The sequence below is a fragment of the Actinobacillus arthritidis genome, assembly GCF_029774155.1.
GTDB classification, from domain to species: Bacteria; Pseudomonadota; Gammaproteobacteria; order Enterobacterales; family Pasteurellaceae; genus Actinobacillus; species Actinobacillus arthritidis.
Window position 1 is genome coordinate 2076172 of record NZ_CP103833.1, and the last position, 57671, is coordinate 2133842.

48 protein-coding genes and 12 pseudogenes (2 of these 60 only partly in view) are annotated in these 57671 nt (G+C 39.4%); 40 read left to right on the forward strand and 20 right to left on the reverse strand.

Features of this window, described 5'->3' with window-relative positions; translation table 11 throughout:
* Positions 1-2443 carry the 3' portion of a D-2-hydroxyglutarate dehydrogenase YdiJ gene (gene ydiJ, locus NYR89_RS09965; protein WP_279445680.1) on the forward strand. Its footprint begins 644 nt before the window's first position, so only the last 2443 of its 3087 coding nucleotides appear in the window; the start codon falls outside the window, past its left edge; the stop codon is at positions 2441-2443.
* A 131-nt stretch (positions 2444-2574) separates the two neighbouring features.
* On the forward strand, positions 2575-3000 hold the full coding sequence (locus NYR89_RS09970) for a hotdog fold thioesterase (RefSeq protein WP_279445681.1): 426 nt from the start codon (positions 2575-2577) through the stop codon (positions 2998-3000).
* An 83-nt stretch (positions 3001-3083) separates the two neighbouring features.
* On the opposite strand, the gene NYR89_RS09975 is transcribed toward NYR89_RS09970, so the two are convergent.
* Together NYR89_RS09975 and NYR89_RS09980 are read right to left on the reverse strand one after the other, a co-directional pair.
* Positions 3084-3326 carry a DMT family transporter gene (locus NYR89_RS09975; protein WP_279445682.1) on the reverse strand — a complete coding sequence of 81 codons (243 nt, stop codon included), beginning with the start codon at positions 3324-3326 and terminating at the stop codon, positions 3084-3086.
* Complete coding sequence (locus tag NYR89_RS09980) at positions 3271-3537, reverse strand: DMT family transporter (RefSeq protein ID WP_279445683.1); 267 nt, start codon at positions 3535-3537, stop codon at positions 3271-3273. Before NYR89_RS09980 ends, NYR89_RS09975 begins: the two co-directional genes overlap by 56 nt.
* Before the next feature lie 165 nt (positions 3538-3702).
* On the opposite strand from NYR89_RS09980, the gene NYR89_RS09985 reads away from it, so the two are divergent.
* A complete protein-coding gene (locus tag NYR89_RS09985; protein WP_279445684.1) occupies positions 3703-4332 on the forward strand; it encodes a LysR substrate-binding domain-containing protein in 630 nt (209 codons plus the stop codon).
* Between the two features lie 140 nt (positions 4333-4472).
* Positions 4473-6092 (forward strand): membrane protein insertase YidC, encoded by a 1620-nt coding sequence (gene yidC, locus NYR89_RS09990; RefSeq protein ID WP_279445685.1) that lies wholly within the window; start codon positions 4473-4475, stop codon positions 6090-6092.
* A gap of 150 nt (positions 6093-6242) precedes the next feature.
* On the opposite strand, the gene NYR89_RS09995 is transcribed toward yidC, so the two are convergent.
* Positions 6243-7445: an aromatic amino acid transporter gene (locus NYR89_RS09995; RefSeq protein WP_279445686.1), complete on the reverse strand. Its 1203-nt coding sequence runs from the start codon at positions 7443-7445 to the stop codon at positions 6243-6245.
* Positions 7446-7644: 199 nt separating this feature from the next.
* Between NYR89_RS09995 and NYR89_RS10000 the strand changes: the two genes are divergently transcribed.
* A complete protein-coding gene (locus tag NYR89_RS10000) occupies positions 7645-8265 on the forward strand; it encodes a MerR family transcriptional regulator (RefSeq protein ID WP_279445687.1) in 621 nt (206 codons plus the stop codon).
* An 89-nt stretch (positions 8266-8354) separates the two neighbouring features.
* Here the strand turns inward: NYR89_RS10000 and gshAB are convergent, their stop codons facing one another.
* The 3 genes and pseudogenes from gshAB to NYR89_RS10015 all read right to left on the reverse strand — a co-directional run bounded on the left by gshAB (position 8355) and on the right by NYR89_RS10015 (position 12127).
* The gene (gene gshAB / locus NYR89_RS10005) at positions 8355-10628 is read right to left on the reverse strand and encodes a bifunctional glutamate--cysteine ligase GshA/glutathione synthetase GshB (protein ID WP_279445688.1); all 2274 of its coding nucleotides are present in this window, start codon (positions 10626-10628) and stop codon (positions 8355-8357) included.
* Between the two features lie 151 nt (positions 10629-10779).
* A complete protein-coding gene (asd, locus tag NYR89_RS10010; RefSeq protein ID WP_279445689.1) occupies positions 10780-11673 on the reverse strand; it encodes an archaetidylserine decarboxylase in 894 nt (297 codons plus the stop codon).
* Positions 11674-11829: 156 nt separating this feature from the next.
* Positions 11830-12127, reverse strand: a pseudogene (locus NYR89_RS10015) (ComEA family DNA-binding protein).
* A gap of 373 nt (positions 12128-12500) precedes the next feature.
* Between NYR89_RS10015 and NYR89_RS10020 the strand changes: the two are divergent.
* The 17 genes and pseudogenes from NYR89_RS10020 (at position 12501) to serA (ending at position 29875) form a co-directional block, all read left to right on the forward strand.
* Positions 12501-13982 carry a LysM-like peptidoglycan-binding domain-containing protein gene (locus NYR89_RS10020; protein WP_279445690.1) on the forward strand — a complete coding sequence of 494 codons (1482 nt, stop codon included), beginning with the start codon at positions 12501-12503 and terminating at the stop codon, positions 13980-13982.
* Positions 13983-14059: 77 nt separating this feature from the next.
* A complete protein-coding gene (locus NYR89_RS10025; RefSeq protein WP_279445691.1) occupies positions 14060-14482 on the forward strand; it encodes a GlcNAc transferase in 423 nt (140 codons plus the stop codon).
* Between the two features lie 81 nt (positions 14483-14563).
* Positions 14564-15601: a lipopolysaccharide heptosyltransferase II gene (waaF, locus tag NYR89_RS10030; RefSeq protein WP_279445692.1), complete on the forward strand. Its 1038-nt coding sequence runs from the start codon at positions 14564-14566 to the stop codon at positions 15599-15601.
* A gap of 75 nt (positions 15602-15676) precedes the next feature.
* Positions 15677-16636, forward strand: coding sequence for a lipopolysaccharide heptosyltransferase RfaC (gene rfaC, locus NYR89_RS10035; RefSeq protein WP_279445693.1), 960 nt, complete (start codon positions 15677-15679; stop codon positions 16634-16636).
* A gap of 123 nt (positions 16637-16759) precedes the next feature.
* Positions 16760-17134 carry a 30S ribosomal protein S12 gene (gene rpsL / locus NYR89_RS10040; protein WP_005543325.1) on the forward strand — a complete coding sequence of 125 codons (375 nt, stop codon included), beginning with the start codon at positions 16760-16762 and terminating at the stop codon, positions 17132-17134.
* Between the two features lie 137 nt (positions 17135-17271).
* Positions 17272-17742: a 30S ribosomal protein S7 gene (gene rpsG / locus NYR89_RS10045; RefSeq protein WP_279445694.1), complete on the forward strand. Its 471-nt coding sequence runs from the start codon at positions 17272-17274 to the stop codon at positions 17740-17742.
* A 103-nt stretch (positions 17743-17845) separates the two neighbouring features.
* Entirely contained in the window at positions 17846-19951 is a 2106-nt protein-coding gene (fusA, locus tag NYR89_RS10050; protein WP_279445695.1) for an elongation factor G, read from the forward strand.
* A gap of 62 nt (positions 19952-20013) precedes the next feature.
* Positions 20014-21197: pseudogene (gene tuf, locus NYR89_RS10055) on the forward strand (elongation factor Tu).
* Positions 21198-21362: 165 nt separating this feature from the next.
* Positions 21363-22118 (forward strand): tRNA (N6-threonylcarbamoyladenosine(37)-N6)-methyltransferase TrmO, encoded by a 756-nt coding sequence (gene tsaA, locus NYR89_RS10060; protein ID WP_279445696.1) that lies wholly within the window; start codon positions 21363-21365, stop codon positions 22116-22118.
* Positions 22119-22160: 42 nt separating this feature from the next.
* Entirely contained in the window at positions 22161-22868 is a 708-nt protein-coding gene (locus NYR89_RS10065) for an SIMPL domain-containing protein (RefSeq protein ID WP_279445697.1), read from the forward strand.
* A 136-nt stretch (positions 22869-23004) separates the two neighbouring features.
* Positions 23005-23694: an aquaporin Z gene (gene aqpZ, locus NYR89_RS10070; protein ID WP_279446676.1), complete on the forward strand. Its 690-nt coding sequence runs from the start codon at positions 23005-23007 to the stop codon at positions 23692-23694.
* Positions 23695-23768: 74 nt separating this feature from the next.
* A complete protein-coding gene (locus NYR89_RS10075; protein WP_164997540.1) occupies positions 23769-23909 on the forward strand; it encodes a hypothetical protein in 141 nt (46 codons plus the stop codon).
* 145 nt (positions 23910-24054) lie between these two features.
* A complete protein-coding gene (slyD, locus tag NYR89_RS10080; RefSeq protein ID WP_279445698.1) occupies positions 24055-24651 on the forward strand; it encodes a peptidylprolyl isomerase in 597 nt (198 codons plus the stop codon).
* A gap of 123 nt (positions 24652-24774) precedes the next feature.
* Positions 24775-26302 (forward strand): annotated as a pseudogene (ilvA, locus tag NYR89_RS10085) (threonine ammonia-lyase, biosynthetic).
* Between the two features lie 71 nt (positions 26303-26373).
* Positions 26374-27705 carry a phosphoglucosamine mutase gene (glmM, locus tag NYR89_RS10090; protein WP_279445699.1) on the forward strand — a complete coding sequence of 444 codons (1332 nt, stop codon included), beginning with the start codon at positions 26374-26376 and terminating at the stop codon, positions 27703-27705.
* A gap of 145 nt (positions 27706-27850) precedes the next feature.
* A pseudogene (gene rpiA / locus NYR89_RS10095) lies at positions 27851-28511 on the forward strand (ribose-5-phosphate isomerase RpiA).
* A gap of 133 nt (positions 28512-28644) precedes the next feature.
* A pseudogene (gene serA / locus NYR89_RS10100) lies at positions 28645-29875 on the forward strand (phosphoglycerate dehydrogenase).
* A gap of 75 nt (positions 29876-29950) precedes the next feature.
* Here serA and znuA read toward each other — a convergent pair.
* A pseudogene (znuA, locus tag NYR89_RS10105) lies at positions 29951-30963 on the reverse strand (zinc ABC transporter substrate-binding protein ZnuA).
* A gap of 132 nt (positions 30964-31095) precedes the next feature.
* Here znuA and ubiD point away from each other — a divergent pair.
* Together ubiD and NYR89_RS10115 are read left to right on the forward strand one after the other, a co-directional pair.
* Positions 31096-32559, forward strand: coding sequence for a 4-hydroxy-3-polyprenylbenzoate decarboxylase (gene ubiD / locus NYR89_RS10110; protein ID WP_279445700.1), 1464 nt, complete (start codon positions 31096-31098; stop codon positions 32557-32559).
* Between the two features lie 149 nt (positions 32560-32708).
* Positions 32709-33230 (forward strand): isoprenylcysteine carboxyl methyltransferase family protein, encoded by a 522-nt coding sequence (locus NYR89_RS10115; RefSeq protein ID WP_279444309.1) that lies wholly within the window; start codon positions 32709-32711, stop codon positions 33228-33230.
* A gap of 28 nt (positions 33231-33258) precedes the next feature.
* On the opposite strand, the gene NYR89_RS10120 is transcribed toward NYR89_RS10115, so the two are convergent.
* Together NYR89_RS10120 and NYR89_RS10125 are read right to left on the reverse strand one after the other, a co-directional pair.
* On the reverse strand, positions 33259-34080 hold the full coding sequence (locus NYR89_RS10120; protein ID WP_279445701.1) for a Fic family protein: 822 nt from the start codon (positions 34078-34080) through the stop codon (positions 33259-33261).
* A 113-nt stretch (positions 34081-34193) separates the two neighbouring features.
* The gene (locus NYR89_RS10125) at positions 34194-35198 is read right to left on the reverse strand and encodes an RsiV family protein (protein ID WP_279445702.1); all 1005 of its coding nucleotides are present in this window, start codon (positions 35196-35198) and stop codon (positions 34194-34196) included.
* 470 nt (positions 35199-35668) lie between these two features.
* On the opposite strand from NYR89_RS10125, the pseudogene rne reads away from it, so the two are divergent.
* The 3 genes and pseudogenes from rne to NYR89_RS10140 all read left to right on the forward strand — a co-directional run bounded on the left by rne (position 35669) and on the right by NYR89_RS10140 (position 39149).
* Positions 35669-38646: pseudogene (rne, locus tag NYR89_RS10130) on the forward strand (ribonuclease E).
* Positions 38647-38808: 162 nt separating this feature from the next.
* The gene (locus tag NYR89_RS10135; protein ID WP_279445703.1) at positions 38809-38949 is read left to right on the forward strand and encodes a hypothetical protein; all 141 of its coding nucleotides are present in this window, start codon (positions 38809-38811) and stop codon (positions 38947-38949) included.
* 50 nt (positions 38950-38999) lie between these two features.
* On the forward strand, positions 39000-39149 hold the full coding sequence (locus tag NYR89_RS10140; protein WP_279445704.1) for a hypothetical protein: 150 nt from the start codon (positions 39000-39002) through the stop codon (positions 39147-39149).
* Between the two features lie 312 nt (positions 39150-39461).
* Here NYR89_RS10140 and NYR89_RS10145 read toward each other — a convergent pair.
* The 10 genes and pseudogenes from NYR89_RS10145 to NYR89_RS10190 form a co-directional block, all read right to left on the reverse strand.
* Positions 39462-42334 (reverse strand): annotated as a pseudogene (locus NYR89_RS10145) (valine--tRNA ligase).
* Between the two features lie 21 nt (positions 42335-42355).
* Positions 42356-43105, reverse strand: a complete 750-nt coding sequence (locus tag NYR89_RS10150; RefSeq protein ID WP_279445705.1) for a hypothetical protein — start codon at positions 43103-43105, stop codon at positions 42356-42358.
* A gap of 193 nt (positions 43106-43298) precedes the next feature.
* Positions 43299-43439, reverse strand: a complete 141-nt coding sequence (locus NYR89_RS10155; protein WP_279445706.1) for a hypothetical protein — start codon at positions 43437-43439, stop codon at positions 43299-43301.
* Between the two features lie 66 nt (positions 43440-43505).
* On the reverse strand, positions 43506-43814 hold the full coding sequence (locus tag NYR89_RS10160) for a Fic family protein (RefSeq protein WP_279445707.1): 309 nt from the start codon (positions 43812-43814) through the stop codon (positions 43506-43508).
* Positions 43811-44245 (reverse strand): Fic family protein, encoded by a 435-nt coding sequence (locus tag NYR89_RS10165; protein WP_279445708.1) that lies wholly within the window; start codon positions 44243-44245, stop codon positions 43811-43813. The genes NYR89_RS10160 and NYR89_RS10165 overlap by 4 nt, the downstream gene beginning before the upstream one ends.
* 236 nt (positions 44246-44481) lie before the next feature.
* Positions 44482-45084 carry an ATPase gene (locus tag NYR89_RS10170; protein ID WP_279445710.1) on the reverse strand — a complete coding sequence of 201 codons (603 nt, stop codon included), beginning with the start codon at positions 45082-45084 and terminating at the stop codon, positions 44482-44484.
* Positions 45068-45244 carry a hypothetical protein gene (locus NYR89_RS10175; RefSeq protein ID WP_279445711.1) on the reverse strand — a complete coding sequence of 59 codons (177 nt, stop codon included), beginning with the start codon at positions 45242-45244 and terminating at the stop codon, positions 45068-45070. The genes NYR89_RS10170 and NYR89_RS10175 overlap by 17 nt, the downstream gene beginning before the upstream one ends.
* 66 nt (positions 45245-45310) lie before the next feature.
* A complete protein-coding gene (locus tag NYR89_RS10180; protein WP_279445712.1) occupies positions 45311-45661 on the reverse strand; it encodes a hypothetical protein in 351 nt (116 codons plus the stop codon).
* Positions 45662-45743: 82 nt separating this feature from the next.
* Positions 45744-46172 (reverse strand): GNAT family N-acetyltransferase, encoded by a 429-nt coding sequence (locus tag NYR89_RS10185; RefSeq protein WP_279445713.1) that lies wholly within the window; start codon positions 46170-46172, stop codon positions 45744-45746.
* The gene (locus tag NYR89_RS10190) at positions 46173-46610 is read right to left on the reverse strand and encodes a DNA polymerase III subunit chi (protein ID WP_279445714.1); all 438 of its coding nucleotides are present in this window, start codon (positions 46608-46610) and stop codon (positions 46173-46175) included.
* A 252-nt stretch (positions 46611-46862) separates the two neighbouring features.
* Between NYR89_RS10190 and lysM the strand changes: the two genes are divergently transcribed.
* The 7 genes and pseudogenes from lysM to NYR89_RS10225 all read left to right on the forward strand — a co-directional run bounded on the left by lysM (position 46863) and on the right by NYR89_RS10225 (position 53089).
* On the forward strand, positions 46863-47306 hold the full coding sequence (gene lysM, locus NYR89_RS10195) for a peptidoglycan-binding protein LysM (RefSeq protein WP_279445715.1): 444 nt from the start codon (positions 46863-46865) through the stop codon (positions 47304-47306).
* Positions 47307-47512: 206 nt separating this feature from the next.
* Positions 47513-48814, forward strand: a complete 1302-nt coding sequence (gene tig, locus NYR89_RS10200; RefSeq protein WP_279445716.1) for a trigger factor — start codon at positions 47513-47515, stop codon at positions 48812-48814.
* 132 nt (positions 48815-48946) lie between these two features.
* Positions 48947-49396, forward strand: coding sequence for a rhodanese-like domain-containing protein (locus NYR89_RS10205; RefSeq protein WP_279445717.1), 450 nt, complete (start codon positions 48947-48949; stop codon positions 49394-49396).
* 22 nt (positions 49397-49418) lie between these two features.
* Positions 49419-49919, forward strand: a complete 501-nt coding sequence (gene secB, locus NYR89_RS10210) for a protein-export chaperone SecB (protein ID WP_279445718.1) — start codon at positions 49419-49421, stop codon at positions 49917-49919.
* 190 nt (positions 49920-50109) lie between these two features.
* Positions 50110-51118, forward strand: a pseudogene (gene gpsA / locus NYR89_RS10215) (NAD(P)H-dependent glycerol-3-phosphate dehydrogenase).
* Positions 51119-51128: 10 nt separating this feature from the next.
* Positions 51129-51944, forward strand: a complete 816-nt coding sequence (gene cysE / locus NYR89_RS10220; RefSeq protein ID WP_279445720.1) for a serine O-acetyltransferase — start codon at positions 51129-51131, stop codon at positions 51942-51944.
* 237 nt (positions 51945-52181) lie between these two features.
* A pseudogene (locus NYR89_RS10225) lies at positions 52182-53089 on the forward strand (1,4-dihydroxy-2-naphthoate polyprenyltransferase).
* 76 nt (positions 53090-53165) lie between these two features.
* Here the strand turns inward: NYR89_RS10225 and erpA are convergent.
* Positions 53166-53508: pseudogene (erpA, locus tag NYR89_RS10230) on the reverse strand (iron-sulfur cluster insertion protein ErpA).
* 144 nt (positions 53509-53652) lie between these two features.
* On the opposite strand from erpA, the gene NYR89_RS10235 reads away from it, so the two are divergent.
* The 6 genes and pseudogenes from NYR89_RS10235 to NYR89_RS10265 all read left to right on the forward strand — a co-directional run.
* Positions 53653-54780: an LPS O-antigen chain length determinant protein WzzB gene (locus tag NYR89_RS10235; protein ID WP_279445721.1), complete on the forward strand. Its 1128-nt coding sequence runs from the start codon at positions 53653-53655 to the stop codon at positions 54778-54780.
* A gap of 2 nt (positions 54781-54782) precedes the next feature.
* Positions 54783-55592, forward strand: a complete 810-nt coding sequence (locus NYR89_RS10240; protein ID WP_279445722.1) for a DUF4422 domain-containing protein — start codon at positions 54783-54785, stop codon at positions 55590-55592.
* Positions 55593-55608: 16 nt separating this feature from the next.
* Positions 55609-56046 carry a glycosyltransferase gene (locus NYR89_RS10245; RefSeq protein ID WP_279445723.1) on the forward strand — a complete coding sequence of 146 codons (438 nt, stop codon included), beginning with the start codon at positions 55609-55611 and terminating at the stop codon, positions 56044-56046.
* Positions 56033-56686: a glycosyltransferase gene (locus NYR89_RS10250; RefSeq protein ID WP_279445724.1), complete on the forward strand. Its 654-nt coding sequence runs from the start codon at positions 56033-56035 to the stop codon at positions 56684-56686. The genes NYR89_RS10245 and NYR89_RS10250 overlap by 14 nt, the downstream gene beginning before the upstream one ends.
* 10 nt (positions 56687-56696) lie before the next feature.
* Positions 56697-57073: pseudogene (locus tag NYR89_RS10255) on the forward strand (glycosyltransferase family 2 protein); the annotation flags it as partial.
* A gap of 27 nt (positions 57074-57100) precedes the next feature.
* Positions 57101-57671: the 5' portion of a hypothetical protein gene (locus tag NYR89_RS10265; RefSeq protein ID WP_279445726.1), read on the forward strand. Its footprint extends 77 nt past the window's final position; the window shows 571 of its 648 coding nt (coding positions 1-571); it begins with the start codon at positions 57101-57103; the stop codon falls past the right edge of the window.

A 57671-nucleotide genomic window follows, 5' to 3' on the forward strand; every position in this document is an offset into this window, starting at 1 on the left:
GCTCCACCGTGAAATTTTTAGCCGTTGTCGTGAGTTACGTCCGACCGTCCTTGCCGAGTTGCCGCAACTCAATCGCTTTTTAACCGGCTACGATTTAAAAAATGTATTTAATGCAGACGAAAGTGAGTTTAACCTCACCCGTATTCTAACCGGCTCAGAAGGCTCGCTTGCTTTTATTTGTGAGGCGAAGCTTAATTTACTGCCGCCGAAATTCCGTACTTTAATTAACATTAAATATAATTCGTTTGATGCGGCATTGCGTTCTGCACCGTTTATGCTTCAAGCTAATGCACTGTCGGTTGAAACAGTCGATTCTAAAGTGCTGAACTTGGCTAAACAGGACATTATTTGGCATTCGGTATCCGATTTATTGACCGAAGAACCGAATAACCCGATTCTCGGCATTAATATTGTGGAATATGCCGGTAGCGATCAGACACTAATAGAACAACAAGTCGCAGACCTCATTAAAGCGTTAGATAAAAAACTGGCGGATTCAACTAGCGGTATTATTGGTTATCAAATTTGCAACGATATTGCCTCCATCGAAAAAATTTATGCTATGCGTAAAAAAGCAGTCGGTTTATTGGGTAATGCTAAAGGCTGGGCGAAGCCGATTGCGTTTGTGGAAGACACTTGCGTACCGCCGGAGCATCTTGCCGATTACATCGCCGAGTTCCGCCAATTATTAGATGATCACGGTTTGCAATACGGTATGTTCGGTCACGTGGATGCCGGTGTGCTACATGTTCGCCCCGCATTAGATTTAACCGACCGCGCGCAAGTAAAAAAATTTAAGGCGATTTCCGATCAAGTGGTTGAGCTTACCGCAAAATACGGCGGTTTGATTTGGGGTGAACACGGCAAAGGTATGCGTTCGGTGTATGGCGAGAAATTCTTTGGCGAAACATTATGGCGAGAATTACGTTATATCAAACAGCTGTTTGACCCGCAAAATCGCTTGAATCCGGGCAAAATCTGTACTCCGTTGGAGAACAATGCGGCACTTTACCCGATCGACTCGTCAATGCGTGCCGATTTTGATCGCCAAATTCCAATTCAAGTGCGTGAAGAATTTAAAGGGGCGATGAACTGTAACGGTAACGGGCTGTGCTTTAACTTTGATGTACATAGTACGATGTGTCCATCAATGAAAGTATCGGGTAACCGCCTTTATTCACCGAAAGGGCGTGCGACTTTGATTCGAGAATGGCTCAGATTACTTGCCGAACAAAACGTATCGCCGGACGATTTGATCTTTAAACCGCGTAAACAAGCGGTCAAATTAACCGATTTTGTTGCAAAAATCCGCAACACGCTGAATAAACAGAAAGAATACGATTTTTCGCACGAAGTGAAAGCGGCAATGGATACTTGCCTTGCATGTAAAGCTTGTGCCAGCCAATGCCCGATTAAAATTGATGTGCCGACTTTCAGATCGCAGTTTAATGAGCTGTACCATAGCCGTTATTTGCGTCCAGCGAAAGATTATCTGGTTTCCAATCTTGAATTTGTTGCGCCGATGATGGCGAAAGCACCGAAGTTTTTTAACTTTTTCAGTCGCACCAAATTAGCGGAAACGGTGGCAAACAAAACGATCGGAATGACGTATTTACCGGCACTTTCTGTACCGAATTTACAACAACAGTTGGTAGAAATCGGCTATCAGGGCGTGACCTTAGAGGCTTTGGAATCACAAGCAAGCGGTCAAAAATCAGCGGAATTTTGCAAAACCGTGTTGGTAGTGCAAGATCCGTTCACGTCATTCTATGATGCGAAAGTAGTGTCGGATTTTGTTCGATTGCCGCAAAAACTTGGTTTTCGCCCAGTGGTGTCGCCGTTTAAACCGAGCGGTAAAGCACAACATATTAAAGGCTTTTTAAGCAAGTTTGCTAAAACTGCACGCAATCAGGCGGAATTTCTCAACCGTGTTGCTCAACTCGGCTTACCGATGGTGGCGGTAGATCCTGCTCTGACCTTAGTTTACCGTGACGAATATCGTGATATCTTAAAAGCGAGACGTGGTGATTTTAAAGTGCAACTGGCTCACGAATGGCTACGAGATGTGATTCAAGCCGGTGAACTGGAGCATTGCAAAAAATCAGTAAATTCCGACCGCTTGCACTGGCATTTATTCGCACACTGTGCCGAAGCGACCGAATTGCCGAATGCACCGAAAGAGTGGCAAGCGATTTTTGCTCATTTCGGTGAACAGTTGGTAAATGAAAATGTCGGTTGTTGCGGTATGGCGGGCACGTTCGGACACGAAATCAAACACCTTGAAATGTCGACGGCGATTTATCAGCAATCGTGGCAAATTAAATTGAAAAATAAACCGCTTGAGCGTTGCTTAGCGACCGGCTATTCCTGCCGTTCGCAAGTAAAACGTTTTGAGCATTATTCGGTTAAACACCCGATTCAGGCATTGCTTGAGGTGGTGTAGTAAATTTTAAACAAATCTCCCTAACCCCTCTTTACTAAAGAGGGGGATCGATATTGAAGAGCAAAGAGAGTACGACTTTTCATTCTTTTACGAAGAAAGATTGAGAGGAATTTATAACAAAAGGAAACATAATGACCATTTGGAAGCAAACAGCAACTTGTGAACAATTAAATGAATTAAGCCAAAAATCGGCGGTAGCACACCTAGGTATCGAATTTACCGCAATCGGTGAAGATTTGATTGAAGCGCGACTTATGGTGGATGAGCGTACTCAACAACCGTTCGGTGTATTGCATGGCGGCGTGTCGGTCGCTTTAGCGGAAACTACTGCCAATGCCGGTGCGTTAATGGTGTGTGAAGCACATCAAATTGCGGTCGGAATGGAACTGAATATCAGCCATTTAAAATCAGTACCAGCAGGTACAAAGGCAATTGCCCGTGCCAATCCGCTTAAATTAGGACGTGAAGTGCAGGTGTGGAATATCGAGATTAAAGACGAACAAGGCAATCTGTGTGCAGTGGCTCGTCTTTCGACTAAAACTTTAGATAAACGTTAGTTTCTTATCAACGACAAGCGGTCAAATTCTCCGAAAATTTTGCAAAAAATCCGGAGAATTTGACCGCTTGTTCATTTAGGCATTTATTCAGCCGTTTGTCGGTTACTTTGGTAGATAAAATAGAGGGCAATACCTAAACAAATCACCGCTAATAAGCGAGGGATTGAAAAGGCAATCGCTTCATTATGAAACCAACCGAAGGTATCAATCAGTAAGCTCATTGCTAATTGCCCGAAAATCACCGCCACGGTTGCCACAGCCGTGCCGATTTTACCCACCGCAAGTACCATAATCACGATATAAGGTACACCAAGCAATGCGCCCATGAGTACGCCATTTTGGCACGTCAAATAAGGTTAATTCATGCTTTGGCTCGAAGAAGAACACCAATAAACCAGTGACTAATGCCCCGACTGAGAAGGTCAAAAACGCACTTTTAAATACGCCTACCTGTGCACCTAATTTGCCGTTTACACTTGCCTGAATTGCTAATGCGACTCCACCCAGTAAGGCTAAACATAACATGATGAAAATCATTACATTTCTTCCCAAATAATAAAGCCCAACGCCAACACGATAAAACCGAGCGCAATTAAACGGTGTTTATTGATCTTATGATGTTGTGATCCGATGCTGAGGGGCAAGCGTATTATTTACAAGCGGTCCGATTATTAGTGGAATTTGATGAGTTAGAGCAAAGAGATGCACGATAAACATTGTTTGGTACACGGGCATTTACGGGTGGATATGCCGATGCTGTTTGCCGAGCAACTTTTTATTCCGAAATTACCTGATTTTTATCAGCGTTATCCGCAAATTAAACTGACATTAGGCATTAGCGATCGGGCGGTGAATATTGCTCAAGACGGGGTGGATTGTGTGATTCGGATCGGCGAAGTATATGATCAAACGTTAATTGGGCGAAAATTTGCCGATTTTGACTTTGTGACCTGTGCTTCACCTGCCTATCTAGCCGAATACGGTGTACCGCAAACACCGAGTGAATTGGAAGATCATCGCCTAATCGGGTATTTTTCCGATATAAACGGCACGCGACCTTTATGTTTTCCGCAAATGGAAATAAATCAATTTCACTATTCAGCAAATGGAGCGAACGGGATTGTCGCAATGTTAAAAGCTGGTTTGGGTATCGGACAACCGTTACGTGCTTTGGTACAAACTTGGCTGGATAACGGTGAATTGGTTGAAATTTTAACCGATTACCCACGCCCGAGTTTGCCGGCTTATTTATTGACGCACGAACGTAAACAAAGTGCAAGATTACGTGCATTTAGCGATTGGGTATGGGAACAGTTTGCTCATTCGTCATAAGCGGTCGACTTTGATCAACTTTTTACAAAATTCTTGCTAAATCCGACCGCTATTCGCAAAAGGCGGTTGGATCTAGTGCCAACCTATTATAAAATGCCTTTCTTTTTATCCATTTCATTCCTAACCAAGAGAATTTTCAAATGAATTCAAACCGTAGTTTATTGGTACTAGGGCTGTTATTGGTGTCTTTCCTCGTGTTCACTCAGTGGAAACAGGATTTTGACCCTGAAATTCAGGCGCAAAAACAGGCTCAACAGCAGGCTCAACAACAATCAGATGTTCCGGCAAGATCAAATTCAGCAACGACTATTGCAGATAGTGCGACAAAAGGTAAAACAATCACCATTCAAAGTGATGTATTACGTTTAACTATCGACACTTTAGGCGGTGATGTTATTGCTTCGGATTTACTTGCTCATCAAGCAGAATTAAATTCAGCAACACCGTTTAAATTATTAAAAACGGATGGTACGACTTATGTCGCTCAAAGTGGCTTAGTTGGTAAAAACGGAATTGATACCAATGCCGGTCGTCCTCAATATCAAGTAGCACAAGATTCATTCGTATTAGCTGACGGTCAAAATGAAATCAGCGTGCCGATGACGTTTGAAAAGGACGGCGTGCTTTACACGAAAACATTCGTATTAAAACGTGGTAGCTATGATGTGGCGGTTAACTTTAATGTTAAAAACCAAACATCAGCGACCGTTGAAGTTCAACCTTATGGTCAAATTAAACATACTTTAGTTGAAAGCTCAGGCGACTTAACTATGCCGACTTATACCGGCGGTGCGTATTCTTCATCGGAAACCAACTATAAAAAATATAGTTTTGATGAGATGGCAAAAGCGAACTTAGACATCAACACTAAAGCAGGTTGGGTTGCATTATTACAACACTACTTCGTTTCTGCGTGGGTTCCTAACCAAGATGCGGAGAATACGCTTTATTCACGTACTAATAATGGTATCGCAACCATCGGTTATCGTGGTCCGGTAACAAATGTTGCACCGAATAGCGAAGCAACAATTACTAGCCAATTATGGACTGGTCCAAAAGATCAAAAAGAGATGGAAGCAACCGCAAGAAACCTTGATTTAACCGTAGATTACGGTTGGGCGTGGTTTATTGCGAAACCGTTATTTGCATTACTCACTTTCATTCAAAGCATTGTGAGCAACTGGGGCTTAGCAATTATTGGTGTAACGATTGTTGTAAAAACCATTCTTTACCCATTAACAAAAGCACAATACACCTCAATGGCAAAAATGCGTATGTTACAGCCGAAAATTACGGAAATGCGTGAGCGTTTCGGTGATGATCGCCAACGTATGAGCCAAGAGATGATGAAACTTTATAAAGAAGAGAAAGTAAACCCAATGGGTGGTTGTTTACCGATTCTTATCCAAATGCCGATTTTTATCGCATTATATTGGACCTTTATGGAAGCGGTAGAATTACGTCACGCACCATTCTTCGGCTGGATTCAAGACTTATCAGCACAAGACCCATACTACATTTTCCCACTCTTAATGGGTGCGTCAATGTTCTTGCCGCAGAAAATGTCGCCAAGTCCGGTGACTGACCCTGTACAACAAAAAGTGATGACGTTTATGCCGGTAATATTTACCGTATTCTTCTTATGGTTCCCATCAGGCTTAGTGCTTTACTGGTTAACCTCAAACATTATTACGATCGTTCAACAATGGTTAATCTATCGTAACCTTGAGAAGAAAGGTTTACATTCTCGTCATAAATAAGTGATAAGTTTAAGATAGTAAAAGGGGCAACAAATGTTGCCCCTTATTTTTTGGTTTATGATTTAACCACAGAAAACACAGACTGTACGAATATATTTAGCTGTAATAGCAAGTTTCTGTATAATCAGTATATTCCGTGGTTAAAAATCTTTAGCCTTTAAACATTGGTAACATTTCATACATTGAAAGGAAATGGAACACTGCAGTACATACACCGAATAAGAATACCAGTCCAATCATAAAGAGATTACCTTTTTTCGCTTTATAAGCTAATAACGCCGGAATCATACAAGTCCAAAGGGTTGCTACCGCACCAGCATATCCAATTGCTTTTAAAAAACCGAGTGGAGAAAGTAACGAGAAGATAAGCGGAGGTAAGAAGGTTACTGCCCATGCTTTTGTTCTGCCTGATTTACTCTCATCAAACTTAAAGAAATCTGCCAAGAAGTCGAATGTACCTAGCCCCACTCCGATAAAAGACGACAGAATTGCGACCATAGAAAATGCATTAATCGCTTGTTTCACATATGGTGATTGCACTACTTCACCAATCGTATTTAATAATACGTCTAAATCACCGTTACTTGCGATAACCGGCGCAAATTGCGCGCGTGGTAAATTGCCGAAAATGCTGATTACCCAAAGTAAATAAAGCACTAAAGCAATAAGTGTACCGCCGGCAATTGCGTATTTCGCTTTCTTCACTTCACCATAATAAGCACGCATTGAAGAGACAGAATGATGGTAACCGAAAGAGGTTAATGCAACCGGTAACATCGCTAACGCATATTTGGCGTATTCACCGCTATCGTTTTGCTGATCGAATAAGATATTGCTATCAATATTGCTGACTAAGCCCGAGATACTGAATGTAAACGACAATGCCATAAAGATAATTAATAGCACCGAAATACGATCAACTAAACGAGTAGAGTGCCATACAAAGAACGAGAAAATCAGCACGAATAGCACAGACCAGATACGAGATCCGAATCCACCGAAATCAATCGCTGACTTGGTTAGGTTCTCTAAAATTCCACCGGAAGCGGTGGTATAAGCATAAAGTAAAATCCCGCCGACAAAATAAACCGCAAGGTTATTTAATGCATTAATCTTATTACCTAATAAGTCTTTGGTAACGGTATTGAAAGACGCGCGTAGGTCATAGCCTTTATAAACATCAAGGAGTAACCAGCCTGAAAATGTCATCACAATCATGGTGAAAGCAAGTGTAAGAATAGACCACATTGTCCAAGCTCCTGCACCGGAAGTTGGAAGCCCGAGCATACCGGCTCCTACACATACACCTGCGATAATACAAGCACCACCAAAAAGTGTTGGCTGTTTTTTCATAAAATATCCTATTGAAGTAGTACATTAAAGTAATAGTATTCTGCCATAAACTAACTTATTAAAAAATAGTCTTATACAGAAAAAGTGTATTTTTATCATGGTAAAACGCTATTTTTCGCTAAATAGTGAATACTAAAACTTTACGCTTTTGAATAGATTGTCTAAAATAGATCCAAAATCGGATCCAAAGGAACTTATTATGTTGAAGATGAACGATCTTTCCAAATTAACTAACACGCCTAAATCAACCATTCTTTATTACATTAAAGAGGGATTGTTACTGGAACCTTTGAAAGATAAACCGAACTTTCACTTATATGATGAAAGTAATATCCAATTAATTGAATTTATCAAATATCTTCAAGCAAACTTTAATGCCACTATTTCACAGATTAAAACGGTTTTTGCCCAGCCGGATTTTGATCTGAATAATCCTTATAAAAGTTTAATGGGATCACTCGATATTTTAAATGGTATGGATGATGCTCATTTACTGGCAAGCGAGATTTGTTCGGAGTTTGGTATTACAGAAGTTGAATTGGATGAGTTTGTGGAAATGGGCTTAATGAATCCAACAAATGGAAAGTTTAGTGAGAGAGATCGTGATATGTTAGCGATTTTGAGCCATTGTGATGCTCAGGAATTTCAATTATTAGAAAGCTATGCGGCAGTGGCGAAAAATTTAGCGCGTCAAGAAATGGCAATCGGTGGAGAAATTCTGATGCAAGAAGAAGGGCAAGAAGAGCGTTTGAAACACTTTTTCAATATTTTATTGTTATTAAAGCCATATATCTTAAATTCACAATTAGTTAAGTATTAACTCTTACTTTTCACTATTTAGCGATATCTACCATGTTATAAGCGGTCAAATTTGCAAAATTTTCTGTAAATCTGACCGCTTGATTGCTATTAAGGCAGTTCAGAGAACAGCATTTTTAACACGGCTTTGGTTAAGCGGCGAGATTTTCCTTGGTAAGGGAAAATATGCATCATCATCATCGGATTAAAGTTTGCTTCAATCACACCCCATGAACGCAGAGACGGTTCAGCGACTTTAGTTAAATCTGGAATGATTAAATCCACGCCGCAGACTTTTGCCCCCATCGCTTTGGCAATACCGACCGCTAATTGTTTATAGCTGTCGTGCATTTGCTCAGTCATATCAATTGAATCGCCACCGGTACTGATATTCGAGTTGGCACGTAATTGTACGATTTGTCCTTCAGCCGGAATCGAATCAGGTGTTAAACCTTGCTCTTTAAGCTGAAGCAATTCAATGTCACCGAGGGCGATTTTTTTCAATGGTGAACGAGAGCCATCACCTCGTAGCGGATCGCTGTTTTTCGCTTCCACCAATTCACGTACCGTATGTATGCCATCACCTTTTACATTCGCCGGCACACGCAACAATACCGCTAGAGTTTCATCGCCTAGCACAAAGAAACGATATTCGGTACCGACTAAATAGTCTTCCACCATCACTTCTTTATCTTCACGGAAGGCAATTTCAATCGCTTTGGCAAAATCAGCTTTATCCGTCACGCCTTGTTGGAAAATCGTAATGCCTAGACCGTAATTAGTTGATTTCGGCTTAATCACCACCGCTTTACCTTCAAATAACGGATAGTGCGCCACCGCTTGTTCAACAGAGGTAAATTCAACACTTTTCGGCACATTAAAACCGGCTTTTGCTAACACTTTTTTGGTCACGACTTTATTTTCCATAATTAATGGAGAAATGTACTGATCGTGACTGGTCATATTGCCGTTTTTCACATATTCGAGATGATCACCGAATTTAAGTGCGAGGAACTGATCGTTTTCATCCAGCAATTCGATCTGTAAGCCTTGTTGGATCGCATCAAATAATAAAGCCTGTGTAGAAAGCTCCATATTATCGAAAGCGGAAATAGCATAAAAACGCTCGAACGCTTGCGCTTTATATTGTTGAGCAAGTTTTGCTCCGAGTGCTTTATAGTCGCCGGCTTGTTCAATTGCGGCTAATAAACGACCGTTTACCGTTTGGCTCGGATCAGCAAATTGAGCTAGTTTTTGTTGTAATAAATCTTTCTCGCTTTGTGGTGCCGAAAGATCTTCTAACATTGCCAGCATTAGGTTAAGGATAGCTTCACCCTCTGCTTGGAACGCTGTGTGCGCACGAGGATCTTCAAGTGCAACTTGGTATAGTTTTTGTTTGCCAAGTTCGACTTCTTTTTGACCGCTTGTTTCATCCATCCATAACATTGCAAGTAAGAACAGATGAATAAATTTGGCATCGGCGAGCTCGATACCGTAAGGCGAGAACGGGTTGAGATCAAATAAACGGAATTCCGCATATTTAACCCCTTCCTCAAGCAATTCGCGTGCTTTTTTCGCGCCACGCAAACGTACGTTTGAATAGAATTCTTTTTCCGCTAATAAATCACCGCTTGCCACAAAATGTTCTAGCGATTCGACATATTCTTGCAAGCTATCGTGATTGATTACTACATGAGGCGCATTTACATAGCCATATGGACTAGAACGTAAACTACGTACTAATTGTCCTTCTGCAAGCGGTCGATTTTCGCCAAAATATTGCGCCTCTACGGTTGGTGTTGCGACCAGCAAATAGACCAGAATCCATTGATAACGTAAAAAGTTATTGGCTAATTTCATATATAACGCATTGCGGAACGCAATTTTATCGCTGTATCCCGTTTGTAATGCAAATGCGCTCTCGACAAACTCGTCAGAAATTTGGAAATTGTAGTGGATACCGCTCACCATTTGCTTGTATTTGCCATAAATGGCAGAAAGGTGTTCACGATATTTCACGTCCCATTCGTTATCTAATTGTGCTTCTTTGATCTCGGATTCCGGTGGTAAACCGGCAGGCATACTGAATGGAAAAATATATTCATCATCAGGTAATGAACGTAACGTTACCTCGTGAATAGCCGATAGCCAACGATATGTGTCTTCCAATTTATCGTTTGGCGGCGTGATTAGCTCAAGTTGGCTTTCTGCAAAATCGGTTTGAATATATGGATGATAACTGCGGTTACCAAAAACGCTAGGATGAACAGTTGTAACAATATTCCCTTTATTATCAATGCGTTGGCTTTCTTTCTCAATGCCAAATTTGCCTTGTTGGAACAGTAAACCAAGTTGATGAGTTTTAATTAGTTGTTGTAATTTCATAGCTTTCCCTTTCGCGATAAATGCGTTAGACGAAGTTTTGCTTCTAAAATAACATACTTTTTTGGTTGGGTTTATAGCTGATTGGTAAGATAGTAGATGATTTTGTTATAAAAAAGCACGATTGTTATAATCGTGCTCAATTAAAAGGAGGTTATTTAATCACTTTCGCCAAACGTTCACCCATTCGAGTTTCTACGCCGGCTTGTAGGTGTGCTTCGAATTCAACTCTGTCTTTCGGGAAGAGGTTAATTACGGTTGAACCTAAGCGGAAAGCACCCATTTCCTGACCTTTTTTCAGGTGCACGGCAGTTTCGCCGGTGGTCTCATAGTGATATACCACAACATCTTTCGCACGAGGTGGATTAATCACGCCAGCCCAAACGGTACTCATACTTGCCGTAATTGTTGCACCGACAAGAATTTGCACCATCGGTCCGAATTCAGTTTCAAATTCACAGATTACACGTTCGTTACGCGCAAATAAATTTGGCACATGCTCAGCTAAGAACGGATTGACCGAGAATAATTCGCCCGGCACATAAATCATTTTACGCAATGTTGCATCACACGGCATATGTACACGGTGGTAATCGCGCGGAGATAAATAAGTGGTAATAAAATGGCCGTCTTTAAATTTATTCGCCATTTCTTGATCGTTCGCTAATAAAGTCTCAAGGGTGAAAAAATGACCTTTAGCTTGCAGTAAACGATCATCTTCAATTTTGCCTGATTCACTGACTTTACCGTCTGCCGGTAAGCAAAGTGCTTGTGCGTCTTGGTTAATCGGACGAGCATTTTCTTTTAACGGACGAATAAAGAATTCATTAAAGGTTGCATAATCAGATGCATTGCTTTTTTGTGCTTCCGATAGGTTCACATTATATTGTTTAGCAAATGCACGAATAATAAAGTGGGTCACGGCACCCCATTTTTGTTCTGCCAGCCAACCTGCTAACTGCGTGACAGGTAATTGTGGGAAAATATACTGAAATGCGACTTTTACACGTTGCCAATAGGTAGGCATAGAGTATGGTTTTAAAGACATTAAATTGTATCCTTTTTGTTCAATTGCATAAATAGTGGCGAAGTATAACAGAAAGGAAAGTGAATTGCCTAATGTTATAAAGAATGCCGAACCGACATACGTGGAGATGATAGAGGAATTAGTTGTATGTTATTCGGTTCGGCAAATTTTAGTATGTTATTCTAATGTGATACGTTCACGATTTTTATCCAATGTTGCTTTACCGATACCGGATACTTCCGTGAGTTGTTCTATATTTACAAATGGACCATTTTTCGTTCGATATTCAACAATAGCAAGTGCTTTTTTCTCTCCAATACCAATTAGCTTGTCTTGAATTTCTGCTTGCACTCGCAGTATTGATATTAACTTGATATTGATTTATGGAAGGATTTGCGTGTTCGGTTGTTAGATTTTGCATCACAGGTGTGGGGTCCATTACCACTGCATCGGTTTTATCTCTAGCTATAACCATATTCGTAGTAAATAAACCTAGCAAGAGGCTAAAACTCATTTTTGCTACTTTTTTCATAGTAAGTGTCTCCTTTTATTTAAGTTTAGTCGTTATTTTTTTACTTTACCTGAGTGAATGCTTATAGCTCAATTTCTCAAATATATTTTTGCGATCTTGATCGAGAAATAAATAAAATTTGTTGTCATAAGTATCTGATATGCTGTAAGCAAATAAAACTTTTGTATTAAGAATAGGGATATTTGCTAGAAATTTAGTAAATATTACCGCTTACTGACAGAAATTTTCCGAAAAAGCGTGTGCCGATCGAGTAGAAATACTTTAAAATATGAATTCTTCATTTTGTTTTTATTCTAATTTTATTTGGATACTTTAAATGTCACACAACAATTTTCGTAAAGAGCCAACATTTGGTGAACCGTCAGTAACTAATAATGCTCCTCAATCTGCAAAACAGGTTGCGGAAAAAATCAATTCGGAAGCGACAAAAATTATTAATAATCTTTCAGTATCATTACATTCAAACAAAGCTCCCGGTCATACTTTTACACCAATGATGAAACGCCCGGTAGATGCAACGACCCCATTAAAATCAATCGAGGAAACTCAACAAGTGAAAACAGAAATCAATTCAACAGAATCAGTGAAGCAGTCATCTGTCGTGCCTGAAAACACTATAGAAGCAGAGTCTATAAAGTCTACGTTGACGACAGAGCCTGAGCATATTAAATCAGCGGCTAAAAGTGCTGGTTTTGCGTTCTCTCCGGTTACAGAAGCCGAAAATCTAGAAAAAAATGAATCGGTAAAAGAAGAAAAAACAGGAGCAGAGGAAAAACCTAAAATGAATACGAATGAGATAGAACGCGTAGTGCCTAGCTTAAATGCAACTAAGCCTGAAACTGTAGCGATAAAAGCAAAATCATCTTCTAAATATCAACGTTTAGGTTTAGTTGTCGCATTGGCGGCTATCTTAGCGGGCATCTTCTTTTGGTTAAAACCAAATGCACCGGAAACTGTAGAAGAATTACAAACTCAGCAAGGTGGTTCATTGCCGATTGAGTTCCGTCCAGTCGATGAAGAAGAAGCGAAACGTGCTGAAGCACAAGCTAAAGCCGAACAAGAAGCATTAGCTCAACAGCAGGCTCAAACCCAATCGGTAAATGGTGAAGGTGCGACTACAGCTGTAACACCAGAACCATCTGCGACAACAGATATGGCTCAGAGTACGCCAACAACAGCATCGAGCGAGAATACATTGCCAGCAGAAAATGAGTCTACTATTCCTACAACGCAACCATCTTCAAATACGGTTGTTGCTCCAGTTGTGAATAAACCTGTTGTTAATAAACCGGTTGTTCAGCCTCAAGTATCTAAACCTAAAACACAGGGGAGTGTTATTCATCAAGCTGAAACGAAAAAAGCTGAAGTTAAGAAAGATGAAGCTAAAGTAGAGAAAGTAAAAGCAATCACAGCTGATGAATTTAATGCGAAAAAAGCCAAAAATGTGCAACTTGATCAGTTAGTAAAAAATGTAGAAACGGGTAAACCTGTTGTTACAGAAAAAGTAGTCGCAAAACCGGCAGTAAAACCAGCAATTGCAGTGTCTAGCGGCGGTGTAGTTGGTAGTAAAACTTTAACTGTGCCGAAAAGTACGTCTTTAATGCAAGTATTCCGTAATAACCAATTAAATATTTCGGATGTAAATGCAATGAGCAAAGTAAATAATGTCGTGAGTAACTTAAAAGTCGGTGAGCGTGTTACAGTTCGTTTAGATAAAAATAATCGTGTTGTAGAAATGAGTATCGGTTCTGGTGGGAAATTTACTCGTCAAGCCGATGGTAGTTATAGCTTTAAATAATGTTATATCAGTAGAGCAACGTGTGGTCGTTGCTCTTTTTTTCTCATTAGGTTGAGAAATAAAGGGGAGAGATTCAAATGGATTTAGCGAAAAAAAGCAAGCTGATTCTGCCGATAAGTCTATTAATGCTTACTGGTTGTAAGCCTCTGGAAGCACCGATTGAACAGGTACAGAAAGCATTACCGTCTGAAAATACGAACGAGAAAATAAGTATCATAAAAAGCCAAACGGCAATAGAGTTTATTTGTAAAGGCGATATTGCAATTAAAGTACAACGTTATCAACCTAAAAAAAATGACAATCCGAAGCCTAGGATATCCGGTACTCAGGCAATCTCGGTCACTTACGGGAATACCAAGCATACACTTTCACCGGTTGTGACGAAAAACGGTAATAAGTATAGTAATATTCGATGGATATGGTTTGAAGGATTTGATGGCGTAGCCTCTCTTTCCGATAACAGTGGTAACGTATTAGCAAGTGACTGCAAAGCTAAATAACAATAAGTGGTTACATTTACTTAGATTTTTACAAGTTTCTAGGTAAAAATAACCGCTTATTATTTTGAGGAAGAGGACTCAATGAATATCTTAGTTATTGGCCCGTCTTGGGTCGGCGATATGATGATGTCGCACGCACTGTATCAACAACTCAAAATTCAATATCCGAATTGCCAAATTGATGTGATGGCGCCGGATTGGTGTCGTCCGTTGCTCGCTCGAATGCCGGAAGTTAGGAAAGCGATTTCGATGCCGATTGGGCATGGTTCGTTCCGCTTGTGTGAGCGTTATCAATTAGGAAAGTCGTTGAGAAATCAATATGATATGGCGATTGTTTTACCTAATTCGCTAAAATCAGCATTTATTCCACTTTTTGCCAAAATTGCGGTACGCCGAGGCTGGAAAGGCGAAAGTCGCTATTTCTTTTTAAATGATTTGCGTAATAACAAGCAAGATTACCCGATGATGGTACAACGTTATGTCGCATTGGCTTTTGAGAAAAATACCGTGCTGGATGCTAAAGCATTGCCGATACCGGTACCTTATCTACAAACGCAAGTGGATGAGATCACTGCGACCAAAGCGAAATTCGCTAAACAGTTTGAATATGCCGAACAGCGTCCGGCAATTGGTTTTTGTCCGGGAGCAGAATTCGGGCCGGCAAAACGTTGGCCGCATTATCATTATGCGAAATTGGCGGAAATGTTGATTGAAAAAGGCTATTCAGTACATTTGTTTGGCTCAAATAAAGATAAAGAAGTTGGCGAACAAATTCGTGCAAGTCTAGCGGACAATTTACAGCGCTATTGCGTCAATTTAGCGGGACAAACCGATTTAAATCAAGCGGTTGATTTAATTGCCGATTGTTGTGCGGTAGTCAGTAATGATTCCGGACTAATGCATATTGTCGCCGCACTTGGTAAACCGCTGGTAGCGCTTTACGGGCCAACCAGTCCGCAATACACACCGCCACTTTCCGATAAAGCAGTGATTATTCGTTTAATCGAAGGCAGTTTGATTAAGGTTCGTAAAGGCGAAGTCGCCGAAGGCTATCATCAGAGCCTGATTGATATTGAGCCGAAAATGGTCATTGAGAAATTAGAGGCACTATTAGGCTAATTGCAAGCGGTCATTTTTTGCAAAAATTTTGCAGATTTCGACCGCTTGTTTGTATTCATAATAAAAGATAAGTAAATGAAAGTTTTAGTTGTAAAAACATCTTCTATGGGAGATGTAATTCATACTTTACCTGCATTAACAGATGCTCAAAAAGCAATGCCGAATATTCAATTCGATTGGGTGGTAGAAGAAAATTTTAGTGAAATTCCGCATTGGCATTCGGCGGTAGATAAGGTTATCCCGTTAGCGATTCGCCGTTGGCGTAAGAACTTGTATAAGCGGCAAACTTGGTTGGAATGGCAACATTACCTAAAGCAACTTCGCTCGGAAGAATATGATGCGGTGATTGATGCACAAGGATTGATTAAAAGTGCAGTATTGGTAACCAAGCAGGCAAAGGGAACAAAATACGGCTACGACAAACATTCTGCTCGAGAAGGGTTAAGCGACCTGTTTTATGATCAAACTTTTAATATCGCTTACCAACAACACGCCGTAGAACGGATTCGAAAGTTATTTGCTAACGCACTGAATTATGCACTTCCCGATGGATTAGGTGATTATGGTATTGCCTCGCATTTTGCAAAAAAATCTGAAAATTCAACCGCTTATCTGCTTGCGATTCATGCGACAACTCGAGCGGATAAGCATTGGAAAGAAGACTATTGGCGAGAAGTAATTCAAGAATTAAGCGTACAAGGCATCGAAGTTCGTTTGCCGTGGGGAAATGCACAAGAAAAAGAACGAGCGATGCGTTTGGCGGAAGCGAGTGCCAATGTGACGGTATTACCGAAATTGTCTCTCACTGAATTAGCGGAACAAATTGCCGGTGCGAAAGTCGTGTTGTCGGTGGATACCGGTTTGAGCCATTTAGTCGCGGCATTGGATAAACAAAACGTGATTTTATACGGTGCAACTGACCCAAAATTAATCGGCGCTTACGGCAAAAATCAGCATTATCTGACCGGAAACGGTATGGCGAATATTTTACCTTATCGTGTCTTGCAAACCTTAGAAACGCTGATCACAGAATAATCAATTTATCCCGTGGTGAATACTTGACTTTTAGTCCGTATAACACTAGAATTTACCGTCCTTTCGTCTTTGAAAGGATGTTTTTTTAATTTTATTTTTAATAATTTTAACTGGAGCTTTTAAATGGCAACTATCAACCAATTAGTACGCAAACCGCGTGTGAAAAAGGTTGTAAAAAGCAACGTTCCTGCATTAGAGGCTTGCCCGCAGAAACGTGGCGTGTGTACTCGTGTATACACTACTACACCTAAGAAACCGAACTCAGCATTACGTAAAGTATGCCGTATTCGTTTAACAAATGGCTTTGAAGTAACTTCATACATCGGTGGTGAAGGTCATAACTTACAAGAACACAGTGTTGTATTAATCCGTGGTGGTCGTGTTAAAGACTTACCGGGTGTGCGTTATCACACTGTACGTGGTGCACTTGACTGTGCAGGCGTTAAAGACCGTAAACAAGGTCGTTCTAAATACGGCGTTAAACGTCCTAAAGCTTAATGGATCTCCGTTAAGTAAGGCCAAACGTCTAAATTAATCAAAAAATTTAAACCATAAACTCCAGTCAATCGTGATGTGCTATCACACACAATAGATGAGTTTTGGATTATCCTGAATATATAAACGGAGTATTTGCAATGCCACGTCGTCGTAGTGTTGAACCTCGCAAAATTCTTCCAGATCCGAAGTTCGGTTCAGAATTACTTGCAAAATTTATTAATGTTTTAATGGTAGATGGTAAAAAATCTACTGCAGAATCAATTATTTACGGTGCTTTAGAAACTTTAGCACAACGTACTGGTAAAGAAGCTTTAGAAGCTTTCGAAGCGGCGTTAGAAAACGTACGTCCAACAGTAGAGGTTAAATCTCGTCGTGTTGGTGGTTCTACTTACCAAGTACCAGTTGAAGTTCGTCCAGCTCGTCGTAACGCATTAGCTATGCGTTGGATCGTTGAAGCGACTCGTAAACGTGGTGACAAATCAATGGCATTACGTTTAGCTAACGAACTTTCAGATGCAAGAGATAACAAAGGCTCAGCTGTTAAGAAACGTGAAGACGTTCACCGTATGGCTGAAGCAAACAAAGCGTTTGCTCACTACCGTTGGTAATCGCTTAGCTTTACATCTTAAAGGCTTCATCCAAATATGTGGTGAAGCCTTACCCTTATTAAGAATTTTAATTTAAATCCCCAAACAAGGTAATAAATAAAAAATGGCTCGTATAACTCCTATTGAGCAATATCGTAACATCGGTATTAGTGCTCACATTGATGCAGGTAAAACAACTACCTCTGAGCGTATTTTGTTCTATACAGGCGTAAGTCACAAAATCGGTGAAGTTCACGATGGTGCGACAACAATGGACTGGATGGAACAAGAACAAGAGCGTGGTATCACGATCACATCTGTCGCAACGACAGCATTCTGGTCTGGTATGTCACAACAATACAAACAGCACCGTATCAACGTTATCGATACTCCAGGACACGTAGACTTTACTATCGAAGTAGAGCGTTCAATGCGTGTTCTTGACGGTGCGGTAATGGTTTACTGTGCGGTAGGTGGTGTTCAGCCTCAATCTGAAACTGTATGGCGTCAAGCAAATAAATACCAAGTTCCACGTATTGCGTTCGTAAATAAAATGGACCGTACAGGTGCAAACTTCTTACGTGTTGTTGAGCAAATCAAAACTCGTTTAGGTGGTAACTCTGTTGCATTACAACTTCCTATCGGTGCGGAAGATAGCTTCAAAGGTGTAGTTGACTTAATCAAAATGAAAGCAATTAACTGGAATGAAGCTGACCAAGGTATGACTTTTACATACGAAGATATCCCTGCGGATATGCTTGATGCATGTGAAGAACGTCGTGCGATGTTAGTTGAAGCAGCGACTGAAGCATCAGAAGAGTTAATGGAAAAATTCTTTAGTGGTGAAGAGCTAACTGAAGAAGAAATCAAAACAGCATTACGTCAACGTGTATTAGCAGGCGAAATCATCCCTGTTTGCTGTGGCTCTGCATTCAAAAATAAAGGTGTTCAAGCAATGCTTGATGCAGTAATCGATTATTTACCGGCACCGACTGATATCCCAGCAATCAAAGGTATCAACGAAGATGAAACTGAAGGTGAGCGTCACGCAAGCGATGATGAGCCATTTGCGGCATTAGCATTCAAAATTGCAACTGACCCATTCGTAGGTAACTTAACATTCTTCCGTGTTTACTCTGGTGTAATCAATTCTGGTGATACAGTTTACAACTCAGTAAAACAAAAACGTGAACGTTTCGGTCGTATCGTACAGATGCACGCTAACAAACGTGAAGAAATCAAAGAAGTTCGTGCGGGCGATATCGCGGCGGCAATCGGTTTAAAAGATGTTGGTACAGGTGACACCTTATGTGCACAAGACGCACCAATTATTCTTGAGCGTATGGAATTCCCAGAGCCAGTAATTTCTGTAGCAGTAGAACCAAAAACTAAAGCTGACCAAGAGAAAATGGGCTTAGCATTAGGTCGTCTTGCACAAGAAGACCCTTCATTCCGTGTTCACACAGATGAAGAGTCAGGTGAAACTATCATCTCAGGTATGGGTGAGTTACACTTAGATATCATCGTTGACCGTATGCGTCGTGAATTCAAAGTTGAAGCGAACATCGGTAAACCACAAGTATCTTACCGTGAAACTATCCGTACACGTGTTAACGATGTTGAAGGTAAACACGCAAAACAATCTGGTGGTCGCGGTCAGTACGGTCACGTTGTAATCGACTTATACCCATTAGACCCAGAAGGTCCTGGTTACGAGTTCGTGAACGAGATCAAAGGTGGTGTGATTCCTGGTGAATTTATCCCAGCAGTTGATAAAGGTATCCAAGAACAACTTAAATCTGGTCCATTAGCGGGTTACCCAGTAGAAGACATCGGTGTACGTTTACACTTCGGTTCATACCACGATGTTGACTCATCTGAGTTAGCGTTCAAACTTGCGACGTCATTAGCGTTTAAAGCGGCGTTCGCAAAAGCTAACCCAGTATTACTTGAGCCAATCATGAAAGTTGAAGTGGAAACTCCACCAGACTACGTTGGTGATGTAATCGGTGACTTAAGCCGTCGTCGTGCAATGGTTAACGGTCAAGAAGCGAATGAGTTCGTTGTTAAGATCAATGCAGAAGTTCCATTATCAGAAATGTTTGGTTATGCAACAGACTTACGTTCACAAACTCAAGGTCGTGCATCTTACTCAATGGAACCATTAAAATACGCAGAAGCACCTACAAGTGTTGCTAATGCAATTATTGAAGCTCGTAAAGCTAAATAATTTATCTTTTAACTTAAAGCCTCAGCAATAGGGCGGAGGCTTATTTCTAGGAAGCTATCAAAGTGTCTAAAGAAAAATTTGAACGTACAAAACCCCATGTAAACGTGGGTACAATCGGTCACGTTGACCATGGTAAAACAACTTTAACAGCGGCGATCACAACTGTATTAGCGAAACACTTCGGTGGTGCGGCACGTGCATTCGACCAAATCGATAACGCACCAGAAGAAAAAGCGCGTGGTATCACCATCAACACTTCACACGTTGAGTACGATACAGAAACTCGTCACTACGCACACGTTGACTGCCCGGGACACGCGGACTATGTTAAAAACATGATCACAGGTGCGGCGCAAATGGATGGTGCAATCTTAGTAGTAGCGCGACAGACGGTCCAATGCCACAAACTCGTGAGCACATCTTATTAGGTCGCCAAGTAGGTGTACCATACATCATCGTATTCTTAAACAAATGCGACATGGTAGATGACGAAGAGTTATTAGAATTAGTAGAAATGGAAGTACGTGAACTTCTTTCTCAATACGATTTCCCAGGTGATGATACACCAATCGTACGTGGTTCAGCGTTACAAGCGTTAAACGGCGTGCCAGAGTGGGAAGAAAAAATTCTTGAGTTAGCGAACCACTTAGATACATACATTCCAGAGCCAGAGCGTGCGATTGATAAACCATTCTTATTACCAATCGAAGACGTATTCTCAATCTCAGGTCGTGGTACAGTAGTAACAGGTCGTGTAGAACGTGGTATCATCAAATCAGGTGAAGAAGTTGAAATCGTAGGTATCAAAGAAACTACGAAAACAACCGTAACTGGTGTTGAGATGTTCCGTAAATTATTAGACGAAGGTCGTGCGGGTGAAAACGTTGGTGCATTATTACGTGGTACAAAACGTGAAGAAATCGAACGTGGTCAAGTATTAGCGAAACCAGGTACAATCACACCACACACAGACTTCGAATCAGAAGTTTACGTATTATCAAAAGAAGAAGGTGGTCGTCATACTCCATTCTTCAAAGGTTACCGTCCACAGTTCTACTTCCGTACAACGGACGTAACAGGTACAATCGAGTTACCGGAAGGTGTTGAGATGGTAATGCCAGGCGACAACATCAAAATGACAGTAAGCTTAATTCACCCAATCGCGATGGACGAAGGTTTACGTTTTGCGATTCGTGAAGGTGGCCGTACAGTAGGTGCGGGCGTTGTAGCGAAAATTGTTAAATAATTAGGTTTTGACTTAATATTTAATCAAGCGAAAAGCTAGAGAAGGCGTGTCGAAAGACACGCCTTTTTGTTTGAAGTAAGCGTAATTTATCGTATGAACTTTTAGGATAACTTGCCTAGCTTTCTTCTCATCCCATCTATTATCTATCTCAAGTAAGTATATTTTATGATTTCTGCCCAACTTTCCATTAAACCGATCGGAATTGTTTATAGTCCTTATGATGAAAAATTTTCTATACCGCGTCAGCCAAATTTAGTGAATGAAGGAAAAGGTATATTAAAGCTACTACCGCCTTATAATTCGCCTGATGCGGTGAGAGGTATTGAGCAATTTAGCCATTTGTGGCTAATTTTCCAATTTCATCAAATCCCCGAGCGAGAATGGCATGCAACGGTACGTCCGCCTCGTTTAGGTGGGAATGAACGGATAGGTGTGTTTGCTAGTCGAGCGACACATCGTCCAAATCCGATTGGCTTATCTAAAGTAGCATTAGAAGGTGTTGAGATTAGTAATGGAGAAGTATTATTAAAACTAGGTAGTGTGGATTTAGTTAATGGTACGCCAATTCTAGATATTAAACCTTATATTGCGTATGCCGACAGTGAACCTGATGCGCGTTCCGGTTTTGCGCAAGATAAACCGCAAGCCAAACTGGCGGTTGAGTTCTCGGAACAAGTATTACAAGCGGTCAAATTTTGCCAAAATTTTGCAAATTTCGGTATTACACAGCCACTTGATTTTATTCGTAATGTGATTGAGCAAGACCCTCGTCCGGCTTATCAACAAGGTAAAATTACTGGGCGGATTTATGGCATGAACCTTGCCGGCTATAATATTCGTTGGCAAATTTGTATGCAAAACGCCAATAAAGCTATCGTTCTGAATATCGAAAATGAACTTAATGGGAAAAAGCCCCTCTAAGCTAGCACTTTGAGTTGAACTCATAATCATCGAGGAGACAGGATGAAATTACAAAAAATTCTTGCAATTTTACCGCTTGCTTTCACTAGCATGGTAAGTCATGCCGAAGAAAAAGCAACAACAAACAATATGCCAACTCAATTTTCCTTCTCTACGGAAGTGAGCCGTACAGTAGAGAAAGACTTAATGCGAGCAATGGTTTATAGCCAGAAAGTCGGCAAGTCATTATCAGAACTTAAATCAACGGTATCGACAAATCTGAACAAAGTGATTGCGGATGCGAAACCTTATATGGGCATTAAAATTCAGACGGAAGGTGTGAGCAGTTACCCTAATTATAATCAAAAAAATAAAGTAGATGGCTGGGTGGTAGAAGGCCGAATTCTGTTTGAAACCAAAGATTTTGTTGCGATGGCGAAAGTGCTGGATAATTTAGGCGATGAAGTGGCGATTAGTCATATTTCATTTAGTGTTTCGCCGGAAAAAATGGCGGCATTGGAAGATGAAATGACCTTAGATATTATCAAACAATTTCAGCATAAGGCGGAAGTAGTACAGAAAGGCTTAAATGCGAAACGTTATACCTTAAGCCAAGTACAATTAGAAACGCCTAATGGTGAAGGTATGCATCAACGCCCGATGATGGCGATGGCAAAAAGCAGTTATGCCGCACAGGAGAGCAGTTTGCCACTTGAAGCGGGCAGTGAAACGATTTCAGCAAGAGCATCCGGTACGGTGACCTTCGAGTAAGCGTTATTTTTTCTAAGAAAATGTGTAGTGTTATTTGCATTAGACGTTTTTTAGAAGGACTATCGAATTTAATTTGATAGCATTGGAAAGCACAGACATATCTGTGTCATTTAATTTCATTTTTAAGGAAACAACAATAATGAAAAAATATTTCGCCGAGTTTTTCGGTACATTTTGGTTAGTATTTGGTGGTCACGGTAGTGCAGTTTTAGCGACAGGTATTCCGGAGTTAGGTATTGGTTATGCAGGCGTATCACTGGCATTTGGTTTAACCGTATTAACCATGGCTTATGCAGTAGGTCATATTTCAGGTGGTCACTTTAACCCAGCAGTTTCGATTGGCTTATTAGTAGGTGGTCGTTTTAATGCAAAAGATTTAGTGCCTTATATTGTGGCACAAGTTGTCGGTGCGATTGCGGCAGCAACAGTGTTATATACGATTGCTTCGGGCGCAAGAGGTTTTGATGTTACGGCTGGTTTTGCAAGTAACGGTTTTGCAGAACACTCACCTCACGGTTATTCAATGGTGGCGGCACTTGTGATTGAAGTGGTGTTAACCGCATTCTTCTTAATTATCATTATGGGTGCAACCGACAAACGTGCACCGGCAGGTTTTGCACCGATTGCGATTGGTTTAGGTTTAACGTTAATTCACTTAATTTCAATTCCGGTAACTAATACTTCGGTAAATCCGGCTCGTTCAACCGGTGTTGCATTATTCCAAGGTTCTTGGGCGATTGAACAATTATGGTTATTCTGGGTTGCACCAATTTTAGGTGCGATTATCGGTGCATTAGTATATCGTTTTATTGCTGAAGAAAAATAAGCTTTAGTATCGTATAATTATGCGGCGCTATTTCGGTAGCGCCGCATTTTGTTTATAAGAGATATAGGATAAATATGAAATCGTTACTTAAACTTTTGGCGCTTACTGTAGGCTGTGGTCTATTAAGCGGCTGTTTAGTCACTTCGGTTGTGAGTGGTGTTGTTGGGACGGCTGTTGATGTAGTTGATACGGTTACACCGGATATTACCGATTAATTTTGTACATTTCGTGTGAAATCAGACCGCTTGTTCTAACTAAGCGGTCATTTTATTTCTATATTTTTGCAAACCTTTGCAATTCTGTGATAAACCGCTACAATAAATCGTATTTTTACCTAAATATATAAAAAAGGAATCTTTAATGAAAATCGCAAAAAATGTTGTTCCAAGCATTGCTTATCAAGTTCGTACGCAAGATGGCGTGTTAGTTGATGAAGCACCGGTAAACCAGCCGTTAGAATATTTACATGGTCATAACAATCTTGTTGAAGGTTTAGAAAAAGCACTTGAAGGCAAAGCAGTTGGTGATGTTTTTGAAGTTCGCGTTAAACCGGAAGAAGGTTACGGCGAATACAACGAAAATATGGTTCAACGTGTACCAAAAGATGTATTTATGGGCGTTGATGAGTTAGAAGTCGGTATGCGTTTTATCGCTGATACGGATTTAGGTCCATTACCGGTAGTTATTACTGAAGTTGACGGTGATGAAGTTGTGGTAGACGGTAACCATATGTTAGCAGGTCAAGAATTACTTTTCTCTGTTGAAGTGGTTGCAACACGTGAAGCGACACTAGAAGAAATCGCACACGGTCATATTCATTCAGGTCACGAACACGGCGGTTGCTGTGGTGGTCACGGTGAGGAAGGCGGTTGCGGATGTGGCGGTCACGATCATGATCACGAACATCACCACCATCATCACGATCACGGCGTACGCGGTTGCGGTGGTCACCACTAATTTAATTAATTTCTTATTGGCGCAAGCGGTTATCGCTTGTGCCTTTTTAGTTTTTTTCAAATCAAACTGACGTACCTCTCAATACGCCGATAGTCAAAATATAATAAAATACAGAGCAGTGTTATGAGCAATCCAACCATTCAATCCGGCACAGATTATCTCCGTGCTATCTTAAGTTCAAATATCTATGATCTTGCACAAGTCACACCACTCCAAAAAATGGAAAAACTTTCTGAGCGTCTAGGTAATCAAATTTTTATCAAACGTGAAGATCGCCAACCAGTACACAGTTTCAAATTACGTGGTGCGTTTGCGATGATCTCAAATCTTTCAGCCAGTCAAAAAGCGGCAGGCGTTATTACCGCATCAGCAGGAAATCACGCTCAAGGTGTTGCACTTTCGGCAAAACATTTAGGACTTCGTGCCTTGATCGTAATGCCACAAAATACACCGGCAATTAAAGTGGATGCAGTAAGAGGATTCGGTGGTGAGGCGTTATTATTTGGTGCTAATTTTGATGAAGCAAAAGCGAAAGCATTGGAACTTGCCGAAGAACTTGGTATGACTTTTGTACCACCGTTTGATCACCCAATGGTAATTGCTGGTCAAGGCACAATCGGTATGGAATTAGTACAGCAACGTTCTGATTTGGATTATGTGTTTGTGCCGGTCGGTGGTGGTGGTTTAGGCGCTGGTATTGCGGTATTGATTAAACAGGTTTTACCGAATGTGAAAGTGATTGGTGTTGAATCTAAGGATTCAGCTTGCTTAAAACACGCATTGAAAGTGGGCAAACCGGATAATTTGGAGCGTGTCGGTTTATTTGCAGACGGGATTGCGGTCAGACGTATTGGTGATGAAACTTTCCTCTTATGTCAGCAATATATTGATGAAGTGGTATTGGTCGATAATGATCAAATTTGTGCCGCAATGAAGGATATTTTTGAAAATGTACGTGCAGTAGCAGAGCCTTCTGGGGCGACTTCATTAGCCGGCTTAAAGAAATATATCAAAGAGCATCAGATTGAAGGTAAAAACTTTGCTTGCGTGCTTTCAGGTGCGAATTTAAATTTCCATACGTTACGTTATGTTTCGGAACGTTGTGAAATCGGTGAGAAACACGAAGCCTTATTAGCGGTAACCATTCCGGAGCAAAAGGGCAGTTTCTTAAAATTCTGTGAAATTTTAGGTAATCGAGCAGTAACCGAATTTAATTATCGTCATTCTGATGATCATAAAGCGTGTATTTTTGTCGGCGTGCGTATTAGCGGTAGTGCGGAAAAGGTAGAGATTATTCGAGATTTACAGCGAGCATGGTTATGATGTCACCGATCTTTCCGATGATGATATTGCAAAAACACATATTCGCTATATGGTAGGTGGTCGTCCATCAACAGTTAGCCACGAGCAACTTTATAGTTTTGAGTTCCCTGAACAAAAAGGGGCATTATTAAAATTCTTACAAACATTAACCGATTGGGATATTTCTTTATTCCATTATCGTGCACATGGTGCCGATTATGGCGATATTCTTGCAGCATTCACGCTAGCTGAAAATGACGTATCTCGTCTTAATCAACATTTGGATCAATTGGGATATCGTTATCAAAATGTAACGGATAGCCCGGCATATCAATATTTTCTAAAATAGTAGTCAGAATTATTGATTAGAATGACTGCTTCGTTGGCAGTTTTCATTTTTCTTTTAAAGGATATAAAACAATGGCAGAGCGTAAATATTTTGGTACGGATGGAGTCCGTGGTAAAGTCGGTCAATTCCCTATCACACCTGATTTTGCCTTAAAATTAGGTTGGGCGACAGGTAAAATTCTTGCAACACAGGGGACTAAACAAGTTTTAATCGGTAAAGATACACGTATTTCCGGTTATATGTTGGAATCCGCATTAGAAGCCGGTCTTGCGGCTGGTTTGTCAGTTGCATTTGTCGGTCCAATGCCAACGCCTGCAATTGCTTATCTTACCCGTACTTTCCGTGCTGAAGCAGGTATTGTGATTTCTGCATCACATAACCCATATTACGATAATGGTATTAAATTCTTCTCAAATGTTGGGGAAAAATTACCGGATGAAGTTGAAGAAGCGATTGAAGCACTTTTAGATCAACCGATGGATTGCGTTGAATCGGCACAATTAGGTAAAGCGACTCGAATCAATGATGCGACCGGTCGTTATATCGAATTCTGTAAAGGCACATTCCCAGCAAATGCGAGTTTAAAAGGCTATAAAATCGTAGTGGATTGTGCAAACGGTGCAACTTATCACATCGCACCTAATGTAATGCGTGAACTAGGTGCTGAAGTGATTGAAATCGGCACGAAGCCGGACGGTTTAAATATCAATGAAAAATGTGGTGCAACCGATATTAAAGCATTACAAAAAGTCGTGGTTGAATCAGGTGCGGATGTCGGTCTTGCTTATGACGGTGATGGCGACCGTATTATGATGGTGGATCATTTAGGGAATAAAGTAGATGGCGACCAAATTCTGTTTATTATTGCACGTGAAGCATTACGTTCAGGCAAATTACACGGCGGTGTAGTCGGTACGTTAATGAGTAATATGGGCTTAGAAGTGGCATTAAAACACTTAGCGATTCCATTTACTCGTGCGAATGTTGGTGACCGTTACGTCCTTGAACAATTAAAAGAAAAAGGCTGGAAATTAGGCGGTGAAAACTCAGGTCATATTATCGTGTTAGATAAAAATACGACTGGTGACGGTATTATCGCTTCACTTGAAGTGCTTGCGGCGATGGAAGCACATAAAATGAGTTTAAATGATTTAGCACGTGCTGTGCCATTATTCCCGCAGGTACTCATTAATGTACGTTTTGAAGGCGGTAAAAATCCATTAGAGAGTGATGCGGTAAAAGCGGTTGCGACAGATGTAGAAAAACGTTTAGCCGGCAAAGGACGTATTCTGTTACGTAAATCTGGTACAGAGCCATTAATTCGTGTAATGGTGGAATGTGAAGACGGTGCATTGGCACAAAGCTGTGCGGAAGAAATCGTTGAAGCGGTTAAAAATAACTAACTAATGACAAGCGGTTGAATTTTTGCAAAAATTTGCGGAAACTCGACCGCTTTTCTTATAATGGTTTCTGTGGTATTACTTGCCGGGAAAGCCTGTATAGCGTCTTACTCTTATCTGAATATAATACTTATAAAAAGGATTCACTATGAACCAACAAGAAATGAAAAAAATTGTTGCTCAAGCCGCACTTCAGTTTGTCAAACCGGATACTATCGTAGGTGTTGGTAGCGGTTCGACCGTAAACTGCTTTATTGATGCGTTAGCTTCAATGAAAGATGATATTAAAGGTGCAGTAGCGACTTCAAAGGCTTCGGAAGAACGTTTACGTGCGATTGGGATTGAAGTCTTTAATGCAAATGAAGTGACTGAATTAGATGTGTATATTGACGGTGCTGATGAAATAACCCCTCAAGGTGCAATGATTAAAGGCGGTGGTGCTTGCTTTAACCCGTGAGAAAATCGTTAGCTCGCTGGCGAAAAAATTTGTTTGTATCGTGGATAGCTCAAAACAAGTGGATGTACTAGGCACAACCTTCCCATTACCGGTAGAAGTGATTCCAATGGCTCGTTCTTACGTTGCTCGCCAATTAGTAGCGTTAGGCGGTTCACCGGAATATCGTGAAGGCGTAGTGACTGATAATGGTAATGTTATTTTGGATGTACACAATTTCCAAATTCTTGAGCCATTAAAAATGGAACATACCATTAATAATATCGCCGGTGTTGTCACAAATGGGATTTTTGCTCAACGTTATGCCAATGTCGCCATTGTCGGCACACCTGAAGGTGCGAAAATTATTGAATAATCGTATTCTTTAACACACGGAATGGCATAACAAAACTTATAATAATAAGTTCTGTTAAATTAAAAAATATTCCGTGTGTTTAGTTAGGCGATGTGATAAAAGTACAAGCAAACACAACACATAAGGACCTAAAATGACAAATCCTATTGATAAATCTCAAATCAAATTTCTCTTATTAGAAGGCGTGCATCAAAATGCGTTAGATACTTTACACGCGCCGGTTATACTAATATTGAATATCATAAAAAAGCGTTAGACGGCGATGACTTAATTAATGCGATCAAAGATGCGCATTTTGTCGGATTACGTTCTCGTACTTACCTGACTAAAGAAGTTTTATCTCACGCTAAAAACCTCGTATCTATCGGCTGTTTCTGTATCGGGACTAACCAAGTTGATTTAAAAGAAGCAAAACGTCTTGGTATCCCGGTGTTTAATGCTCCGTTCTCAAATACCCGTTCGGTGGCGGAATTAGTGTTAGCGGAAATTATTCTTTTGATGCGTCAAGTGCCGAAAGCAAATGCCGAAGTACATCGTGGCGTATGGAATAAATCTGCGACCGGTTCAAATGAAGTACGTGGTAAAAAATTAGGGATTGTGGGTTACGGTCATATCGGTTCGCAATTAAGCGTAATGGCGGAATCTATCGGTATGCAAGTGTATTTCTATGATATTGAAAATAAACTGCCGTTAGGTAACGCACAGCAAATTGCTAGCCTAGATGAGCTACTGTCTAGTTGTGATGCGATTTCGTTGCATGTACCGGAAAATGCGTCAACCAAAAACTTAATGAATGCGAGCACGTATTGCACAATTAAAATATGATTCAGTATTAATTAATGCGAGCACGTGGTACGGTAGTGGATATTGATGCGTTAGCCGAGCGTTTAGCACAAGGTACATTACGTGGTGCGGCGATTGACGTATTCCCAGAAGAACCTGCTTCAATTAATGATCCGTTTGAATCACCGCTATGCCAATTCGATAATGTCATTTTGACACCGCATATCGGTGGATCAACTGCAGAAGCGCAAGCGAATATCGGGACCGAAGTGGCAAATAAATTCGTGAAATATGCGGATAATGGTTCAACCCTTTCAGCGGTTAACTTCCCTGAAGTATCATTACCGATTCTGCATAGCAATGCGAAACGCTTATTACATATTCATGAAAACCGCCCGGGTATTTTGAATAAGATCAACCAAGTATTCGTAGATGGTAACGTGAATATCGCCGGTCAGTATCTACAAACGGATCCGAATATCGGTTATGTAGTCATTGATGTGGAATTGGACGATGCGAGCGAAGCATTAGAACGCTTGCAACAAATTGACGGGACTATTAAAGCGCGTGTGATTTCATAATATTTATATCAAATGAAAAGCGGTGGAATTTGCAGAAAATTTTGCAAATTCCACCGCTTATTTTTTATCTTTCGCTTATTTCAAACATTGACTAAATTCATCGGCAATCGCTTGTAAGAATTGCGGATAAGCGGTCTGGCTTAATGCGATTTTCGCGCCTAATGGATCTAATTGTCCCACTTTAACTTGCGTACCTTTGCTGAGGATTTCAATCACTTTCGGTGTGAATTGAGGTTCGGCAAATAAGCATTGTGCTTTGTGTTCAGCGATATTTTTCTTAATCACGCTTAATGTTTTCGCACCGGGTGCTACACTTGGGTTAATCGTAAATGAACCTAATGAATTTAAGCCGTAAGCACGTTCAAAATAGCCGTAAGCATCATGGAAAGTATAATAACCTTTACCTTTTACTTGTGACAATTGATTACGGATTTGTTCATTTTTAGCGGTTAAATTTGCTTTAAATGTTGCAAGATTTTCTGCAATCTTCGCTTTTTGCTCCGGTAATTGTACGCTTAGGCGTTCTGCGATCTGTTCTGTCTGCGAGCAAGGCTTGCTTCAGGCGAGAACCAAATGTGCCAGTCTTTATCATGGTTGTGCCCTTCGTGATCATGGTGATGATCATGGCCTTCGTGAGCGTGTTCATGATGCTCATGTTTGTGATCGTGATGTTCGTGTTTATGACCGTGTTCATGCTTATGGTCGTGATCATGTTCATGTTTTTCATCGTCATCATGATCATCATCATGTTTTTCTGTCGCATCCACAATCGCTTTAATTGCCGGTACATCATCTAAACTAAGCACCTTCTCTTTCGGTAATTTATCAATACTTTTTTCTAAAAACGTTTCTAAATCTTCACCGACCCACACCACAAGTTGAGCAGATTTTAACTGTTCTACATCAGACGGTTTTAAGCTGTAATCGTGCGGAGATGCGGTCACAGGCAATAATACCTTGCTCTCTGTCACGCCTTCTGTGATTGCACTTGCGATAAAGCCTAATGGTTTGACGGTAGTCAGTACATCTGCATTTGCGACTGCGGTTGTGCCTAGCATAGCTAATGCTAAAGCGGTTTTCTTAAACATAATATTCTCCTTTGAGATTAAAGTTGGGAAATTCTATCAAACTTCCTTAGGTTTTCATAATTTTTTTATGGGTATTTTTCATTTGTTGTTTTCTATATACTAGCGGTCAGATTTTTCTAATTTTTTACCAATATGAAATATAAAGATTTACGTGAATTTTTAACGCTATTGGAAAGTCAAGGTGAATTAGTGCGAGTTAAGCAAGAGATCGATCCTTATCTTGAAATGGCGGAAATTTCCGATCGCACGTTACGCAAGGGCGGACCGGCGATTTTATTTGAAAACCCAAAAGGCTACCAAATGCCGGTACTGTGTAATTTGTTCGGCACACCGAAACGTGTTGCGTTAGGTATGGGGCAAGAAGATACGCAAGCTTTGCGAGAACTCGGCAAATTATTAGCGTTTCTTAAAGAGCCAGAGCCGCCGAAAGGTTTTAAAGAGCTTATCGGACAATTACCGCAATGGAAACAAGTGTTGAATATGCCAAGTAAGGTATTGGGTAAAGCGGATTGTCAACAAGTGGTATTGAGTGGTGATGAGGTTGATTTGTATAAATTACCGATTATGCATTGCCACGAAGGTGATGTTGCACCGCTCGTTACTTGGGGATTAACCATTACCCAAGGGCCTTATAAAAAACGCCAAAATCTTGGGATTTATCGCCAACAGCTGATCGGCAAGAACAAGCTAATTATGCGTTGGTTATCGCATCGTGGCGGTGCGTTGGATTTCCATGAATGGAAGGAAGCTAATCCGGATAAACCGTTTCCGGTTTCGGTGGCTATCGGTGCCGATCCGGCAACTATTTTAGCGACGGTCACACCGATTCCCGATACCTTATCGGAATATGCGTTCGCCGGTTTATTACGCGGTCAGAAAACCGAGGTAACTAAGTCCATTAGTAATGATTTAGAAGTGCCGGCAAGTGCAGAAATTGTGTTGGAGGGTTATATTGACCCGAATGAAACGGCATTGGAAGGCCCGTACGGCGATCATACCGGCTATTACAATGAACAAGAGTATTTTCCGGTATTTACTGTGACGCATATCACCATGCGTCGTGATGCGATTTATCATTCGACTTACACCGGTCGTCCGCCGGATGAGCCGGCAGTCCTTGGTGAAGCTTTAAACGAAGTATTTATTCCGATTTTGCAAAAGCAATTTCCGGAAATCGTGGACTTCTATCTACCGCCGGAAGGATGTTCTTATCGCCTTGCAGTGGTGACGATTAAAAAACAATATGCCGGGCATGCAAAACGAGTGATGATGGGCGTGTGGTCGTTCCTCCGTCAATTTATGTACACCAAATTTGTGATTGTCTGTGATGACGATGTAAACGCAAGAGATTGGAAAGACGTAATTTGGGCGATTACCACACGTTGTGACCCAAGCCGAGATACCACCTTAATTGATCATACACCGATTGATTACCTGGATTTCGCTTCACCGATAGCGGGCTTAGGCTCAAAAATGGGGATTGATGCAACCAATAAATGGCCGGGCGAAACCAACCGTGAATGGGGTACACCGATTAAAAAAGATCCGAATGTGGTTAAACGTGTTGATGAAATTTGGGAGCAATTAGGGCTATAACTTTAGCAATACGGTGAAAAGTTCGCTGAAAATCACAAGAGCAAGCGGTTAAATTTCCTTAAAAATTTACCGAATAAAAACAGCTTATTTCAGCAACTTTTGCCGTATTCAATTTTTATTTTTTATTACTTTTTATTAAAGGAGAACTTATGTTACTGGTAAATCTTACCTTTGTTAGCTTTTTTATTGTCCGTTTGTATAGTTTGAGCATTTCGATTAGAAATGAGAAAGCGCTTATCCAAAAAGGTGCTACGCAACACGGCAGTAAAAATTCAAAACTATTATCTATTGTGCATGTCCTGTTCTATTTTTCTGCGTTGTTTGAAGCGAATTATTTTGCCCATCATTGGGACTATCTCAGCACGATCGGCACAGTTACTTTATTTTTCGCCTATATTGCGCTCTTTTGGGTGATCAATGAATTAAAAGAAATTTGGACGGTGAAACTCTATATTTTGCCAAACCATAAAATTAACACTTCAACCTTATTCAGAACGATTAAACACCCTAACTATTTCCTAAATATCATTCCGGAACTGATTGGTGTGGTATTGCTTTGTCATGCGTGGAACACACTGATGTATTTATTCCCGATTTACCTTGTTGTGTTAGGTATTCGCATTTATCAAGAAGAAAAAGTGATGAAGCCGCTGTTTGAGCAGGTAAAATAAGTAAGGGGACGATATGTCCCCTCTCTTATCACGCTTTATTATCTATATGTAATAATCGATTACTCAGTTCATTTTTTTCTTCAAGTAATAAATTACGGATAAAACGTACGAGAAATTCCGTGTTTTCATAAATGCCTTTAGCAAGATTATTATAGTTTGCTCGTACCAAGGCATTACGGAAATACCACGCATTTTCGGCAAAAATATCATTGGTTGCATTGAAGCCTAAAGTGTGAAGATATTTGATAAAGAATACGGCGGTAGTTCTGGTATTTCCTTCTTCAAAGCAGTGAATTTGCCATAATTGTGCGATAAATTGTGCTAAATGTTCGATAATTTGGTCGATTGATAGCCCTTTATAGCTGAATTTACGTTCTTGAGCTAAATCGTATTCTAAGGTTGTCAACAATTCAGAAGCCATGCCGTAAGTTACTGTTGCGCCGTCTAATACCCACTCTTTTTTCGTGATGTTATAAGTTCGCAATTGTCCGGCGTGTGGATAAATATCCTGAAACAGATATTTGTGAATGGCTAAATATTGATTCGTATTAAATGAAAAAGCTGGCTCAGAGAGCAATTTGGCAATGCGTACCGAAACTTTATCCGCTTCTTCAGTACGATTTTCAATTTCTTTTGTCGGATTTGCTTGGTAATAACCTTCGATCCACTGTTCTGCCATTTCAAACGAGATTTCGCCTTCAATATGTTTAATTGCCGTCTCTCGTAAATAAGCTGAAGGCTTTAGTCCGTCGACATCTTGTAAACCAATAGCGGTTTGCCAAGCATAGCTTTTCTCTCGTTTAGAAGGTTCAAGATGGCGGATATATTCAGCGAAGGGATCTTTGGTCATATCAGGATTCTCATAGGTTTGAATAACGATATTTTAATTGTAACAAGAGTAAAGACAAGCGGTTAAATTTGCAAAATTTTCTGCAAATTTAACCGCTTGCTCGTATGGCTTAATTACTCATTTTCAGCTTGGATATGATCTGGTGCTAAATCATAGCCATCTTTAGACTTACGTTGATATTCCGTATTGAGTAACTGATTGATTTCGTACCAAGGTACGGTCAGGCTGATTTCACCTTCAGCGAATGGGCCTAATGCATACGGCGGATAAATAAATTTCACCCCATCATCGGTAAATAAGAAATCTTCCGAAACATAAAAGTCTTGTTTCGGGGTAAAGGTGCTGTATTTGCCGTTTGCATCCGGTTCGTTACGCTGTTCGTAATGACTCCACAAAATCGCAGAGAGTTCCACTTGTTTTGCTGGAGAGAGTAGGTCATCCAGTAAAATAATACGTTTTTTATTTACATCGATATTAAAATATTTGGTGTGGTAGTTATTATGTGCGCCGCCGCTGTATTCATCATAGTTTTGGAAAAAGGTTACGATATTATGGCGTTGTCCTAAATAAATCGTCTCCGCCGTTTGGGTAATACCTAAGGTTTCCCCTTCTTTTAAAGTTGCCAAATTTTCCTGATAATCTTGTTCCAATACAGTTTTTAATTGGCTTAACTCATCACCATTTATTGCATTGCGATCAATTTTACTATTGGCATCGGCAGTTACCGGTTGATAAGTAATTAATACTTGTTTCGCCAATAAATTATCCAACCAATCAAAACCGGTCTTTGCCAAGCTAACAAAATAGTATTGCTCTGCCGACATAATTGCTTGTTCTTGATCGGCTTGCGGCTTAAATTTGATGCGTTCTTGTTTGGCAAAAAACGGATAAATTTCGGCATTTAGGGCTGGAATCGTTTGAGGAATATTCGATTTTTCCACTACGGTTTGTTGTAATGCGGTCAATTTTTGTTGAGAGTCTGTAATTTGCTGATTTAATTGCGTAATTGTTTGCTCCGCTTGTTGCAATTTTTCGGTTAATGCTTGGTTGTTTTTATCATCGCAAGCTGTAAGCATTAATGTTGCGGCAATTAATAGGCTAAGTGCTGTTTTATTCATAAAAGTGCCTTGATAAGAGAGAGAAAATTATAGCTAAAAATAGCAAAATCAGTATAAATTGCAATCCATTTCAGATTTTTTATCTTGCATAGGTTATGATATTTGCCTTGCTTATAACAGTATGAAAATGCGATAATAAAACGCTTTTTTGTCTGGCAAAATTGCCAGTTTATTTGTAACAAATAAGCAAAAAAGTACCGCTTGTTGATAATCTAAATTGCAAGCCTAAGTGATTGATTTTGCGGTTAATTCGAGACAAGAAGATGCAACGTAAGACAAAAAATATCGCTTATTACACCCTCCGATTTTAATTTGCTTTAGACAGTCGGGAGACTGCCCCTAATCCGTTAAGGAATACAAAGGTATTCCGTTTTATATAAAGGATTTCATTTAGTCGTGTAATTTACACCCAAAAGTAAATTGAATCGGGCGGTAATTTAAAAGTAAAAAATGAATAATGAGAAAACACAATGAAAAGAATGTTAATCAATGCGACTCAAAAAGAAGAGTTGCGAGTTGCACTCGTTGATGGGCAACGTTTGTTCGATTTAGATATCGAAAGCCCAGGACACGAGCAAAAAAAATCGAATATCTACAAGGGGAAAATCGCCCGTGTTGAGCCAAGTCTTGAAGCCGCTTTCGTTGATTACGGTGCAGAACGTCACGGTTTCCTTCCTTTAAAAGAAATCTCACGTGAATACTTCCCAGCGGATTATGTATTCAACGGTCGCCCGAATATCAAAGATATTATCAAAGAAGGGCAAGAAGTTATCGTACAGGTGAATAAAGAAGAACGTGGTAATAAAGGTGCTTGCGTTGACCACTTTTATCTCGCTTGCCGGTAGCTATTTAGTTTTAATGCCGAATAATCCACGTGCCGGCGGGATCTCTCGCCGTATCGAAGGTGATGAGCGTTTAGAGTTAAAAGAAGCGTTAGATTGCTTAGATGTGCCAGAAGATGTCGGTTTAATCGTGCGTACCGCTGGCGTAGGCAAATCGCCAGAAGAGCTTCAATGGGACTTAAAAGTGTTGTTACACCATTGGGAAGCAATTAAAAAAGCGGCGGAATCTCGTCCGGCTCCATTCCTTATCCATCAAGAAAGTGATGTGATTGTTCGTGCGATCCGTGATTATCTCCGCCGTGATATCGGTGAAATCTTAATTGATAACAAAAAAATCTTCGAAAAAGCGAAAAACCATATTCGTCTAGTGCGTCCAGATTTCATCAATCGTGTGCGTTTATATGAAGGTGAAGTACCGTTATTCAGTCATTATCAAATCGAATCACAAATCGAATCGGCGTTCCAACGTGAAGTGCGTTTACCGTCAGGCGGTTCAATCGTGATTGACGTAACTGAAGCATTAACGGCGATTGATATTAACTCATCACGCTCAACCCGTGGTGGCGATATCGAAGAGACTGCGTTAAATACCAACTTAGAAGCGGCGGATGAAATTGCACGTCAATTACGTTTACGTGACTTAGGTGGTTTGATTGTCATCGACTTTATCGATATGACTCCGGTGCGCCACCAACGTGAAGTGGAAAACCGTATCCGTGAAGCGACACGCCAAGACCGTGCACGTATTCAGTTCGGTCGTATTTCACGTTTCGGTTTATTAGAAATGAGCCGTCAGCGTTTAAGTCCATCACTCAGCGAAGCATCAAGCCACGTTTGCCCTCGCTGTCAAGGTACGGGTAAAGTGCGTGATAACGAATCGATTGCACTTTCAATTTTACGCTTATTAGAAGAAGAGGCAATTAAAGAAAATACTGCACAAGTTCATACTATCGTGCCGGTACAAATTGCGTCTTACTTACTCAATGAAAAACGTAAAGCAATTTCAAGTATCGAAAAACGTCACGATGTACAAGTGATTGTGGTACCGACCGAGAGTATGGAAACACCACATTTCAGTGTATATCGTTTACGTGAAAATGAAGTGTTACCAACACTTAGCTACGATTTAGCGAAGCACTATCATACTCACGAAGACGATGCTCAAATGAATATTCATACGGTTTCAGAAGAAGCATTAGTGACACGTAATGAACCGGTAATTACGGTCGAATCTGTATTACAAAGTAGTGAGCTAAATCTTCAACCGGCTCCGACGCCGGTGGAGCCGGCTAAACCGTCATTACTTAGCCGTTTGATTGCTAAGGTGAAAAGTTTCTTTGCCGCGGAAGAACAAGTTGAAGAGAAACCGAAGCCGAAATCTCGCAACCAACGTGATCGCCGTAATCGTCGCGAACGACCAAATCGTACGGAACGCCAAGAGCGTAAACAGACGCAAGCAACAGGAAGAGCAAAAAGCACAACGTCAGGAACGTAATCAAGAACGTGTGGAAGCGAAAAAAGCACGTCGCCAAGTGGTTGAAGAAGTGGCTGGTGGGCAAGAGGCTCAAACGGAATCACGTTCAAACAATAAAGAAAACGCAGTGACGGAGCGTCGACAGCGTCGTGATTTACGTAAAAAAGTGCGTGTGGATAACGTGGAAAATACGGCTGTTACTGCTCAAGTCGTGGAAGAAAAAGTGCAAACTGTAGAGCAAATTCAACCGCTTATTACACAATCTGAACAACCGTTAGTGGCTGAAGATCGCCAAGACGTACGTGAAAACGGGCGTCAACGTCGTCTTCCTCGTCATCTTCGTGTTGGTAACCAACGTCGCCGTGAAAACAATAATCGTAAAGAGAACGCGGTTGCGGCAATGCCTTTAGCGGCGACAGTTGCTTCTCCGGAAATGGCAAGCGGTAAGATTTGGGTAAAATTTAGCGAACCGGTATCAACTAACAAACCGAATAGCAAAGCGGAAGAAAAACCACGTTTCTTATCCGTAGATGAAATGCTCGAACAACAAACTAGCGAGGCGGTAACTGAACCTGCTATCGAAATGAATATTGAGGATAATGCAAGTTCTGTTGCACCGATTGTCGGCTTTATTAAACAATCTTCCGATCGTGATTTAGTGAAAGAAAATAAAGAGCGTTTACATCATCACACTGAAGAAAGTGAACAAGCGGATGAGCAATTAGTTGAAAAAGCAATGGCAAAACATGTTGCTCCGCTAGGTGGCTTTGTGTCACAACATTCTGATCGTGATCTTGTTAAAGAAAAGAATGAACGAGTACAAAAATACCAAGCTAAAGCAACACAAGCGCCTGCTGTTGAAGGTCTTAATGTAGGAGTAATTAAAGTGCCGGTATCAAATTACCAAAGTGAGTACAGTTTTAATGGTAATTTGGGTACATTTTCTCGTGTAGCACATACTAAGTCAGCAATGACGGTCGCTTCTGCACCGGATAGAGTGTTAGAAATGGCAACGGTAACAGAATGGACACAATCCAAATATTATTTCTATGGAAAAGGGTTTGGCGGACATTCTAGTGCCGTGAGCCATGTTCATTCAGCTCCACGTGTTGCGAGCATAGATAATGAATAACGTGTAATATTTTGAATCGAAAGCCAATTGATGTTTCAATTGGCTTTTTTTTAATCAAAAAGAAATATTTTTGGAAACTTATTTGATAAAGCATATTCTAAAGGGTATATGTTTGCTTAATTAAAAGTGGACATCATTTATTTTTTACATAAGGAAACACAAATGAAAAAATCTCTATTAGCGTTAGTATTAGGTGCAACATTAACTTTAGCGACTTGTGATCAAGCAAACCAAGCAAAAGATGCAGTAGCGGCTAAAGCTCAAGAAGCCAAAACTGCAACACAAGATGCGCGAAAGCGGTAGCGGACAAAGCAACTGAAGCAAAAGATGCAGTAGCAACTAAAGCGACAGAAATGAAAGATGCGACAGCAGCGAAAGTTGAAGAAGCCAAAACTGCAACACAAGATGCGCCGAAAGCAGTAGCGGACAAAGCAACTGAAGCAAAAGATGCAGTAGCAACTAAAGCGACAGAAATGAAAGATGCAGCGGCGAGCAAAAGTTGAAGAAGCCAAAACTGCAACACAAGATGCGGCGAAAGCAGTAGCGGATAAAGCAACTGAAGCAAAAGATGCTTGCAGACAACTAAGGCGACAGAAATAAAAGATGCGACAACAACTAAAGTTGAATCAGCGACCGAAGCTGTAAAAGAAAAAGCAACTGAAGTAAAACAAGCAGTTGAAACTAAATAATTCTTGCTAAGGTATCTCCAAACCAAAGCAAAAAAGCCCGCAAATTGCGGGCTTTCTTTTTAGGTAATGGATGTAATCCGATAAAAAAGCGGTCGAATTTGACCGCTTTTTTACTATTTACTTCGATTAAAGATTTTCAATCGCTTGGTATTGCGTTTGAAGTTTCTCTAAACCATTTTGGTACTCTTGCATTTTTTCTCGTTCTTTTGCGATTACCGCTTCCGGTGCTTTTGCCACAAAGGCTTCGTTGCTGAGTTTGTTTTCAATGCGAGTGATTTCACCACGCATTTTCTCGATCTCTTTGGTTAATCGAGCTAACTCTGCTTCTTTGTTGATAAAGCCAGCCATTGGGATTAGCACTTCCACGTTACCCACTAATTTCGCTACTGAAAGTGGTGCAGTTTCGTCCGCACTTAGTACTTGTACGCTATCTAACTTCGCCATTGCTTTTAACAAGCGGTCGTTTTCCGCAAGAATTTTGCGTTGCTCGTCAGATACGTTGCGAACAAGGAATTCTAAGCCTTTACTTGGGGCAATGTTGCTTTCCGCGCGAATGTTACGCACAGCAGTAATAACATCTCGTAACCAGTTGATTTCCGCAATAGCCTCATCATCCACTAAATTTTCATCAAATTTAGGGAAAGGCTGAACCATAATTGAGCTATTTTCAGGTAAATTCGCTACAAGTGCTACTTTTTGCCAAATTTCTTCTGTGATAAACGGCATAATTGGATGAGCTAAACGCAGTAATTTCTCTAATACATCAATTAACGTATCTCTTGCGCCATTTTTTTGTGTACAAGACCCATTTGCAAATACAGGTTTTGTCAGTTCTAAATACCAATCACAGAATTTATTCCAAGTAAAATCATACACTTCATTTGCGGCTAAGTCGAAGCGATATTGTCCTAGTGCATCTCTAAATCTTTTTACTGTATTATTAAACTCTGCTTGAATCCAACGATCAGCTAAAGAAAGTTCAAAACCATCTTTATCGCTAAGCTCCATACTTGTCACATTCATTAGCACATAGCGGCTCGCATTCCATAATTTATTACAGAAGTTGCGGTAGCCCTCTAAACGTTTCATATCCCAGTTGATATCACGACCGTTACTTGCTAATGCGGCTAAAGTGAAACGCAATGCGTCCGTACCGTGTGCGGCAATACCATTCTCAAACTCTTTGCGAGTCGCTTTAGCAATTTTTTCCGCCAGTTGCGGTTGCATCATATTACCAGTGCGTTTTTCGAGTAAATCTTCAAGGGAAATGCCATCAATCATATCGATTGGGTCAAGTACGTTCCCCTTCGATTTCGACATTTTTTGACCTTGCTCGTCACGAATCAAACCGGTTACATACACGGTTTTGAACGGAACTTGCGGTTTGCCGTTTTCATCTTTCACAAAGTGCATTGTGAACATAATCATACGTGCAACCCAGAAGAAGATGATGTCGAAACCAGTGATTAACACGTCAGTCGGGTGGAACATTTTTAGCTCTTTGGTTTGCTCCGGCCAACCTAAAGTTGAGAACGTCCACAAGCCTGATGAGAACCAAGTATCTAACACGTCTTCATCTTGGCGTAATGCAAGATCTGCCGGTAAGTTGTGTTTTTGACGCACTTCTTCTTCGTTGCGTGCTACATACACATTACCTGCTTCGTCATACCACGCAGGGATGCGATGTCCCCACCATAATTGGCGAGAGATACACCAGTCTTGAATATCACGCATCCAAGAGAAGTAAAGGTTTTCGTATTGTTTCGGTACGAATTGGATTTCGCCGTCTTCTACCGCTTTAGTTGCTACTTCCGCAAGTGGTTTCACGCTTACATACCATTGGTCGGTTAGCATTGGCTCAATTGGCACGCCACCACGGTCGCCGTAAGGTACTTTCAAATCGTGCGGTTTGATGTCGTCTAATAAGCCTAACGCTTCAAAATCCGCCACCACTTTTTTACGCGCGCGAAACGCTCTAAGCCTTGATAATCCGCAGGGATTTTCGCTTCATAAGTCGTTAGTGGTTTACCGTCTGTACCGATAATTTCCGCTTCCGCACGGATATCCGCATTCATCGTCATCACGTTTACCATTGGCAAGCCGTGGCGTTTACCTACTTCGTAGTCGTTGAAATCGTGTGCCGGGGTAATTTTTACTACACCAGTACCAAACTCACGATCAACGTATTCGTCCGCCACAATTGGGATTTCACGGTTTGCAAGCGGTAATACTACCGTTTTACCGATTAATGATTGATAACGCTCGTCTTCTGGGTGAACTGCCACTGCCGTATCGCCTAATACGGTTTCAGGACGAGTAGTCGCTACCACTAAGTAATCTTTGCCGTCTGCGGTTTTCGCACCATTTGCTAACGGATAACGGAAATGCCAAAGCGAGCCTTTACTCTCTTTGTTTTCCACTTCTAAATCTGAAATAGCCGTGTGAAGTTTTGGATCCCAGTTTACGAGGCGTTTACCACGATAAATCAAGCCTTCTTCGTGTAAGCGAACGAACACTTCTTTTACCGCATTCGATAAGCCTTCATCCATGGTGAAACGTTCACGATCCCAGTCGATTGAGTTGCCTAAACGACGCATTTGTTGGCTGATTGTGCCGCCTGAATAAGCTTTCCAATCCCAGATTTTGTTGATGAAAGCCTCACGCCCATAATCGTGACGAGTTTTGCCTTCTTCCGTCGCGATTTTACGCTCCACCACCATTTGGGTTGCGATACCCGCATGGTCTGTACCGGTTTGCCAAAGGGTATTGTTACCTTCCATACGGTTGAAACGGATTAATGTATCCATTAACGTTTGTTGGAAAGCGTGTCCCATATGCAATGAACCGGTTACATTTGGCGGTGGAATTGCGATACAGTAGCTTGGTGCATTAATATCTTCGCTCGGTTTAAAATAGCCTTGCGATTCCCAGTGTTGGTAGAGTGCTTGCTCTACGGCGGAAGGGTTAAAACGGTCTTCCATTGTGAATTGTTTGGTCATTGGTTTTTCTCTGTTAAAAATTTAACTTTTCTGATATGAATAAGGAATAATTGAAATTGCTATAAATTTATTCTCTAAATTAAAATTTGGTTCAACTAAACAACCCCATAATCGTATCTCACTCTTTATATCGAAATCTTCGAAATATAATGTATTCGCTCTACTCCATACGTCTGACTCAGATTCATTGGCAAATAAGAATAAGCAATGAGAATGGTTGTAGTGATTATCTTTGACTGCATTTATAGCATTGTCAATATTATATGTTTCTAAACTACTTTTTATATGTAGAGTTGATACTCCTCTACAAATCAAAAAATCAGCAATATCGTAAAAATCTGCTCTTGTACATAATGAATGAGAAGATGAAAATAGTAAAATTAACCATTTTATATATTCTTTAAATTGAATATCTTTATAATCTAGGTTAATGATATTGTATCTACTATTGTCATATAAAAATGAGTGTAACAATTCTGAGTTTCTATTAGTGTTGATTATAAAAATTCCATTGTGATTCGATTTTTCCCAGAGCGTGAAGCTGTTACCTATTCTACAAATATACTCACTTACTATCATTAAATCATCAGTAAAAATAATTTTAAAGCTATCTTTTGGTAATCTGTCTAATTCAGATACTGATGATAGAAAATAGTCCTCTGTGTTGGTTATTAGTTTATAATTCTTTTCAATTAAACTTTTTATATTTTCATTTGAATAACAAAAATATACCCTTTCAGGGTGGTCTGATTCTGGTATCGGTGTAAACATAATTTGTCCTATAAATTTTCCCCGATGATGCCTGTTTTTAACGAGAGCCTATTTATTTAAGCACCCGTCAGAGACGGGTGCTATCGTTTGCTATTTTACAAGCGGCCTGTTTTAAGAAGTTTTTTACAAAATTTTTCTTAAATCTAACCGCTTGTCACCCCACACGAGCCGTGTGGGGTATAGCTGAGCCACACTATGGCTCTTTTTTCTGAATTAAGGATTTAAAACTTTCTTGCTTTTCTTTTAGCGTATTACCTTGAATATCTAAATAACCAAGACCATTTGTTTTATCAATGATTTCTTTAATATATTCGGCATTTTCAGGTTTTGTCATTACACCCCCCTTTAAATTAAAGGTTTGAAAAATTTCTATAAGCTTTATCGCTTATACTCTCTATCTCTATGCCAAAATCGCCAAATACCTTTCCAACTCAGCTAATTCATATTGACTAATCAACTCAACTAAACTGCTTGTATCTTGCTGATTTCTATGGAAATCATCAAAACATTGGTAATAGTTTGCTCGATGAGTAAATTTAATATCAACAGGTAAATAGCCGTATTTTAATAATTCAAAGTTAATCAGTAATCGCCCAGTTCGTCCGTTGCCGTCAATAAACGGGTAAATATTTTCAAAGGCTAAATGTAGCAAACTGATTGCCTCTATAGGATGAAGTGCGGTCAGTTTTTGTTGATATTTTTCAATCAACGACGCATTTCTTCGGCAATTAAATAAGGTGCTGTCGGTTCATTTTCTGCCCCTAAAATTCGCACTGGAATTTTGCGATAAACACCTCGACTTTCCGCGTTATTCATTAAAACAAGCGAATGAATATCTTTAATTATTCGCTCTCTTAATGGTTCATTATTTGCTACTAATTCATAAATATAGTTAAACGCATCTTTAAAGCCTATAATATCCAAATGCTCCCGAAGCGGCTTTTCAGCAATTGTCATTCCTTTCTTTAAAATTAGCACCGTTTCTCGAAGAGTAATGCTATTACCCTCAATCGCATTAGAGTTATAAGAGCTACCAATAATAAATTCTTCACGCAAACGTGCAACTTCACTCGTAGAGAGTGGGCGGTGTTGGGCAAGTTGGTGCTTTAATTCATCGATTTTGGTAAGTTTCTGATTCATTTTTATATCTCAATGCCAATTTTCAAATCTCCCCCTGCCCTCTTTGCTAAAGAGGGGAGTTGTTTTGTAGTAATGTGGAGAACGTTATTCTTCCACTAAACCAGTCCCCTCTTTAGCAAAGAGGAGGTAGGGGAGATTTGTCCAACACCATATTCCAATGCGGTATGCTGTTTTTCCAGTAAATCGCCGAAACTGCTTAAAATTTCCAGCCCTAGCGGGACTGAACTATGTGTAACCTAGTACGGCTTTGCCGTGCTAGGACTTTCCAATGCTGTTTTAACTTCTTCACACCACTTCGGTAATTCATCAAGCCATTGTGTTAATTCATTTTCACTGATATGAAAAACTAAATTTGGGGCTTCGCCTGAATTATCATAGATAAACACTTCATCGCAAAGCGGTACGATTTTAATTAAATTTTGCAAACTGATGTCGTATCGATTTCGAATAGTTTCCTCATCAATAAAATGCCCGCCGCTTGCAACTCTCGCTTTTACTCGCTTGATGTTAATAGAAACACCATCAACACCAACATAATTTAACCGCACAAAAAAACCGTTTTCTTTCGCAGTTTTGATTCGTTGCAAAATGGAATTACCTGATAGGGTAGATTCCATAGAAAACGAAACTTGTTGGTTAACTGCAAATTTAAATAATTCAATCGCTTTTCTACCAGCTTGGCTATCCACTGCACGGGGATTTTCAGGGCTAATTTGCATTGCAATATGATCTGAATCGATCACAATCTGCACGGTATCTTTGTTAAAACCACGCAAGGTTGTTTTGCCAGCTCCATTTGTACCGCAATAAAAAATCGCTAGATTATTTTGCTTTTGCATATTCAATGACTATTTCTGTACCGTCTGGATAATGATCAACGATATCACCATTTGGACGTTTAAAGGTTAGCACCTCACGCTTTTTCTTATCGTCCATCCACGCTTTAAATTGAATTTGCAGTTGGCGTTGTTGTTCTCTAATTTGTTCCATTTTGGTCATTTTCTTTCTCCAAAATTTGTAGATTTTTGCGGAAATCTGACCGCTTGTACCCCGAAATCTAGCTCGCTATTTTAATTGCAGTAATGAACTATATTCCTCTTGCTCTGTTACGGTTTGTTGATAGAACCTTTGAATTTGTTCGGTCAGTTTATCCGAGAGTAAGATTTCTTGTTGTATATCGAGATATTTACGTTTGTCAGCATTGATATAGCAAGTAATCACCACGACATCACATTCAACTTTTGCACTCAACTGTAAGTTTTTATACACAATTCGCTGTTCGTTTAGGCATTTTTGTATATATTGTGCTAAATATTCACTCAGCTGTTGGCTAAATTGTTCAAACAGTTGGTAGTGATTAATATAATCGTGATAATTAATCTCGAAAATAGCTTCGCCATCAAAACGAAAATACATTTTTTCTTTGTCTGTATAGCGATATACACAGACTATAGCGACTAATAGCAGTATAACGGTAAGAAAGTAAAAAATATCCATTTTAACAACAAACCAACTGCATATCTAAATGTGGCATACCGTCTTCTAAGTATATATCCGAGATAGCCATAAAACCGAGTGATTCATAAAAAGATTGTAAATATGCCTGAGCCTGAATTTTGATTGGTTTAGCATAAGCTCTAGCAAATTCGACCGCTTGTAACATCAATTCACGAGCTAAACCTGAACCACGGTATTCTTTTGCTACCAAAACTCGACCGATTTTGACATAATCTTGATTAGGAATAATACGGGCATAAGCGGTTAGATTTTCACAATTTTTTGCAAACAAATGTGTAGCGATCAGATCTAAATCATCCACTTCTTGATAAGGACAATTTTGTTCTACCACAAAAACTTCAGTACGCAGTTTATAAATTTCAAATAATTCAAGCGTTGATAAGTCTGTAAATGTTTTATTAATCCACATTTATGCCTGTTCCGTTGTTAATTGCCAGCCTAGTTGACGATATTGCTTATAACGTTCTCGAGCTTGGGCTTTTTCTGCTTCATCTGATGGTACAAAATCAATAATCTGATTAAAACTATTGATAAAATCCGGCACGCTTGTTTGTAAGGAAATTAATAAATCTCGTCGTTGTGCATTGCGTTTTCCTTTCCAAGCAATTTCTATCGGCGTGGCATATTGCGTCACTTCGCCGGACAGATTATGTGGCACAAATGAGTCCGGATCTCTTGTCCATAAGGCTTCGTCAATATTCAAGGCCTGCTGTTCGGTTTCACAAGCAATAAGTACCCGTTTTCCTAAACGCCACGCATTAGCGGCTAAATCGCACGCCATTGCTTCAGTAGCGGAAAGAGTTTCCTGCCCTGTCTGACTCAATAGGTAAAATTTAACTTGTTTCATTGACCAGCCTTGAAGAGAGAAGAATACAAAAGAGTAAGATTTTATCTGAAAATGAAGAAAATTTGAAATGTAAGCGGTCAGTTTTATTGGTTTTTTCACACTTTCATTCAAAATAATACTGATTTTTATCATTCCTGAGAATTGAACTTATTTTTTCAATGTATATCTAACGCAACGATTCGGCTATTTCAATCATCAAGTAATGATGTAAAATATAGCTTCTATCAAACCTAAATTTTAGAGGACTTTACTATGGGTTTATTTGATTTTGCGGCGAATATCGGCAAAAAACTTTTTAACAAAGAAGAAGAGGCATCACAAGCGGTAACGGAACATTTAAACGAAGATAATCCGGGCGTTGAAAATGTACAAGTAACCGTTGAAAACGGTGTGGCGAATTTAACTGGTATTGCGGCAACAGCGGCAGCGGTTGAAAAAGCGGTATTAATGGCAGGTAATATCGAAGGGATTTCAGAAGTGAAAATCGACGGAGTTGAGATTGCTAACGGTGAACAAATTGCCGGTGACGATGAATTTTATGTGATCGAAAAAGGCGATACGTTATGGGAAATCGCAACTAAAGCATACGGTAACGGAGCAAAATATAAAGCGATCGTTGAAGCAAATAAAGAAGTGATCAAAGACGAAAACAAAATCTTCCCGGGTCAAAAAATCCGTATTCCTAAAGGTTTATAATCTTTTAGGAAAGAAGGCGTAACGCTCGTTATTATAAAAAATCAGTAAAATTGCCCCGCTTGTTCGGCAAATTTTACTGATTTTTTCATTTCTGTACCGTCATTTGGCGATGTTCTGCTCAATATTCCTCGACAGCCCATTGACATAACGTTACAATGGAAGTCTATTTTTATATCTTTTATATACCCCCAACTTGAGGTTTAAGAATGTCAATTTCTATTGAAACTTTAGAAGGCTTACAACGCCGCGTAACTATTACTGTAGCCGCAGATAAAATCGAAGCGACTTATAAAGAACAATTAAAAGGCTATGCGAAAAACGCTCGTGTAGATGGCTTCCGTAAAGGTAAAGTACCACACGCAATTATCGAACAACGTTTCGGTTTAGCGGCTCGCCAAGATGTATTATCTGATGAAATGCAACGTGCATTCTTTGATGCAGTAATCGCTGAGAAAATCAACCTTGCAGGTCGTCCTACATTCACTCCTAACAACTACCAACCAGGCCAAGAATTTAGCTTCACAGCAACGTTTGAAGTATTCCCGGAAGTTGAATTAAAAGGTTTAGAAAACATCGAAGTTGAAAAACCGGTTGTAGAAATCACAGAAGCTGATTTAGACAAAATGATCGATGTTTTACGTAAACAACAAGCGACTTGGGTTGAATCACAAGAAGTCGCAAAAGCGGAAGACCGTGTTGTAATCGACTTCGTTGGTTCTGTTGACGGTGAAGAGTTTGAAGGCGGTAAAGCGACAGACTTCACTTTAGCAATGGGTCAAGGTCGTATGATCCCTGGTTTTGAAGAAGGTATCGTTGGTCACAAAGCTGGCGAACAATTCGATATCGATGTTACTTTCCCTGAAGAATATCACGCTGAAAACTTAAAAGGTAAAGCGGCGAAATTCGCAATCACCCTTAAGAAAGTAGAAAACATCGTATTACCTGAATTAACAGAAGAATTCGTGAAAAAATTCGGTTCAGCAAAAACTGTAGAAGATTTACGTGCAGAAATTAAGAAAAATATGCAACGTGAACTTAAAAATGCAGTAACTGCACGTGTTAAAAACCAAGTAATCAACGGTCTAATCGCACAAAACGAAATTGAAGTACCGGTCGCAGCAGTAGCGGAAGAAGTTGATGTATTACGTCGTCAAGCGGTTCAACGTTTCGGTGGTAAACCGGAAATGGTCGCACAATTACCGGCAGAATTATTCGAAGCGGATGCAAAACGTCGTGTTCAAGTAGGTTTATTACTTTCAACTGTAATCGGTACTAACGAATTAAAAGTTGATGAAAAACGTGTTGAAGAAACGATTGCAGAAATCGCTTCAGCTTACGAACAACCGGCAGAAGTTGTTGCTCACTACGCGAAAAACCGTCAATTAACAGAAAATATCCGTAACGTGGTATTAGAAGAACAAGCGGTTGAAGCAGTACTTGCAAAAGCGAAAGTAACTGAAAAAGCAACCTCTTTCGATGAAGTAATGGCTCAACAAGCTCAGGGCTAATTCTCAAATACAAAGCTCTCCGTTTTGGAGGGCTTTTAATTAGCATTTTATAAGCGGTTGATTTTAGAAAAAAATTTGCAAAAATTTCTCTAAAAGTAACCGCTTTTATTTTAATTTAAAGAGAATTTAGTTATGGATTTAACCTTTACTCAACAACTTCAACAATTTGTTAGCGCTCACCCGATTCTGATTTTTGCATGGATTGCGGTGTTTGTTGCAGTATTATTTAGCCTCTATAAAGGCGCTACCAGTAAATTTAAAACAATCGAACACGCACAGGCGACCCAACTTGTGAACAAAGAAGAGGGGGTATTCCTCGATTTACGTTCAGAAGATGAGTTCCGTGCGGGTCATATCGTAGATAGCCACCATATTCTGCCTAGCGAAATTAAAGCTAAAAATATTCATACTATCGATAAATATAAAGATCGTCCGGTAATTTTAGTCGATAGCAATGGTTTTTCGGCTGGATCAAGTGCAGATTTACTTGCAAAACAAGGCTTTAGCAAAGTATATGTGTTAAAAGAAGGTATTTTAGGCTGGCGTTCGGCAAATCTTCCAACCGTTAAAAAACATAAATAATTGGGTCAATTAAGGAAATATTATGTCTGAAGAAAATCAAGCAATTGTTCAAGAAGAAGAGCAAGCACAATTCGAACTTCAAATTCAACGTATTTATATCAAAGACGTTTCATTTGAAGCACCGAATTTACCAACTATTTTTCATCAAGAGTGGAAACCGCAATTAGGCTTTGAGCTTGATACTGAAACTAAACAATTAGATGAAGATCTTTATGAAGTGGTTTTACATATTAATGTTTCAACCACATTAGAAGACAGTGGTGATACCGCATTTATTTGCGAAGTAAAACAAGCGGGTGTCTTCACTATCAAAGGTTTAGAAGGTATTCAATTAGCACATTGTTTAGCATCACAATGTCCTAATGTGCTTTATCCCTACGCTCGCGAGTTAATCGCTAGCTTAGTGAACCGTGGTACATTCCCAGCATTGAATTTATCACCAGTAAACTTCGATGCACTGTTTATGGATTACTTACAACGCCAAGAAGCAGAGCAAAACGCAGAAGCACCAACAGTAAACTAATCTTTTTAAAGGTATGCGAGATCTGATCTGCATACCTTTTCTTTTTATTTCCTTTCAAACTAAAATTTGCATAGCTTGAATGAACCGCAATTGACGGATTTATATCAAGTGGTATATTGAGCCTTTCTATTTTTATCAGCCGATTGAATACCGATCTTAAAATCTTTCATCTTAAAGGATAATACTATTAATGAGTGAAATGTATTCCGCACCCGTTACGGTTTTAGGTGCAGGTTCTTATGGTACGGCACTTGCAATTGCACTTGCCCGTAATGGTCATAAAACCTATTTATGGGGACATCATCCAGATAAAATGGCAGTTTTAGCTACTGAGCGTATGAATAATGCCTTTTTACCGGGTATTGAATTTCCTGAATCCTTAGACATTGAAAGTGATTTGACAGAGGCTCTAGCAAAAGCACAGGATATCTTAATTGTAGTGCCAAGCCATGTATTTGCTGATGTATTAATGCAAATTCGTCCCTTATTGAATGCCCATCATCGTATTATGTGGGCAACGAAAGGGCTGGAACGTAATACCGGAAGATTATTACAAACGGTTGCCGAAGAAATTCTGGGTAGTCAGTATCCGCTAGCGGTGCTTTCCGGGCCCACTTTTGCAAAAGAGTTAGCACAAGGTTTACCGACTGCCATCGCTTTAGCTTCAAATGACAAGCAATTTGCAGATGAAATGCGAGCGTATCCATTGTGCTAAGGCTTTCCGTGTTTATTTGAATAGCGATATGATTGGCGTACAATTAGGCGGTGCAATTAAGAATGTGATTGCCATTGGAGCTGGTATTTCTGATGGGATGGGCTTTGGTGCAAATGCACGAACGGCACTTATCGCCCGTGGTGTAGCTGAAATTAGCCGTTTAGGTACATCATTGGGTGCAAATGCCAATACTTTTATGGGAATGGCGGGACTAGGCGATTTAGTGTTAACTTGTACCGATAATCAATCACGCAACCGACGTTTTGGTTTAATGCTCGGGCAAGGTAAATCTGCTGAAGAAGCTATGGCAGAAATTGGGCAAGTGGTTGAAGGCTTCTATAATACGAAAGAGGCTTATTTATTGGCTCAAACCCAAGGGGTTGAAATGCCGATTGTCGAACAGATCTACCAGATGTTATTCTGTGGTAAAAATGCACATGATGTTGTTGCAACTTTATTAGGGCGTGAACGCAAAGGCGAATAAAGAGGTTTACATGAACGAAAGCGAACTTAATCAAATTTGGCAGAATATTCGAGAAGAGGCACAGGAATTAGTTGAAAATGAACCGATGTTAGCGAGTTTTTTCCATGCCACTATTTTAAAACATAATAATTTAGGTGGCTCATTGAGCTATATTTTAGCGAATAAATTAGCTAACCCGATTATGCCGGCGATCGCGTTAAAAGAAATTATTGAAGAAGCCTATCAGGCAAATCCTCAAATTATTGCCAGTCTTGCCTGTGATATTGATGCAGTTCGCACTCGAGATCCTGCAGTAGATAAATGGACAACACCACTGTTGTATTTAAAAGGCTATCATGCGATTCAAAGTTATCGTGTGACACATTACCTTTGGCGACAAGGTCGTAAGGCGTTGGCAATTTACCTACAAAATGAAATCTCTGTGGCATTTGATGTTGATATTCATCCGGCGACGAGATTAGGTTGTGGCATTATGTTTGACCACGCAACGGGTATTGTCGTAGGTGAAACGGCAGTGATTGAAAATGATGTCTCGATTTTACAAGGCGTAACGCTTGGTGGTACGGGTAAAGAACACGGTGATCGTCACCCGAAAATCCGTGAAGGGGTGATGATTGGCGCCGGTGCAAAAATCTTAGGTAATATTGAGATTGGACGTTATTCGAAAATCGGGGCGAATTCGGTTGTGTTACAACCGGTACCGGATCATGCAACTGCGGCCGGTGTTCCTGCACGTATTATCGGACAATCTTCGGCTCAAAAACCCGCTTTCGATATGAATCAATATTTTGAGGATATTGAAGGGACTTATGGTGATGGGATCTAAGATTTGAAGAGTGACCAGTTAAATTAATAGGATAAGGATTAAGCGTAATTCTAGATGTTAGGCTTAATCCTTTTAATTTTTATCAAACTTACGGTGGTTAAGATTTTATCCTTAGGTTCTCCATACGCAGAATAACAAAGGATTGTGGTAAAATTTATATGATACACACTTTTATCTAAGAGTATTGGGTATAGTAAAAAATTTAAATTTTTAGTTAAAACAGGAAGAGATTAATTAATGGATAAACATTCCGCTTTTTCGATTTGGTTCATCACTGCACGACCGAGAACATTACCTTTAGCTTTAGCTTCTATTATTGTTGGTTCGGCATTGGCATACTGGGCTGAGCATTTTGATTTGATTACCACAGTGCTTGCCTTTATTACCACCATTTTATTACAAATTTTATCTAATTTTGCGAATGATTATGGCGATCACGTGAAAGGCTCCGATACAAAAGAACGAATTGGACCGCGCGTGCGATTCAACACGGTGCAATCACGGGTAGCCAATTAAGAAATGCGGTTATTTTACTTAGTATTTTATCGTTTATTGCTGGTGTAGGACTGACGGTTTATGCCTATCAATCTGTTCAAGATCTGGTTGTGTTTATTAGCTTAGGTGTTATTTCGATCGTGGCGGCAATTACTTATACGGTCGGCAAAAAAGCCTATGGTTATTTAGGTTTAGGCGATTTATTCGTACTGATTTTCTTTGGTTTTGTGGCGGTAATCGGTACATTCTACTTACAAGTCCATAGTATCCCGGCGATGATTTTTATTCCTGCTTTTGGATGCGGTTTATTATCGGTTGCCGTCTTAAATATCAATAATTTACGTGATATTAATCAAGACAAACAAGCTGGGAAAAATACCTTAATTGTACGTATCGGCAGTCAAAACGGACGAATTTATCACGTGATGCTATTGGTACTCGCGGTCGTTTCTTATCTGATTTTTGCAATAAGTGAATTTCAGCATTGGTATAGCTACTTATTTTTATTTGCCGTCCCGTTACTTGCTAAACACGGCGTATTTGTCTATCGCCACAAAGATCCGATTGAACTACGTCCGATTTTAGGACAAATGGCAGGATTGGCGCTGATTACCAATTTATTATTCAGTTTAGGGATTTTCTTAGGATAGGGTAAATGCTAAACAAAAAAAGACCGCTTGTTGGATGAAACATCGCCAACAAGCGGTCTTTTCTTACAAAAATCTTTCAAATACTGAAAGAGGAACCACAGCCACAAGTTGAACTTGCATTCGGATTTTGTACTACGAAACGGGAACCGTCCAAACCCTCGGTATAATCTACAGTGCCGCCGATTAAGTATTGTAAACTCATCGGGTCAACCACTAAACCAACGTTTTGGTTCTCAATGGTTAAATCGCCTTCATTTACTTGGTCGTCAAAGGTAAACCCATATTGGAAACCACTACAACCGCCCCCGGTAATATATACTCGTAAACGAAGATTCGGGTTATCTTCGCCCTCAATTAAACTCTTAACTTTCTTTGCTGCAAGCATCAGTAAAGATAAGAGGAATTTGAATATCGCTCATTTTTTATTCTCAGTTTGAATCTAAAATCTTTGGTATTATCTCCCAATATTAACTCTGCATCAATAACATTCTTTGCTTATCTATAGGCTTTCTAATATAATATACAGTCAATATATTTTTGTTATTTATTTTTGAGAAAACCTTATGGCAACACTTGAACAAGTATCAAATGAACAAGTATCAAACCAAACTAACGAGGAAATCGATCTTGCTGAATTGGTTCGCGTGCTTTGGAAGAAAAAATTATTAATTGCTATTGTTACCTTTATTTTTACTGCATTAGCGACAATTTATGCTTTTACGGCGAAAGAGAAATGGACATCTCAAGCAGAGATTATTACTCCTAGAGTGACGGATATATCTGAATATTTATCGTTACGTAAAGAATATAATTTAATTATTGGTTCAGAGTTTAAAGAAAATGAGATTCGTAATGAACTCAGTGAGCTTTTTGGTCGTTATGTGCTTTCTTACGATGAAGCAATTGCTTTTTTTAAAACAACAGATACTTATAAAAAACTTTCAGAAACAGAAAGTGAAGAGACTTTACAAAGAGCAATTTCTGAGTTTGCAACGGAATCACTGAAAGTGATAAAGCCGGATGCTAAGAAAGATCCTAATGCTCTAGGCAGTAAGATAGCAATCTCGTCTGATACAGCATTATCTGCACAAACTACATTGAATGACTTCATTCGTCATATTAGTGATACTTCTTTTAATTTCAGTAAAAATGAATTTATTTATTGGGTAAAAGAGAGCGTCTCTAGCCTAAATTACGAGAAAGAAGTGATAGAGCAAGACCAGAGTATTCAACGAAAAGTTCAGATTCAAAACTTAGAAACTGCACTTGATATGGCGAAAAAAGCAGGAATTAAAGAGTATAGTTCCGCATTATCATCAAATAGCTCTGTAGCCAATCTAGCGGTAAGTGATACAAAAATTCCATTATCTGACTCTAAATTATCAGATGGAACCTATTTGTTTATGCTCGGTGAGAAAAATTTACAAGCACAATTAGATATTGCGAAAACTAAAGAAATTGTATATTCGCCAAGATATTACCAAATTCAGGAGCAACTTTTAAAATTAAATACTTTGTTACCCAAAGTAGAGAAAGTAGTAGGGCAAGCTTATAGTTATATTTCTAGCCCTGAATTACCGGTAAAACGAGATTGGCCTAAACGTTTTATTTTATTGTTAATTGGTGCAGTTATCGGTAGTGTGTTAAGTAGTCTTTGGGTTTTAGGTAAACATATTTTAAGTCAGAAATAATTATGAATAGTAATAAAGATATAAAGATTATTATCGCGACGCATAAACAACACTTTATGCCATTAGATGAAATGTATTTACCTTTACATGTTGGTAAATTAGGTAAAGCGGATCTTGGTTATCAAGGAGATGATAGCGGCGATAATATTTCAATAAAAAATCCTAATTTTTGTGAGCTAACGGGGCTATATTGGGCGTGGAAAAATTTGCCGAATGACTATTTAGGTCTAATCCATTATCGCCGTTTCTTTAGTGTGAAAAGCCGTACGGAACGTAAAAATAACCCGCTAGAAACCTTATATTTAACGAATAAAGAAGCAAGTCAATTACTAAGTCAATATGACGTAATTGTACCGAGTAAGCGTAATTATTATATTGAAACGCTTTATTCCCATTATGCCAATACGTTACATGCAGAGCATTTAGATGTCACTCGTGAAATTATTGCTGAAAAGTACAGTGAATATTTAGCGAGTTTTGATGCGGTAATGAAGCAACGTAGCGGATATATGTTTAATATGTTCATTATGTCTAAAGAACTTGTAAATGATTATTGTAGTTGGTTATTTCCAATTTTATTTGAATTAGAAAAACGTATTCCGGCAGAGCAATATTCAGCATTTCATGCCCGTTTTTATGGGCGTGTAAGTGAACTATTATTTAACGTTTGGTTAAAACAATATGCTCAATCTAAGCCATTAAAAATAAAAGCAATTCCGTTTGTTTATGGTGAGAAAATCAATTGGTTGAAGAAAGGAATGGCATTCTTAGTTGCTAAATTCTTCGGTAAGAAATATGAGAAGAGTTTTTAAGTCATAGGAAATAATAATGAAGCGTATACTAGTGTATGGAATGACAGATAATTTTGGAGGAATGGAAGCCTATATCCACAATATTTATCAGCATCTAGATCGGACTCAAATTCAGTTTGATTTTGTGTGTGATTTTCCAAACATGACCTTAAGTGATTATTATCTTGAACATGGCTGTAAAATTCATTTTATTCCACCTAAAAACCAAAGTTTATTTAAAAGCCTATGGGCTATGTGGAAAGTCATTAAAGAAAATAACTATGATGTTATTTATTTTAATATTATGAATGCCGGTTACGTACTTAATATGCTTCCTGCTTTTCTATTAGGAAAAAAAATTATTGTGCACTCCCATAATGCAGGTACAGATAAGAAAAGATTGCACTATAAGTTAAGATGGTTATTGAATAATGTAGCTCACGTGAAACTAGCTTGTACAGATGACAGTTGCTAAGTTTATGTTTGGTAAAGATAAGCAATATATATTGATAAAAAATGGCATTGATTTAAATAAATATCAATATGACATAAATATATATAATTCAACTCGTGATAAGTTAGGATGGAAGCGGAATAGTAAGACCATTTTATATGTAGCAAGAATGGACTATCAGAAAAATCCATTTTTTACGCTAGACGTAATTAAGAAAATAAATCAATTAGATCCATCTGTACATTTTGCTTATGTTGGTGATGGACCTATGAAAAAAGATATTATTGCCTATATCAACGATAATAACATCAATAATATTCATTTATTAGGGATTAGACATGATGTAAACGAATTAATGATCGCATCAGATTGTCTGATATTACCTTCATTATTTGAGGGGCTTGGTATTGTAGCTATTGAAGCTCAGGCCGCAGGTCTCCCTGTATATCTCTCAAATAGAATTCCTTTAGACGCTAAAATTTTATCTTCAACGGAATTTTTACCTATCGATGATAGTAAAGATATTAATTTGTGGGCTTCAAAAATTATGGACTGCTTAAATACAGATAAGCCAAGAAAGAGTGACAGAACAGTATTAGCGGATGCTGGATATGATATAAAGTTAGTTGCGCAGAAACTCCAAAGTATTTTATTAAATTAAAGAGTAAATAATGAATCACGCAAAAATTAGTCTCATCTTTGCTTGTTATAACGTTTCTCAATATTTGGATAAATTGTTCAAATTACTTGTAACTCAACCTTATCAAAATATTGAAATTATCTTTGTTGAGGATTGCTCAACAGATGATACTAAAGCAAAATTACTGGCATTTAGTGACTCGAGAGTGAAGTTGCTTTGTAATGAAAAAAATATAGGGGCGACTGAAAGCGCAATCGAGGTATTCAGATTGCAACAGGAGAATATATTTGGTTTCCTGATCCCGATGATTTATTTGATGAATCGCTACTTACTAAAGTAAATTCCATTATTCAGCAAAATAGACCTGATGCTATCAGTATTGGAATGCAGGAGCGATATGAAATAAATGGTAAAACGGATTATACAAAAGATATCATGAGCCAATATGATGGTTTAATTACAGGTGATTTTACTGATGTCTTTGTTGATTTAGAAGAATCATTCTTATTTGGTTATACAAATAATAAGTTTTATAAAACTAATATTATTCATAAGTATCGTATTTTGAATGAGCATCAGGCTTTAAAAGAAGATTTTGAGTTTAATATCAAAGTATTTAAGCAAGTATCTAATTTCTATTTACTAAATGAACCGCTTTATTTTTATATGAAGCGTAATAACGGTAGCTTAACTTCTAAATTTGTACCGGATTATTTTTGTATTCATATGCAAACGCTCGAATCATTTAAGGAATTAGTTAAAGAAAAAGGCTCAATAAACAATAATGTTAACCGTTTATTAGTAAATCGCTTTGTTCGTTATTGTTTATCTGCGATAGAACGTAATAGTTCTCTAAAATCTGGGATGTCTTTTTTAGAACAAAATCAATGGATTAAAGAGAATATTTTTAATCAAGAAAAATATAATGAATATTTATTACTTTCTGATTTAGTAAATAAGAAACAGAAACTTTTTTATTTTTTAATTAAATATAGAATAGGATTTT

What these genes read in the sequence shown, in the direction of transcription:
- NYR89_RS10125 (WP_279445702.1), bottom strand. Translation starts at nt 35,198, where the DNA reads ATGAATAAAACAGCACTTAGCCTATTAATTGCCGCAACATTAATGCTT.
- NYR89_RS10250 (WP_279445724.1), top strand. Translation starts at nt 56,033, where the DNA reads ATGACAGTTGCTAAGTTTATGTTTGGTAAAGATAAGCAATATATATTG.
- NYR89_RS10175 (WP_279445711.1), bottom strand. Translation starts at nt 45,244, where the DNA reads ATGACCAAAATGGAACAAATTAGAGAACAACAACGCCAACTGCAAATT.
- NYR89_RS09975 (WP_279445682.1), bottom strand. Translation starts at nt 3,326, where the DNA reads ATGGGCGCATTGCTTGGTGTACCTTATATCGTGATTATGGTACTTGCG.
- rpsG (WP_279445694.1), top strand. Translation starts at nt 17,272, where the DNA reads ATGCCACGTCGTCGTAGTGTTGAACCTCGCAAAATTCTTCCAGATCCG.
- lysM (WP_279445715.1), top strand. Translation starts at nt 46,863, where the DNA reads ATGGGTTTATTTGATTTTGCGGCGAATATCGGCAAAAAACTTTTTAAC.
- fusA (WP_279445695.1), top strand. Translation starts at nt 17,846, where the DNA reads ATGGCTCGTATAACTCCTATTGAGCAATATCGTAACATCGGTATTAGT.
- rfaC (WP_279445693.1), top strand. Translation starts at nt 15,677, where the DNA reads ATGAAAGTTTTAGTTGTAAAAACATCTTCTATGGGAGATGTAATTCAT.
- ubiD (WP_279445700.1), top strand. Translation starts at nt 31,096, where the DNA reads ATGAAATATAAAGATTTACGTGAATTTTTAACGCTATTGGAAAGTCAA.
- NYR89_RS10135 (WP_279445703.1), top strand. Translation starts at nt 38,809, where the DNA reads ATGAAAAAATCTCTATTAGCGTTAGTATTAGGTGCAACATTAACTTTA.
- tig (WP_279445716.1), top strand. Translation starts at nt 47,513, where the DNA reads ATGTCAATTTCTATTGAAACTTTAGAAGGCTTACAACGCCGCGTAACT.
- NYR89_RS10240 (WP_279445722.1), top strand. Translation starts at nt 54,783, where the DNA reads ATGAATAGTAATAAAGATATAAAGATTATTATCGCGACGCATAAACAA.
- NYR89_RS10165 (WP_279445708.1), bottom strand. Translation starts at nt 44,245, where the DNA reads ATGAATCAGAAACTTACCAAAATCGATGAATTAAAGCACCAACTTGCC.
- NYR89_RS10075 (WP_164997540.1), top strand. Translation starts at nt 23,769, where the DNA reads ATGAAATCGTTACTTAAACTTTTGGCGCTTACTGTAGGCTGTGGTCTA.
- NYR89_RS10115 (WP_279444309.1), top strand. Translation starts at nt 32,709, where the DNA reads ATGTTACTGGTAAATCTTACCTTTGTTAGCTTTTTTATTGTCCGTTTG.
- NYR89_RS10155 (WP_279445706.1), bottom strand. Translation starts at nt 43,439, where the DNA reads ATGACAAAACCTGAAAATGCCGAATATATTAAAGAAATCATTGATAAA.
- NYR89_RS10150 (WP_279445705.1), bottom strand. Translation starts at nt 43,105, where the DNA reads ATGTTTACACCGATACCAGAATCAGACCACCCTGAAAGGGTATATTTT.
- NYR89_RS09970 (WP_279445681.1), top strand. Translation starts at nt 2,575, where the DNA reads ATGACCATTTGGAAGCAAACAGCAACTTGTGAACAATTAAATGAATTA.
- asd (WP_279445689.1), bottom strand. Translation starts at nt 11,673, where the DNA reads ATGTCTTTAAAACCATACTCTATGCCTACCTATTGGCAACGTGTAAAA.
- NYR89_RS09980 (WP_279445683.1), bottom strand. Translation starts at nt 3,537, where the DNA reads ATGATTTTCATCATGTTATGTTTAGCCTTACTGGGTGGAGTCGCATTA.
- glmM (WP_279445699.1), top strand. Translation starts at nt 26,374, where the DNA reads ATGGCAGAGCGTAAATATTTTGGTACGGATGGAGTCCGTGGTAAAGTC.
- NYR89_RS10180 (WP_279445712.1), bottom strand. Translation starts at nt 45,661, where the DNA reads ATGTATTTTCGTTTTGATGGCGAAGCTATTTTCGAGATTAATTATCAC.
- NYR89_RS10065 (WP_279445697.1), top strand. Translation starts at nt 22,161, where the DNA reads ATGAAATTACAAAAAATTCTTGCAATTTTACCGCTTGCTTTCACTAGC.
- NYR89_RS10235 (WP_279445721.1), top strand. Translation starts at nt 53,653, where the DNA reads ATGGCAACACTTGAACAAGTATCAAATGAACAAGTATCAAACCAAACT.
- NYR89_RS10190 (WP_279445714.1), bottom strand. Translation starts at nt 46,610, where the DNA reads ATGAAACAAGTTAAATTTTACCTATTGAGTCAGACAGGGCAGGAAACT.
- NYR89_RS10020 (WP_279445690.1), top strand. Translation starts at nt 12,501, where the DNA reads ATGTCACACAACAATTTTCGTAAAGAGCCAACATTTGGTGAACCGTCA.
- NYR89_RS10140 (WP_279445704.1), top strand. Translation starts at nt 39,000, where the DNA reads ATGAAAGATGCGACAGCAGCGAAAGTTGAAGAAGCCAAAACTGCAACA.
- NYR89_RS10000 (WP_279445687.1), top strand. Translation starts at nt 7,645, where the DNA reads ATGTTGAAGATGAACGATCTTTCCAAATTAACTAACACGCCTAAATCA.
- NYR89_RS10205 (WP_279445717.1), top strand. Translation starts at nt 48,947, where the DNA reads ATGGATTTAACCTTTACTCAACAACTTCAACAATTTGTTAGCGCTCAC.
- secB (WP_279445718.1), top strand. Translation starts at nt 49,419, where the DNA reads ATGTCTGAAGAAAATCAAGCAATTGTTCAAGAAGAAGAGCAAGCACAA.
- NYR89_RS09995 (WP_279445686.1), bottom strand. Translation starts at nt 7,445, where the DNA reads ATGAAAAAACAGCCAACACTTTTTGGTGGTGCTTGTATTATCGCAGGT.
- yidC (WP_279445685.1), top strand. Translation starts at nt 4,473, where the DNA reads ATGAATTCAAACCGTAGTTTATTGGTACTAGGGCTGTTATTGGTGTCT.
- waaF (WP_279445692.1), top strand. Translation starts at nt 14,564, where the DNA reads ATGAATATCTTAGTTATTGGCCCGTCTTGGGTCGGCGATATGATGATG.
- NYR89_RS10245 (WP_279445723.1), top strand. Translation starts at nt 55,609, where the DNA reads ATGAAGCGTATACTAGTGTATGGAATGACAGATAATTTTGGAGGAATG.
- gshAB (WP_279445688.1), bottom strand. Translation starts at nt 10,628, where the DNA reads ATGAAATTACAACAACTAATTAAAACTCATCAACTTGGTTTACTGTTC.
- NYR89_RS09985 (WP_279445684.1), top strand. Translation starts at nt 3,703, where the DNA reads ATGCACGATAAACATTGTTTGGTACACGGGCATTTACGGGTGGATATG.
- NYR89_RS10120 (WP_279445701.1), bottom strand. Translation starts at nt 34,080, where the DNA reads ATGACCAAAGATCCCTTCGCTGAATATATCCGCCATCTTGAACCTTCT.
- slyD (WP_279445698.1), top strand. Translation starts at nt 24,055, where the DNA reads ATGAAAATCGCAAAAAATGTTGTTCCAAGCATTGCTTATCAAGTTCGT.
- NYR89_RS10185 (WP_279445713.1), bottom strand. Translation starts at nt 46,172, where the DNA reads ATGTGGATTAATAAAACATTTACAGACTTATCAACGCTTGAATTATTT.
- rpsL (WP_005543325.1), top strand. Translation starts at nt 16,760, where the DNA reads ATGGCAACTATCAACCAATTAGTACGCAAACCGCGTGTGAAAAAGGTT.
- tsaA (WP_279445696.1), top strand. Translation starts at nt 21,363, where the DNA reads ATGATTTCTGCCCAACTTTCCATTAAACCGATCGGAATTGTTTATAGT.
- NYR89_RS10170 (WP_279445710.1), bottom strand. Translation starts at nt 45,084, where the DNA reads ATGCAAAAGCAAAATAATCTAGCGATTTTTTATTGCGGTACAAATGGA.
- NYR89_RS10025 (WP_279445691.1), top strand. Translation starts at nt 14,060, where the DNA reads ATGGATTTAGCGAAAAAAAGCAAGCTGATTCTGCCGATAAGTCTATTA.
- cysE (WP_279445720.1), top strand. Translation starts at nt 51,129, where the DNA reads ATGAACGAAAGCGAACTTAATCAAATTTGGCAGAATATTCGAGAAGAG.